At 62.8% G+C, this 56,217-nt stretch carries 52 protein-coding genes (2 of these 52 cut by a window edge); 27 read left to right on the top strand and 25 right to left on the bottom strand.

The features are described 5' to 3' along the window. On the bottom strand, positions 1-1,121 hold the 5' portion of the coding sequence (locus ACZ9GA_RS17765) for a YncE family protein (protein ID WP_457361456.1). 16 nt of this gene lie to the left of the window's left edge; only the first 1,121 of its 1,137 coding nucleotides appear in the window; it begins with the start codon at positions 1,119-1,121; its stop codon lies off the left edge, out of view. Positions 1,122-1,673: 552 nt separating this feature from the next. Further along, positions 1,674-2,573, bottom strand: a complete 900-nt coding sequence (locus tag ACZ9GA_RS17760) for a LysR family transcriptional regulator (RefSeq protein WP_457361457.1) — start codon at positions 2,571-2,573, stop codon at positions 1,674-1,676. Between the two features lie 134 nt (positions 2,574-2,707). On the opposite strand from ACZ9GA_RS17760, the gene ACZ9GA_RS17755 reads away from it, so the two are divergent. Together ACZ9GA_RS17755 and ACZ9GA_RS17750 are read left to right on the top strand one after the other, a co-directional pair. After that, a complete protein-coding gene (locus tag ACZ9GA_RS17755) occupies positions 2,708-4,090 on the top strand; it encodes an MFS transporter (RefSeq protein ID WP_457361458.1) in 1,383 nt (460 codons plus the stop codon). Between the two features lie 150 nt (positions 4,091-4,240). Further along, positions 4,241-5,152: a DUF2199 domain-containing protein gene (locus ACZ9GA_RS17750; protein ID WP_457361459.1), complete on the top strand. Its 912-nt coding sequence runs from the start codon at positions 4,241-4,243 to the stop codon at positions 5,150-5,152. A 100-nt stretch (positions 5,153-5,252) separates the two neighbouring features. Here ACZ9GA_RS17750 and gstA read toward each other — a convergent pair whose 3' ends face one another. Genes gstA through ACZ9GA_RS17730 form a run of 4 tightly spaced genes read right to left on the bottom strand, consistent with a single transcriptional unit; the run spans position 5,253 to position 7,804 of the window. Next, a complete protein-coding gene (gene gstA, locus ACZ9GA_RS17745) occupies positions 5,253-5,852 on the bottom strand; it encodes a glutathione transferase GstA (protein ID WP_457361460.1) in 600 nt (199 codons plus the stop codon). 58 nt (positions 5,853-5,910) lie between these two features. Then, a complete protein-coding gene (locus ACZ9GA_RS17740; protein WP_457361461.1) occupies positions 5,911-6,840 on the bottom strand; it encodes a LysR family transcriptional regulator in 930 nt (309 codons plus the stop codon). A gap of 42 nt (positions 6,841-6,882) precedes the next feature. Further along, the gene (locus ACZ9GA_RS17735) at positions 6,883-7,275 is read right to left on the bottom strand and encodes a RidA family protein (protein ID WP_457361462.1); all 393 of its coding nucleotides are present in this window, start codon (positions 7,273-7,275) and stop codon (positions 6,883-6,885) included. 43 nt (positions 7,276-7,318) lie between these two features. Then, positions 7,319-7,804 carry a hypothetical protein gene (locus tag ACZ9GA_RS17730; RefSeq protein ID WP_457361463.1) on the bottom strand — a complete coding sequence of 162 codons (486 nt, stop codon included), beginning with the start codon at positions 7,802-7,804 and terminating at the stop codon, positions 7,319-7,321. 132 nt (positions 7,805-7,936) lie between these two features. Here ACZ9GA_RS17730 and ACZ9GA_RS17725 point away from each other — a divergent pair, with 132 nt between their 5' ends. Both ACZ9GA_RS17725 and ACZ9GA_RS17720 read left to right on the top strand, forming a co-directional pair. Continuing rightward, positions 7,937-8,839: an AraC family transcriptional regulator gene (locus ACZ9GA_RS17725; protein ID WP_457361464.1), complete on the top strand. Its 903-nt coding sequence runs from the start codon at positions 7,937-7,939 to the stop codon at positions 8,837-8,839. 60 nt (positions 8,840-8,899) lie between these two features. Continuing rightward, positions 8,900-9,628, top strand: coding sequence for an alpha/beta fold hydrolase (locus tag ACZ9GA_RS17720; protein ID WP_457363697.1), 729 nt, complete (start codon positions 8,900-8,902; stop codon positions 9,626-9,628). 84 nt (positions 9,629-9,712) lie between these two features. Here ACZ9GA_RS17720 and ACZ9GA_RS17715 read toward each other — a convergent pair whose 3' ends face one another. Continuing rightward, a complete protein-coding gene (locus ACZ9GA_RS17715) occupies positions 9,713-10,921 on the bottom strand; it encodes an MFS transporter (protein WP_457361465.1) in 1,209 nt (402 codons plus the stop codon). A 132-nt stretch (positions 10,922-11,053) separates the two neighbouring features. Between ACZ9GA_RS17715 and ACZ9GA_RS17710 the strand changes: the two genes are divergently transcribed. Both ACZ9GA_RS17710 and ACZ9GA_RS17705 read left to right on the top strand, forming a co-directional pair. Then, positions 11,054-11,506: a winged helix-turn-helix transcriptional regulator gene (locus ACZ9GA_RS17710; RefSeq protein WP_457361466.1), complete on the top strand. Its 453-nt coding sequence runs from the start codon at positions 11,054-11,056 to the stop codon at positions 11,504-11,506. 182 nt (positions 11,507-11,688) lie between these two features. Continuing rightward, positions 11,689-12,543 carry a LysR family transcriptional regulator gene (locus ACZ9GA_RS17705; protein WP_457361467.1) on the top strand — a complete coding sequence of 285 codons (855 nt, stop codon included), beginning with the start codon at positions 11,689-11,691 and terminating at the stop codon, positions 12,541-12,543. Positions 12,544-13,042: 499 nt separating this feature from the next. Here ACZ9GA_RS17705 and ACZ9GA_RS17700 read toward each other — a convergent pair whose 3' ends face one another. After that, positions 13,043-13,291, bottom strand: a complete 249-nt coding sequence (locus ACZ9GA_RS17700) for a hypothetical protein (RefSeq protein ID WP_457361468.1) — start codon at positions 13,289-13,291, stop codon at positions 13,043-13,045. A 450-nt stretch (positions 13,292-13,741) separates the two neighbouring features. Here ACZ9GA_RS17700 and ACZ9GA_RS17695 point away from each other — a divergent pair, with 450 nt between their 5' ends. The 3 genes from ACZ9GA_RS17695 (at position 13,742) to ACZ9GA_RS17685 (ending at position 18,111) form a co-directional block, all read left to right on the top strand. Beyond that, on the top strand, positions 13,742-15,007 hold the full coding sequence (locus tag ACZ9GA_RS17695; RefSeq protein WP_457361469.1) for an MFS transporter: 1,266 nt from the start codon (positions 13,742-13,744) through the stop codon (positions 15,005-15,007). 90 nt (positions 15,008-15,097) lie between these two features. Continuing rightward, positions 15,098-16,063 (top strand): DODA-type extradiol aromatic ring-opening family dioxygenase, encoded by a 966-nt coding sequence (locus ACZ9GA_RS17690; protein WP_457361470.1) that lies wholly within the window; start codon positions 15,098-15,100, stop codon positions 16,061-16,063. Positions 16,064-16,194: 131 nt separating this feature from the next. Beyond that, the gene (locus ACZ9GA_RS17685) at positions 16,195-18,111 is read left to right on the top strand and encodes a TolB family protein (protein WP_457361471.1); all 1,917 of its coding nucleotides are present in this window, start codon (positions 16,195-16,197) and stop codon (positions 18,109-18,111) included. 602 nt (positions 18,112-18,713) lie between these two features. On the opposite strand, the gene ACZ9GA_RS17680 is transcribed toward ACZ9GA_RS17685, so the two are convergent. Next, entirely contained in the window at positions 18,714-19,703 is a 990-nt protein-coding gene (locus ACZ9GA_RS17680) for a hypothetical protein (RefSeq protein WP_457361472.1), read from the bottom strand. A 311-nt stretch (positions 19,704-20,014) separates the two neighbouring features. After that, positions 20,015-20,953, bottom strand: coding sequence for a helix-turn-helix domain-containing protein (locus tag ACZ9GA_RS17675; RefSeq protein ID WP_457361473.1), 939 nt, complete (start codon positions 20,951-20,953; stop codon positions 20,015-20,017). A gap of 289 nt (positions 20,954-21,242) precedes the next feature. Between ACZ9GA_RS17675 and ACZ9GA_RS17670 the strand changes: the two genes are divergently transcribed. Next, on the top strand, positions 21,243-22,538 hold the full coding sequence (locus tag ACZ9GA_RS17670) for an MFS transporter (RefSeq protein WP_457361474.1): 1,296 nt from the start codon (positions 21,243-21,245) through the stop codon (positions 22,536-22,538). A gap of 41 nt (positions 22,539-22,579) precedes the next feature. Next, positions 22,580-23,731: a lactonase family protein gene (locus tag ACZ9GA_RS17665; protein WP_457361475.1), complete on the top strand. Its 1,152-nt coding sequence runs from the start codon at positions 22,580-22,582 to the stop codon at positions 23,729-23,731. 518 nt (positions 23,732-24,249) lie between these two features. Here ACZ9GA_RS17665 and ACZ9GA_RS17660 read toward each other — a convergent pair. The 6 genes from ACZ9GA_RS17660 to ACZ9GA_RS17635 form a co-directional block, all read right to left on the bottom strand. Continuing rightward, positions 24,250-25,797, bottom strand: a complete 1,548-nt coding sequence (locus ACZ9GA_RS17660; protein ID WP_457361476.1) for a phosphoenolpyruvate carboxykinase — start codon at positions 25,795-25,797, stop codon at positions 24,250-24,252. A gap of 149 nt (positions 25,798-25,946) precedes the next feature. Further along, positions 25,947-26,825 carry a substrate-binding domain-containing protein gene (locus ACZ9GA_RS17655; protein ID WP_457361477.1) on the bottom strand — a complete coding sequence of 293 codons (879 nt, stop codon included), beginning with the start codon at positions 26,823-26,825 and terminating at the stop codon, positions 25,947-25,949. 83 nt (positions 26,826-26,908) lie between these two features. Next, entirely contained in the window at positions 26,909-27,766 is an 858-nt protein-coding gene (locus ACZ9GA_RS17650; RefSeq protein ID WP_457361478.1) for an HpcH/HpaI aldolase family protein, read from the bottom strand. 29 nt (positions 27,767-27,795) lie between these two features. Then, positions 27,796-28,641, bottom strand: a complete 846-nt coding sequence (locus ACZ9GA_RS17645) for an amidohydrolase family protein (protein WP_457361479.1) — start codon at positions 28,639-28,641, stop codon at positions 27,796-27,798. A 14-nt stretch (positions 28,642-28,655) separates the two neighbouring features. Beyond that, positions 28,656-29,681 carry an amidohydrolase family protein gene (locus tag ACZ9GA_RS17640; RefSeq protein ID WP_457361480.1) on the bottom strand — a complete coding sequence of 342 codons (1,026 nt, stop codon included), beginning with the start codon at positions 29,679-29,681 and terminating at the stop codon, positions 28,656-28,658. A gap of 17 nt (positions 29,682-29,698) precedes the next feature. After that, a complete protein-coding gene (locus ACZ9GA_RS17635; RefSeq protein WP_457361481.1) occupies positions 29,699-30,658 on the bottom strand; it encodes an ABC transporter substrate-binding protein in 960 nt (319 codons plus the stop codon). Positions 30,659-30,790: 132 nt separating this feature from the next. On the opposite strand from ACZ9GA_RS17635, the gene ACZ9GA_RS17630 reads away from it, so the two are divergent. Then, on the top strand, positions 30,791-31,747 hold the full coding sequence (locus ACZ9GA_RS17630; protein ID WP_457361482.1) for a LysR substrate-binding domain-containing protein: 957 nt from the start codon (positions 30,791-30,793) through the stop codon (positions 31,745-31,747). A gap of 58 nt (positions 31,748-31,805) precedes the next feature. Here ACZ9GA_RS17630 and ACZ9GA_RS17625 read toward each other — a convergent pair whose 3' ends face one another. After that, positions 31,806-32,807, bottom strand: a complete 1,002-nt coding sequence (locus tag ACZ9GA_RS17625) for a LysR substrate-binding domain-containing protein (protein ID WP_457361483.1) — start codon at positions 32,805-32,807, stop codon at positions 31,806-31,808. Between the two features lie 343 nt (positions 32,808-33,150). On the opposite strand from ACZ9GA_RS17625, the gene ACZ9GA_RS17620 reads away from it, so the two are divergent. Together ACZ9GA_RS17620 and ACZ9GA_RS17615 are read left to right on the top strand one after the other, a co-directional pair. Continuing rightward, positions 33,151-33,756 carry a LysE family translocator gene (locus ACZ9GA_RS17620; protein ID WP_457361484.1) on the top strand — a complete coding sequence of 202 codons (606 nt, stop codon included), beginning with the start codon at positions 33,151-33,153 and terminating at the stop codon, positions 33,754-33,756. Between the two features lie 64 nt (positions 33,757-33,820). Continuing rightward, positions 33,821-34,444: a TetR/AcrR family transcriptional regulator gene (locus ACZ9GA_RS17615; RefSeq protein WP_457361485.1), complete on the top strand. Its 624-nt coding sequence runs from the start codon at positions 33,821-33,823 to the stop codon at positions 34,442-34,444. Between the two features lie 109 nt (positions 34,445-34,553). Here the strand turns inward: ACZ9GA_RS17615 and ACZ9GA_RS17610 are convergent, their stop codons facing one another. Continuing rightward, positions 34,554-37,316 carry a beta-glucosidase gene (locus ACZ9GA_RS17610; RefSeq protein ID WP_457361486.1) on the bottom strand — a complete coding sequence of 921 codons (2,763 nt, stop codon included), beginning with the start codon at positions 37,314-37,316 and terminating at the stop codon, positions 34,554-34,556. A gap of 468 nt (positions 37,317-37,784) precedes the next feature. On the opposite strand from ACZ9GA_RS17610, the gene ACZ9GA_RS17605 reads away from it, so the two are divergent. The 12 genes from ACZ9GA_RS17605 (at position 37,785) to gspD (ending at position 48,008) form a co-directional block, all read left to right on the top strand. Beyond that, positions 37,785-37,997 (top strand): hypothetical protein, encoded by a 213-nt coding sequence (locus ACZ9GA_RS17605; protein WP_457361487.1) that lies wholly within the window; start codon positions 37,785-37,787, stop codon positions 37,995-37,997. Between the two features lie 124 nt (positions 37,998-38,121). Next, on the top strand, positions 38,122-39,771 hold the full coding sequence (gene gspE, locus ACZ9GA_RS17600; protein WP_457363698.1) for a type II secretion system ATPase GspE: 1,650 nt from the start codon (positions 38,122-38,124) through the stop codon (positions 39,769-39,771). A 3-nt stretch (positions 39,772-39,774) separates the two neighbouring features. Then, positions 39,775-41,178, top strand: a complete 1,404-nt coding sequence (locus ACZ9GA_RS17595) for a type II secretion system F family protein (protein WP_457361488.1) — start codon at positions 39,775-39,777, stop codon at positions 41,176-41,178. 21 nt (positions 41,179-41,199) lie between these two features. Beyond that, complete coding sequence (gene gspG / locus ACZ9GA_RS17590; RefSeq protein WP_457363699.1) at positions 41,200-41,610, top strand: type II secretion system major pseudopilin GspG; 411 nt, start codon at positions 41,200-41,202, stop codon at positions 41,608-41,610. 4 nt (positions 41,611-41,614) lie between these two features. Beyond that, positions 41,615-42,040, top strand: a complete 426-nt coding sequence (locus ACZ9GA_RS17585) for a pilus assembly FimT family protein (protein ID WP_457361489.1) — start codon at positions 41,615-41,617, stop codon at positions 42,038-42,040. Next, entirely contained in the window at positions 42,037-42,396 is a 360-nt protein-coding gene (locus tag ACZ9GA_RS17580) for a type II secretion system protein (RefSeq protein ID WP_457361490.1), read from the top strand. Before ACZ9GA_RS17585 ends, ACZ9GA_RS17580 begins: the two co-directional genes overlap by 4 nt. After that, positions 42,393-42,971 (top strand): prepilin-type N-terminal cleavage/methylation domain-containing protein, encoded by a 579-nt coding sequence (locus tag ACZ9GA_RS17575; protein WP_457361491.1) that lies wholly within the window; start codon positions 42,393-42,395, stop codon positions 42,969-42,971. Before ACZ9GA_RS17580 ends, ACZ9GA_RS17575 begins: the two co-directional genes overlap by 4 nt. Beyond that, positions 42,968-43,678, top strand: a complete 711-nt coding sequence (locus ACZ9GA_RS17570) for a type II secretion system minor pseudopilin GspK (protein WP_457361492.1) — start codon at positions 42,968-42,970, stop codon at positions 43,676-43,678. The genes ACZ9GA_RS17575 and ACZ9GA_RS17570 overlap by 4 nt, the downstream gene beginning before the upstream one ends. After that, positions 43,675-44,691, top strand: a complete 1,017-nt coding sequence (locus ACZ9GA_RS17565; RefSeq protein WP_457361493.1) for a PilN domain-containing protein — start codon at positions 43,675-43,677, stop codon at positions 44,689-44,691. Before ACZ9GA_RS17570 ends, ACZ9GA_RS17565 begins: the two co-directional genes overlap by 4 nt. Then, positions 44,672-45,277, top strand: a complete 606-nt coding sequence (gene gspM / locus ACZ9GA_RS17560) for a type II secretion system protein GspM (RefSeq protein ID WP_457361494.1) — start codon at positions 44,672-44,674, stop codon at positions 45,275-45,277. The genes ACZ9GA_RS17565 and gspM overlap by 20 nt, the downstream gene beginning before the upstream one ends. Beyond that, positions 45,274-45,780 carry a hypothetical protein gene (locus tag ACZ9GA_RS17555; RefSeq protein ID WP_457361495.1) on the top strand — a complete coding sequence of 169 codons (507 nt, stop codon included), beginning with the start codon at positions 45,274-45,276 and terminating at the stop codon, positions 45,778-45,780. Before gspM ends, ACZ9GA_RS17555 begins: the two co-directional genes overlap by 4 nt. Next, positions 45,777-48,008 (top strand): type II secretion system secretin GspD, encoded by a 2,232-nt coding sequence (gspD, locus tag ACZ9GA_RS17550; protein ID WP_457361496.1) that lies wholly within the window; start codon positions 45,777-45,779, stop codon positions 48,006-48,008. Before ACZ9GA_RS17555 ends, gspD begins: the two co-directional genes overlap by 4 nt. Positions 48,009-48,584: 576 nt before the next feature. On the opposite strand, the gene ACZ9GA_RS17545 is transcribed toward gspD, so the two are convergent. From ACZ9GA_RS17545 to ACZ9GA_RS17515, 7 genes are all read right to left on the bottom strand, one after another. Continuing rightward, positions 48,585-50,531 (bottom strand): response regulator, encoded by a 1,947-nt coding sequence (locus ACZ9GA_RS17545; RefSeq protein WP_457361497.1) that lies wholly within the window; start codon positions 50,529-50,531, stop codon positions 48,585-48,587. Beyond that, positions 50,521-51,396 (bottom strand): sensor histidine kinase, encoded by an 876-nt coding sequence (locus ACZ9GA_RS17540; RefSeq protein WP_457361498.1) that lies wholly within the window; start codon positions 51,394-51,396, stop codon positions 50,521-50,523. The genes ACZ9GA_RS17545 and ACZ9GA_RS17540 overlap by 11 nt, the downstream gene beginning before the upstream one ends. Continuing rightward, positions 51,389-52,405: an ATP-binding protein gene (locus tag ACZ9GA_RS17535; RefSeq protein ID WP_457361499.1), complete on the bottom strand. Its 1,017-nt coding sequence runs from the start codon at positions 52,403-52,405 to the stop codon at positions 51,389-51,391. The genes ACZ9GA_RS17540 and ACZ9GA_RS17535 overlap by 8 nt, the downstream gene beginning before the upstream one ends. Beyond that, on the bottom strand, positions 52,396-52,800 hold the full coding sequence (locus ACZ9GA_RS17530) for an anti-sigma regulatory factor (protein WP_455926489.1): 405 nt from the start codon (positions 52,798-52,800) through the stop codon (positions 52,396-52,398). Before ACZ9GA_RS17530 ends, ACZ9GA_RS17535 begins: the two co-directional genes overlap by 10 nt. Continuing rightward, entirely contained in the window at positions 52,797-53,159 is a 363-nt protein-coding gene (locus tag ACZ9GA_RS17525) for an STAS domain-containing protein (RefSeq protein WP_027978245.1), read from the bottom strand. Before ACZ9GA_RS17525 ends, ACZ9GA_RS17530 begins: the two co-directional genes overlap by 4 nt. Before the next feature lie 4 nt (positions 53,160-53,163). Beyond that, the gene (locus ACZ9GA_RS17520; protein WP_457361500.1) at positions 53,164-54,015 is read right to left on the bottom strand and encodes an STAS domain-containing protein; all 852 of its coding nucleotides are present in this window, start codon (positions 54,013-54,015) and stop codon (positions 53,164-53,166) included. A gap of 282 nt (positions 54,016-54,297) precedes the next feature. Beyond that, a complete protein-coding gene (locus ACZ9GA_RS17515; RefSeq protein WP_457361501.1) occupies positions 54,298-54,930 on the bottom strand; it encodes a hypothetical protein in 633 nt (210 codons plus the stop codon). 1,019 nt (positions 54,931-55,949) lie between these two features. Here ACZ9GA_RS17515 and ACZ9GA_RS17510 point away from each other — a divergent pair. After that, positions 55,950-56,217: the 5' portion of a sugar dehydrogenase complex small subunit gene (locus tag ACZ9GA_RS17510; protein ID WP_457361502.1), read on the top strand. Its footprint extends 314 nt past the window's final position; only the first 268 of its 582 coding nucleotides appear in the window; its start codon is at positions 55,950-55,952; its stop codon lies beyond the right edge, outside the window.

Genomic DNA, 56,217 nt, shown 5'->3' with positions numbered 1-56,217 from the left:
CGCAGGGAGGACGGCCCGCCGCTCAGCTCGATGCGTTTGTGGCTGTCCACCAGCCGCCCGTTCTCGATGCGGTACAGGCCCAGCTGATGCTCCACGTTGAACTGCACGATCACCTGCTGGCTGTCAGCGCTGAACACCACGCCCTGGGACGAGTTGCCGTCGGCCACGTCGTTGACCTTCTCGGCATGACCCTTGCGAATCGCAAACAGCGTTACCCGTCCATGGGCACGCACGCCCGGATTGTCCGGCGTCAGGTTCGAGCCATCGATGGACTGCGCGACGATCCACTTGCCGTCCGGCGAGATCGCCACCCCCTCAGGCAGCGACGGCGTGCTGATCTGCTGCACGGCACGGAACGGCGTCTTCGATACGTCGATCAGCGTCACGCTGTCTTCATCACCGGCCAGACGACCCTTGTAGTTGGGCAGGCCGGCCAGGCCGACGTTGCTGACCACGGCCCAGTGCCCGTCGCTGGACACATCAATGGTGTACGGCGCCACACCGGTGCTCAGGCGGTCGCCGCTGTCGCTCCATTTGCCGTCGGCCAGGTTCAACACCGCCACGCCTTGTTCGTCACGCAGTGACACCAGCACATGCTGGCCGTCATGGGTGAACGCCGCGCCGGCCAGGCGCTTGGTGCCGATGCTGATGGTGTCCAGCACGGTGACGGTGTTGCCTTCGATGCGCAGCGGGCGCACGCCGCCGTCCACGCAGGTCACTACCCCCCAGTGCCCGCTGCGGTCAAAGGCCACCGCCTGGGGATGGCTGCCCAGCTCGATCTTGCTGACGGTGGCGGGCTTGGCGCCCAGGTCCACCACCTGCAGGAAGGTGTCCATCTGCAACTGCTTGGCGGCGTGGTCATAGCGCGTGGGCGCGGCCACCAGGGCCAGCTTGCCGTCGGGGCTGATGGCGGCAGCCTGGGGCGGGCCCTGGATACCGTTTTCCACTTCCACGGTCTGGTTGACCTTGGGCGGGAATACGCTGGCGTCCAGCACCGTGAGGGTGTCGGGCTTGGCGACATCTGGGTAGGTGTCGCGGCCTTGTACACGCTGGTACTTGCCGTCGTTGGACGACACGACCCAGTCGGCGGCGCTGATTGAATGGGCGGCGAGCAGGGACAAGGCGAGAACTGAAACCGGTTTCAAGATGGTTCGCAGGGAAGGGGTTGAGGCCACGGAGGCATCCTCGAAAGGGCAGGCTGGGAAGTGCGACACTATAACGCAGGGGAGGGCGGGCGGCGCTGGTCTGCGTGGAAAAAACATTCTTCACAAATCTTCAGATCCCCACCCACTCAAGGCGGACAAACCAGGCTTGCAACGCCTATCCATCAGGCCATGGTACGTTGCAACAAAACGTGGGAGCGGGCTCTGCCCGCGAAGCGCCGCGCGGGCGGCGCTCGATCTCAAGGGCGCTGGAAAATCATCGGCTAGCGCCATGAGGCTATGACGCGATCTACGGTCAATAAAACCGCGAAAACCCCAATGTGCCTGATTTGAAATTGCATGGGGCGTACAGGTGCATGCCTTGGTTTTTCTGGCGCTTTTGAGATCGCGCGCCGCCCGCGCGGCGCTTCCCGAGGTTCCCTCGGTCCCACATTTGTTGCAACGTGCCATGGCCTGATGGGGCGGCGTTGCCAGCCTTGTGTGTTCGACACGAGGCAGAGTGGGGGACGGCTACACCCCTGATTCGCCCCGCGCGAAGTAATCCTGTGCCATCCGCAGAAAGGGCCCCACCGCCGGATTCTCATTATCTCGACGCACCACCCGGTACACCTCCGCCTGCGGCTGGGCGTTATGCAACGGCCGGAAATGCAGATGCCCAAGGTAAAGGTGGCGGGCCGCTGCCGGCACAATGGCCACGCCCAGGCCAGCCTTGACCAGGCCCAGAATCGAGTGGGTCTGGCCAAGGAAATAGCGGTACTGAGGATTCACGCCAGCCAGCGAAAACAGCCCGGCGATGCAGTCGTAGAAGTAGCCGCCTTCATCGCGTGAGTACATCACGAAGGGATGCTGATCGAGGTCGGCCATGGCGACCTCGGCCTTGGCCGCCAGTGGGTGGTTTTCAGGCAAGGCGACCAGCAAGGGTTCACGACTGATCAGTTCATAATCCAGCCCCGGTCGCGCGGCCGCCCGGCGCACGAAGGCGATGTCAATCATGCCCGCCTCCAGCGCTTCCATCTGCGCGCCTGAGACCATCTCGCGCAGGTCGATCTGCACGTGGGGCAAGACCTTGGCGGCATGCTCCAGCAAACGCGGTATCAGCTGATAACCGCTGACGGCCGTAAAGCCCAGCACCAGTTGCCCCAGCTCGCCATGCTCCAGCCGCCGCGCGCTGTCGGCCGCCTGCTCGGTGTAGGCCAGCACATGCCGCGCATCACGCAGAAAATGCTGGCCCGCCGTGGTCAGTTTCACTTGGCGGTTGCTGCGGTCGAATAACGTCACGCCCAGCGAGCGCTCCAGCAACTGGATCTGCCGGCTGAGCGGCGGCTGGGTCATGAACAGCCGCTGGGCGGCACGGCCAAAGTGCAGCTCTTCAGCCACCATGACGAAACAACGCAGTTGGTGCAGTTCCACGATTCAATTCTTGTATGGGTCGATACAGTCTCTATGTTAGACGCGCATCGATGAATTTCCTACCCTGAAGCCTCGCCGTTCCTACCGCTCTATTCCAACAATAAAGCCTTCCCGCGAGGAGGCCGGAGAGTCCCATGAACGCTAAGACCGCTTCGTTGGCAGCCCCCATTGCCGAGGCCAGGGTGGGCCGCCGCCGCTTCGTCATCCTCTCGCTGATCTTCATCGTCACCGTGCTTAACTACGCCGACCGCGCCACCATGTCCATCGCCGGTACCGGCGTGGTCAAGGACCTGGGCCTGGACCCGATCATGCTGGGCATGATTTTCTCGGCATTCGCCTGGGCCTACGCGCTGGGGCAGATACCCGGCGGCTGGCTGCTGGACAAGTTCGGCGCCCGGCGGGTGTACGGTTGCAGCCTGCTGTTGTGGTCGCTGTTCACCATGATGCAGGGCACTGTCGGCTGGTTTGGCCTGGTGGGTTCCACCGCCGCCATGACCCTGTTCGGCATGCGCTTCATGCTCGGGCTGGTGGAGTCGCCGGCCTTCCCGGCCAACAACCGCATTGTCTCCTGCTGGTTCCCCACCAGCGAGCGCGGCACCGCCTCGGCGCTGTTCAACTCGGCGCAGTATATGGCCGTGGTGGTGTTCGCGCCGCTGATGGCCTGGCTCACCCATGCCCTGGGCTGGGAGCATGTGTTCCTGTGGATGGGCGCACTGGGCCTGGTGGCGACGGTGTTCTGGTTCGCCCTGTACCGCGAGCCCCACAGTGACCCGCGCCTGAGCGCTGCGGAAATGGACTACATGCGCGAGGGCGGCGCCCTGGTCGACCTGGAAGCCACCCGCAAGGCCAGCAAACCGACATTCACCTTTGCCGAAGTGGCGCAACTGTTCACCAACCGCACCCTGTGGGCCATCTACCTGGGGCAGTACTGCATCACCGCATTGACGTACTTCTTCATCACCTGGTTCCCCATCTACCTGATCAAGGGCCGTGGCCTGAGCATCATGGAAGCAGGTTGGGTGGCCGCCTTGCCAGCCATCTGCGGCTTCTCCGGCGGCGTGCTGGGCGGCGTGGTCTCCGACTACCTGATCCGCCAGGGCATGCACCCCTCACGGGCGCGCAAAACCCCGTTCGTGATCGGCATGACCCTGGCCGCCAGCCTGGTATCGGCCAACTACGTGGACGCCAACTGGATGGTGATCGCGCTGATGGCCCTGGCGTTCTTCGGCAAAGGCCTGGCGGCGGTGGGCTGGGCGGTGCTGTCCGACACGGCGCCCAAGGGCATGGTCGGGTTGAGCGGCGGGGTGTTCAACGGCATCGGCAACATCGCGGGCATTGTCACGCCGGTGGTGATCGGGTTTGTGGTGGCGTCCACGGGGTCGTTCGACAAGGCGTTGTGGTTTGTGGCGGCGCATGGGGTGTTGGGGATTTTTGCCTATGTGGTGCTGGCGGGGCGGTTTGAGCGGGTGGAGGTGGTAGCGGCTGCCGAAGGCAGCGCTGGCCATAAGCCTCGCTGAAGATGGGCGGGGGGCTCCCGACGCTGCAGGAACTGTATGCAGCCCCACAAGAGACATTGAGGTGGATATCCACTGCCTTGGGGCCAGCGCAGCCTGGCCGGTAGCGGTGTAGACTGCGCGCAATTTCACGCGCGTAAGGGAACACCAGGGATGGAGCAGGTTTTTCGCATCGAACTCGGCAGCCAGACAGTCAGCGGGCATTGCGGTACATGTGGCCACGAAGCCCGTACCTTCCGCGGCTTCGTCTCGGACCAGGAGGGCGCCAGCGCCGTGTACCTGGCCACCTACACCGAGTCTCACCCCGAGGCAGGTGTGGTCATGGCTGTGAGCATCGGCGGCTGGGGTGAAGGCGCAGACCCGGTGCTCAGGGAGTGTGTGGTGCTGGAGTGGCGCAATGGCGCGCCGGGGTGCCGGGTGATCGATGCGGCGACGTCCTGTTGGGGCGGCTGTGCGGATCTGGGGCGGATGTTGTCTCGTGACCAGGCCATGGCCAGCGGTCGAGCGCGCGAAGCCTTTGCCATCAGCGACGCGGTCGGGTGTCAGGACGCCCGTTTGCCGGCTGCCCTGGGGTCGTCGCGACCGGTATGCGCCATCTGTGGCCAGGCGCATTCGCTGGACACGGTCGAACTGGCGTTCAAGCTGCCGGAAGCCGTGGTTCAGTTGTCCGATACCGAGCGCAGCGCGGTGCAGCAAAACAGGGATATCTGCATCATCCGAGGGCAGCGATTCTTCTTGCGGGCCACCCTGCCTATGCCGGTTCCCGAGCGTGACGATGACTATCACATTGGCGTATGGGTAGAGCTGGCACAGCTGGATTTCGAGCGCATTTACGAACTGTGGGACGACCCGCAGCAGTCCGCTCAGCCACCGTTCGCCGTCACGCTGGCGAACAGCATCCCGACCTTGCCTGAAACGCTTGGGTTGGTTGCCGAACTTCAGTTGGTCAGCCCCCAGAGTCGTCCACGCGTACAGTTGCTGGTCGGGGATCATCCACTGATGAACGAGCAGAAAATGGGCATCTCGGCACATCGTGCGCATGAGTACAGTGCAATGGCGAGCTGACTGCGTAACGGCGTAGCCGCTGCCGCCAGGCTGCGCTGGCCCTGTGCCTCGCTGGGGATCTTCAGTGTATGCAGGGGCCAGCGCAGCCTGGCGGCAGCGGCTACGCAGTTTCCGCCGCCAGCGCCGATTGCACGGCAGGGCGCTGTTTGATGCGCTGCACATAGCGCTGCAGCACAGGCCAGCGTGCGATGTCGATGTCGAACACCGCCAACCACCTCAGCACGGTGAACAGGTAGGCATCCGCCACACTGAACGATGACATCAGAAAGGCGCCGTCGCCCATCACCTGCACCAGATAATCCAGGCGCATGAACAGCCGCGCCTCGAACCAGGTTCTGGCCTCAAGCGGCAACGCCCGGTTGAACAACGGCGCGCTGCCGGCATGCAGCTCTGCGGTGATGAAGTTCAGCCATTCCTGCAATCGCACCCGTTCCCAACTGCCGTTGGCCGGCGCCAGATTGGCCTCGGGGTGCTGGTCCGCCAGACACTGCAAAATAACCGGCCCTTCGCTCACCACTTGGCCGTTGTCCAGCACCAGCGCCGCCACGTACCCCTTGGGGTTGATGTCGCGAAAGTCCTGCCCGTCCGCCGTGCGCTTGGTCTGGTTATTGACCCGGATCAGCTCGAACGGCACGCCCAGTTCACGCAGGATGATATGCGGCGCGAGCGAGCACGCCATGGGGGCGAAGTACAGTTTCATGGAAAGCCTCATGAGGGAATGAACCCACATCCTCGGCCGAAGCTGCCATCGTGCCCAATTAGCCTTTCAGTGGGTTGGCATCAGCTCTGCTTATGCTTGGCACCTCGACACCCTGGCTCGCTTTGCGTAATGAGCCCAAAAGCGCCTGGGTAGCGGGCGATGCTCGGCCTGCCTGCGAGCACACCAGCCCGAAGCGCCGGTAGATCGGCGGGTTGAGCGGGGAGACGCGAAAGCGCTGATTGCCCTCGGGCACGGTGGAGGCGGGCACTATCGAGACGCCCATGCCTTCACCGATCAGGGCGAAGGCCGTGGCCCAGTCGCGCACCGTCAGCCGTACATCGGTCAACGCAAGCCCGGCCTGCGCCATCAGGCTCTGGCCGTGCAGATGGCAGCCGCCAGTGGCGGCAATGAAGGGTTCATTCACCAGCTCGTTCAGGTCGACGCTACGGGTGCTGGCGCGGCGCGCCAGGGGGTGGGACAGCGGCACCGCAGCCACCCAGGCGTCGTGGCCGATCATCAGCGGCTCACGTTCAGGTGTCGGGTTCATGACGACGCCCAAGTCGATGCTGTCATTGGCCAGCCAGTCCTCGACCTCTTCGTCGGTGCCTTCCAGCGAAATGATCTCGATGCCCGGGTGCAGGCGTTTGAAGCTGTGCAGCATCGGTGTGAGCACCTGGGTGAAAACCGACGGGAAACTGGCCAGCCGGATGCGGCCCAGATGGCAACCGCGGCTGGCATCTACCAGATGCTGAATGGACTCAAGCTCTGCCAGCATCCGGCGCGTACGCACCAGCACCTGCTCGCCGATGGCGGTCAGCGTGGTGGTGCGACGCTCGCGCAGTAACAGTTTGACCCCCAGCGCGTCCTCCATCTGGCTGATGGCTTGGCTGGCGCCCGATTGGGTGATGCCGAACCTCTCGGCGGCGCGGGAGATGTTTTCTGCTTCGGCCACGGCGACCAGCAGCTTCCAGTGCATCAGGTTCATCATGGCGGTCTGGTTTCCTTTTGGTAACAGCGGGCTTGGATGCAATCAGCGTTGCACGGCAATGCATTTGATCTCTACCAGCAGACCTGGCCTTGCGAGTTCACTGACGCCGATGCACGTCCATGCACAGGTGCTTCTGGGAAACACCTCATCCTTCACCGTTCTGAAGATCGGCATATGCCGCTGCAGGCCGACGTGGTAGGTGGTCATGTCGACAACGTCCTCAAAGTTACAGCCGCCGGCCGCCAGCACCTGGCGCAGATTCTCGAAGGCGGCCCGAAACTGCTTTTCCGGGTCCTCGATCACCGCCAACTCAGGCGTACGGCCAACCTGGCCTGCGCAGTAGAGTGTCTTGCCTACCTTTACCGCAGGCGCATAACCGGCACGTTCGCTGAGCAGTCTCATGTCATCTGGAATGATGATCCGGCGATCATTCATGGCGGTGCGGTCCCAAGGGTAAAATAGGCTGAGGCGCGAGCAGCTACGTCACCTGTGCGCCCGTTCTGCGCAAGTAGAGCATCTGAGCACTGACGCCCACAACCAGGGCGATCAGCAGTACGGCTTGCGCACCCACCAACAACGGGGCGTGGGGGTCGGTCACGATGGGATGGCCATCGGGCACGCGGCGCAATGTCTCGGAGACGGTGGGCACCATCAGCAGAAACACCGTCAGGCTCAGTAAAAGGGTTTCAAGGTAACGACGGGCCCGTCCCAGCCACGCCAATGACCCTATCGCGTACCCGGCCAGCAGCAGGGCCAGGGTCACGCCGCCGATGATGGTGCTGATGGGTTGGTGCGCCACCAGAAATACCGTGCAGGCACCGATCAGCATTGAGATCAGGTACAACACGCCGGGTGTCGAGCGCGGCACGATGCTGCCGTGGCGCGCCAGCATGTAGGCGGCCAAGGGGATGGCCGGCAGACTGCCGAGGGTGTGTAGCCAGCCTGGGGGGGATATACCGAACATGTGCAAGGTTTCCATGTGGTTGGATGATAGGTACAGTCGCCTGCCGGGTGAGCCGGCTGCAGACCTGTGCTGAAGACGCCGTTAAGCGTTATGCTTGCGGGCCTAGGTTAGCGACGCCACGGTCGTCCAGACATGATGGATTCCCTCGAAAGCTTGATCATTCATCCGGAAATGCAGCTGGAGGGTTTTGCGGCGACCGATCTGCTGTCCCAGGTGCTGGCCAATATTCGTCTGACGGGCGATCGGGTGTACGCCTGCAGGCTCGAATGCGGCGACACGCTGGCGCTGGACGACAGTCGCGCCCATGTGTGCATGCTGCGTGAGGGCGAACTGAGCGTTCAGCACGGCGAGCAGCCGATGAGGTCGATCAGCCGCGGCGACATTCTCCTGCTTCCGCACACGCTGTCCGGGCTGAGCATCACGGCCGCCACTGAGCAGGTTGAAGTGGTGGTCTGCCGCTTCTGGTTCGACGCCAGCAGCTTCCAGGCCATGGTGTTTGCCCTGCCATGGCTGATTCATGTCAAACAGGTCGACGCTGCCGCCTGGGCCGAAGGCATCCTGCATTTCATGTTGCTGGAAGCCAACGATACCCAGCCTGGCGGGACCCTGATGGTGTCGCGGCTGATCGACCTGGTGGTCATTCGCATACTGCGCACCTGGGTGCAGCAGGGCGAGGCGTCGGGGTGGCTGCGGGCATTGGCCGACGCCCGTGTGGCCCGCGCGCTGAAGGCCATCCACGAAGCGCCTGGCCAGCCGTTGAGCATCGCAGCGTTGGCGGCGCTGGCGGGTATGTCGCGCTCCACCTTCTGCGAGCGGTTCAACACCCTGGTAGGGCGCCCACCGTTGCGCTATCAGAATGAGTGGCGGTTGACGCTGGCCAGAAGCATGCTGTTGAAGGGTGGCAGCCGTGTCGGGGAGGTGGGCTTCGCCATCGGGTACGGGTCGGAGGCTGCTTTCAGCCGGGCCTACAAAGCTTTTTTCGGCCGTTCGCCACGCGATGACAATGCCTGGGCGGCCGCGCAGGATCAGCATTGAGGCTCTATGGGTTGGCACGCATGGCGCTGTTAAAACAACAAGGTAAGGGCAGTGAGCAAGATGCACAGGACAAGGTTGAGCGAAGGAGAGGCCGGCGGACCCACATTGGTGTGCCTGCCCGGCGCGATGTGTTCGCCAAAGGTATTCGAGCAAGCGGCGCTGCGCAGCGGCCTGCCGGCCGTGGCGCTAGCTTGGCTGGAGGGTGGTGGCGCATTTGACCTGCAGTCCATCGCCGAGCGCGTTTGCGACGAGCTCGCCGACCTGCCGTCGGTGATTCTGGTGGGCCACTCCATGGGCACGCCGATTGCCATATTGACCGCGCTGCTGAGTACCAAGCGGGGAAACAGCCCCATCAAAGGGCTGGTGCTGTCCAACAGCGGCGCCAATACCCGTGGCCACGGTGATATCGACAGCCTGGTGGCGCGGATCGAGCAGGGTTGGTCCGAAGCGTTCCGGGTGTCGTTCACCGCCCGCTGTTTCCATACCCTGCCGGCAGAGCCACTGCTGGAGGAGGTGCGCAGCTATCCGTGCCGACTGGACCGCCACGCGGTGATCCAGGCCTTGCTCAGCCAGCAGGCGATCGATTGTGCGCCGCTGCTGGCCAGTTTGCCGCGTGTGCCCACGGCGATCGTGCATGGCGTGCATGATCCTGCGCGTACCCTTGCGCATGCCCAGGCATTGGCCGACGGCATCGGTGGTGCAACGCTGCACGTGCTGGACACTGGCCATACGTCGTGCGCCGAAGACCCGGCAGGCTTTGCCCAAGTGCTTCGCACAATCACCGTGTAGCCGCTGCCGCCAGGCTGCGCTGGCTCTTGAGTACGCTGGAGTTTTTCAGTGGGGCAGCGGGCCAGCGCAGCCTGGCGGCAGCGGCTACGGGGTTTTCGGCGGGGGTGGCGTCAGCCGCCAGACCAGCAAGGCCGTAAAGCTGATGGCGGCGCCCAGCAGGCACACTGCAGGCCACCCCCACCGTGCATAGACCCAGGTCGCCGCCGCAGCCCCCAGGGCACTGCCCGCCGAATAGAAACACATATAGGCCCCCACTAATCGACTTTGCGCGTCGGGCCGGGCGGCGAAGATCAGGCTCTGGTTGGTGACATGCACGGCCTGTACGGCGAAATCGAGCATGATCACGCCCACGATCAGCCACAGCAGCGATGTCTCGGCAAAGGCCATCGGCAGCCAGGACAGCGCCAGCACGGCCAGGCTGACCCCGGTGGTGCGCCGGGCAAAGCCTTGATCAGCCCAGCGGCCAGCCCTGGAAGCCGCGAGGGCACCGGCGATGCCGGCCAGCCCGAACAGCCCGACCTGGGTGTGGGTCAGCGACAGCGGTGGCGCACTCAGGGGCAATACCATGGCGGTCCACAACACACTGAAGGCCGCGAAGATGAGCAGGGCGAACACGCCCCGCGCGCGCAGCACGGGCTCTGTCCTGAACAGGTCGAGCATCGACCGTATCAGCGAGCGGTATGAACCCTGCCGACGCGGTTGGCTTGCTGCCGGGATGGTCCTCCACAGGATAAAGGCCATCGCCAGCATCAACCCTGACGAGACTAAATACACCGCGCGCCAACCGGCAAGGTCGGCGATCAAACCGGAGGTGAAGCGTGCCAGCAGAATCCCCAGCACCACTCCGCTGGTCACCGTGCCCACCGCCTGCCCGCGCTGCGCAGGGGTGGCCAGCGCCGCTGCGTAGGCGACGATGACCTGCACCACCACCGCCATCAGGCCGGTGAGCACCATCGCGCCCAGCAACACCCACCAGTGCTGGGCTAAACCGACGGCCATCAGTGCGCCGGCCGACAGCAAAAGCTGGGTCATGATCAGCGCCTTGCGGTCGATCAGGTCGCCCAGCGGGACGATGAAAAACAGGCCAACCGCGTAGCCGATCTGGGTTGCCGTGACCACCAGGCCAATCATGCCTGGCTCGACGTCGAGGCTTCGCGCCATGGCGTCCAGCAACGGCTGGGCGAAATACACATTGGCCACGGCAAGCGCGCAGGCCACTGAAAACAGCCACGTGGTAAGCCGTGAGAGGGTTGCTGGGCGCGCAGTGTCGTTCAGTTCCGTTTGAGCGTTCATGGGCCTGCCTGGGGCAATGAGTTGTTTTTTGCTACCGAATGTTTTTAATCAATTCGGTTTTTTTTTGCAACCTGATTCTGCGTTCGGCTTATACTCCCTGCTGCCAACGCAATTGCTCATCAGGAGGCCAGAGTGGCCAAGCAACCCTCCCTTGAAACCAGCGAGTGCCCGGTAGCCAGGGCGATGGAAGCGATTGGCGAGCGCTGGAGCCTGCTGATCATCCGTGATGCCTTCGACGGTGTTCGCCGCTTTGGTGACTTTCACAAAAGCCTTGGTCTGGCCAAGAACATCCTGTCAGCGCGGCTGAAACTGCTGGTTGAACTGGGTGTGTTCGAGATCCGGCCCGCCTCGGACGGCAGCGCGTTCAAGGAATACCTGCTGACGGAGCGGGGGCGGGCGGTGTTCCCGGTGGTGGTGGCGTTGCGGCAGTGGGGGGAGCGGCACCTGTTTGCGCCGGGCGAGGTGCACTCGGTGCTGCTGGACAAGGTGCACGGCGAGCCGGTGACAGGCATCGAGGTGCGCTCCAGCCGCGGGGTGCTGCTGGGGCCGGAAGATTGCCAGCGGCAGATATTGCCCACCCTGTAGCCGCTGCCGCCAGGCTGCGCTGGCCCTTGAGTACGCTGGAGATTTTCAGTGGGGCAGCGGGCCAGCGCAGCCTGGCGGCAGCGGCTACGGGGTAAAGCCGCTTCTCGGGCGCCTGGGCCGGGTGAGCCTAGTCAGCTAACGCGGCCATGCGTATATTTCAGCCTTTCCCTGACACTAACTCCATGCCAATGAAGCTTCCCGACATTGACGCAGTTCGCGCCTTCGTACTGGTCTCCCAGCTTAAAAGCTTTACCAAGACCGCAGACATCATGGGGACTAGCCAGGCAGCCGTCAGTCTCAAGATCAAGCGACTGGAAGAGGCTGTTGGGCGTCCCCTCCTGGAGCGAACACCGCGCCGAGTAACCTTGTCGATGGAAGGGCTGGCCTTCCAGGCGAGCGCCCAGCGGCTACTGGACACCTACAACGAAGCCATGCTCAGTTTTGAGTCACCGAAGCGAATGGTACGCATCGGTATTAGCCACCATATCGTTGGCGCCGATCTATCCCGCTGGTTCGAGCGTTTGAGCGCGGCTGATTCCGAGGTGGTTGTAGCCTTCAGCCTGGGTACTTCGAAGGAAATGCTCGACAGTTATGAACAAAGCAAGCTCGACGTGGCGCTGATCCTGCGTCACGACAACCGGCGTCAGGACGGTGAAGTCATAGGCACTGAGCGCTTTTCATGGATGGCCGCCGAGACGTTTGATGCGACCGAGCGTACGCCATTACCGATGGTGATCCAGCCCTCTCCATGCGGTATGCGCAGTATGGTCGTCAACGCATTGCAGCAAGACGGTCGTCGCTGGAGGGAGGCATTTGTAGGGTCCGGCATTCTCGCGATCGGTGCTGCCGTGTCCGCCGGCATAGGCGTAGGTGCCATGGTGGGCAGGATGGCACCGGCGGGATGTGTCGAGGTTGGTCAGCGGTTGAATCTGCCTGAATTGCCTAATCGCGACGTGGTGGTGTACACCGGCCACCGCGATACCCATGTGCGCGCACTGGTAGATGTGTTGAGTGCGGCCATTACCACGGATGGTTAGTGCAGATGCCTTACGATTGCGACAATGGTCACCGTAAGTAGTGAGAGCACTAGAGTGCAGAGCGCTACAGCGCTCAGATGCAGAAGGGCGATGGTGGAGTTATTGAGGGGCGCGCGTGGCATGTGGGTCATCCTTGGTGTGAGTGAGGGCTCAGTATCCAAGGCGCAAGGGCGGTATAAACAGACAGCGGATGCTATTCCAGTGATAACGGAATAAACGGATAGCGACTGCATCGGCTTTGGTAGCTTCGGTCTGGTTGGTTCATAGCCGTGTCTTCAATATCCGCTTTCGACCCCCATTGCGGACGGCCAGCCCCAGCACTGTAGCCGGTGCCGCAGGCTGCGCTGGCCTTCGACCACACTGGGAATCTTCAGCGTAACCAGCGGCCAGCGCAGCCTGTCGGCAGCGGCTACAGCGCGTGGGAACCTTAGCCATCGTGGGGGCAGCAGCTTCTGGCCGAGCAGACGCTCGCCAGTAGTGCTCCGTTTCCAGCCCGCCACTATTTCGCCGGATGAGGCTTGTGAAGCGGAATCTGTAATGCCTCTGCAATCCGCCCCATCACGTTTGCGCAGTCCTCGGATATGGCGAGTGGAGGTTCTTCAATCATGTAAATCATGTGTTCAAAGGCCACCCACGCCTCGTTGTGATTCAGATAGTCCAGGACAACGTCGCGTCCGTTACTCAAGCCCGCCTGCGCCAACGCATGGTCCAGCGGGATATCCCCGGCTTGTTCGAATGCGATCGCCATCAGCGCTGAAATTTCACATAGCGCTTCTAGAAAATCGGCCCAATCGAATCCAGCGTGAGCACTGGGTGCGGGGCCTTGGTGTGTTTGGGTTGGTACACCGTTGCGCTGATGGTATTCATGCTGGGCTCAAGCATCGGTTGACCTTAATCACTGTGTACAAGGGAGCAACTGTTGACCTTGGCTCGTTTGTAAGCGGCGTCCTGCGTGGTATGGCCTTATTCTCATGACACGCCGCAACCAATGAAAAAGTACCGGTGAAAGTGACTTTTGTGTAGGGCCATGCACATCGGTTCGGGGAAATAATGCAAACCATGCCGCCGCGAATGGATCTTCGGGAGGACGGCGTTGCGGTTATATCCTGCGCTGGAACAAGCCGGGTTAAAGCGCCTCCGGTTGATATGCCATAGCGCACCGGGGGTGGACACAGTCGCTCACAGGTTAATAAAAATAATGCAAATCCTGACAAGTAGATCCCGCTGGGCCGTGCTCGCACTGCTTGCGCTGGGCGTTCTTATTTCCTACGTCGATCGCACCAGTATCTCTTCTGCGCTGGCCGATCCCTCCTTCATCCAATATTTTCAATTGACCAGTCTCGACCGTGGCTGGCTCAACTCGGCCTTCTTCTGGTCATACGGCCTGTTCCAGGTGCCGATGGGTTGGGTGGCCGATCGTTATGGCGTGAAGTGGCCGTATGCCGTGTCTTTCGGGGCGTGGTGCATGTTCACCCTGTTGTTGGGTGTGGTCCATTCACTGGAAAGCCTGATTGCGTTGCGGTTACTGATCGGTGTGTCCGAGGCTATCGTGATTCCCGCCAGTTTCCGCTGGATACGCAACAACTTTGATGAAAGCCGCCTCGGCCTGGCTGCCGGCCTTCTTGCCATGGGCAACAAGCTGGGCCCCGCTATCGGTGCCCCTGTAGCGGCTTTGTTGATCGTGACGTATTCCTGGAAAGTGATGTTTATCGCCACGGGCCTGGTCGGCATGTTGTGGCTTATTCCTTGGTTGTTGACCGTGCGCAATGACTTTCCGTCGCGGACCGAGCTGTCCCAGGTGACGAGTCAGGCAAGGACACCAAACCTGCACGGCATTCTGAGCAGCCCGGTCATATGGGGCGGGCTGATTACCAACTTCTGCTATGGCTACTTCGCCTTCTACTGCATGACGTGGATGCCCGCTTATCTGGTCGAGCAGCGGGGATTGTCGATCTCCAAGTCGGGGCTCTTCACGTTCTTCAGCTTCGCCGGCATCGCCGTGGTTGCCGTGCTAGCGGGCTGGGCAGCAGACCGGATCATTGCACGGGGCTACAACGCCGTGCGGGTACGCAAGGTCTTCGTCGTCGCCGGTTTTACGCTTGCCGGTACCGTGTTGCTCGGCGCCTACGCGCCTTCGCAGAACATGGCCCTTTTCTGGAACATCTTTTCCCTTTCGTGCCTGGGTTTGACCACGGCCAATAACCTGGTGTTGTCGCGCTTGACCTTGATCCCCAAGCAGATGGTCGGGTTGGTGACGGGTGTGCAGCAGCTCGCCACAAGCCTTGCCGGCGGCGTGGCGGCCGGTCTGTCGGGATGGCTGTTGCAGTCCAGCGGCAGTTATGACCTGCCGATGAAAGTGATCCTGGCGTTTCTGCTGATCGGCGCGTTCGCCACCCTGGTCCTGTATCGCCCCGAATGGGCACCCAAAATCAGCGAGCCATGTGGGCAACTGCGCAGCGCGTAGCCACCCGCATCGTTGGCAAATCCTACAACGGCCACGGCTGGCCGGAACAAACAATGGGGTATTGATTGCATGGCAAAAATTGTATTCGGAATGGCAGTGCCGCACAGCGGCATGCTGGGACAGGCGCCAGAGGACTGGTTGACCAATGGTGAGCGCGATCGTAACAACCCCGCCCTGTGGTTCCGCAATCGCACTTGGACCTACGCTGAACTGGAGGCGCACCGTGAGGCCGCTTTCGAGCCCTACCTGACCATAGAAGAACGAACCGCGCGCGCCGGTCGCTGCCGCGAGGCGCTGGACGTGATGGCGCAGGCTTATCGCGATGCGAACATCGACGTGGCGATCATCCTGGGCAAGGACCAGAAAGAAATCTTCACTGATTTTTCGCCCTCGATCGCCATCTACAGCGGCGAAGAGGTACATAACGGCCCGCCGCAGCGTTCGGTCTATGCTCCCGATCACCACGTCACCCACCCGTGTCACCCAGGGCTGGCGGCGTATCTGATCGACTATTTCCAAGGCGAGCACTTCGACCTCACCGATCTGTTTGCGTGGCCCACCAACGTGTGGATGAAGCCGGCACCAGACTATCCCGTAGTGCCGCATGCCTACAGTTTTGTCTATCACCAGATCATGTCGGACAACCCACCGCCGCACGTGCCGATCATCATGAACTGCTTCTACCCGCCGACCCAGCCGTCCATGTCGCGCTGCATCGAGTTTGGCCGTGTGCTGCGCGACGCCATCACCGCGTGGCCCGAGGACGTGCGTGTGGGCATCTTTGCCTCCGGCGGCCTGTCGCACTTCGTCAACGACGAAGCGTTCGACCATCGCATCATGAAAATGCTGGCCGAGTACGACTACGAAGGGCTGGCGGCGGTGGACGAGCGTTCGTATCAGTCGGGCACCTCGGAAATCAAGTTGTACGTGAGCGTGATGAAGGCCGTGCAGGAAACCGGCGCGCAGATGACCCTGGTGGATTACGTACCGTGCTGGCGAACCCCGGCCGGGACTGGCGAGGGCATGGGTTTCATGTACTGGCAGCCCGATCGCTGAGAAGGGGGGCTACGCACAACATCGCAGCAAGGAAAAGAAACACAACGCGTTGTCTGGATAGCGACGCAGGAGGCCGTTGAGCGGGAGTTGTACCCACCGCTCAGCCAAGCATAATAACGGAGGCATTGGCTGTGTATTTGAACTCGCCTGTTAAAAAGCTCATGGCTTATTCAGCCATCTGGGGCACCTGGATTCTGATTTCGGCAAGCGCACATGCGGCGACTGCCACTCAAGGCACGGCATTGCTCAACCGTCTGGGGCCTGTGACTTCCGATTTGTATGTGGCGAATGCCGACGGTAGCGACGAGCACAAGTTGCTGCAGGCACCGGGCTTCGATTACCACGCCTCTTTCTCGAAAGATGGTCAGTGGGTCGTATTTACTTCAGAGCGGGACGGCCTCGGCGAAGCCAACCTGTATCGGGTGAAAGTCGACGGCACCGAGTTGAAGAAGCTGACCGATCACATCGCTATTGACGACGCGGCCGTCTTTTCGCCGATCGATTCCAACATCATTGCATTTGTATCGTCGCGCCGCGGCAAGGACGCGTTTGGCACCACCAACATCTGGACGCTCAACATCGCCACCGGCGCGTTGAAGAACGTTACCGGCGACATCAAGTTCGATCCAAGCATGCCGCACAGTTTCTTCCGTCCGACGTGGTCGCCGGATGGCAAGTGGATTGCACTGGCTTCCGATATCGGCTCGCAATGGCGCGGTCACAACCTGCCGGTCGGCTGGGAGCGTACCCAGGAAAGCAGCATCTACATCATTCATCCCGATGGCTCGGGCTGGAAGAAGATTGCCAGCAACCCAGGCTTCGACGAAGGTTCGCCGACCTGGTCGCCCGATGGCAAACGCGTCGCGTTTTATGAAACACCCGTTGAATCCACCTGGGGGGCGCACCGCCCTGAGTTGATCAACAAGGTCAGCTCGCAGATCGAGTCGGTTGATCTGTCCACGCTGTCGCGCACCTCGCTGACGACGACGCCAGGCCTGAAGGTGTTCCCGCAATACATCTCGGACACCAACATCGCTTATCACGTGAAGGGCGGCGATACGGAAGGCCTCTACACCACCGCAGGGACGTCGCGCTCGACTGCCAACACCGGCATCCGCTCGCCGCACTATTCGGCCGACGGTACCAAGGTGGTCTACGAAAAGATCACCCTGCGCCCGGCTCATCCCAATGGCACGCCGATGTTCAGCTTCGACCCTGGCTGGAATTACCGTTATATCGACGTATTCCCGCAATTGTCGGCCGATCGCAAGAAGTTGGTGTACACGGAAAAAGCGATGGGCTCGTCGATTGCCATCATGAATCCGGATTTCACCGGCTATCAGCGCATTTATGACCCGGCCAACAGCGGCTTGGCGGCGGACATGGTCCAGAAGGGCCTGGCGGGGGCATTCCAGCCAACCTGGTCACCGAATCGCGAGTGGGTGGCGTTCGGCATTGGTGACTGGTTCTTCACCCGTGGCATGGGGCCGGGCCGTATTGCCCGTATCAAGGCCGACGGCAGCATGGACGGCAAGCCGGAGATATTGACGGACGGTTCGATCAACGCGGGCTTCCCCAGCTATTCGCCGGATGGCAAGAAGATCGTGTACCGCGTGTGGAGCCCCAAGGTTCAAGGGCTGCGCATCCTGGACGTGGATACGCGCCAGTCGACGGTGCTGACGAGCGAGGCGGACAACCTGCCGGGCTGGTCGCCGGATGGCAGCAAAATTGTCTTCACGCGCAAGGAGATCAACCCGACCGACCCGAACAAGTTCCATTACGACGTGTACACGATCAAGCCCGATGGCACGGACGTCACCCGCCTGACCACGCCGGGTGCTAACCAGGGGCACGCTGTGTGGCTGTATGACGGTCGTATTGCCTATAGCTCGGGTGTTTATGGGTTCCGCGATGAACTGGCGCTGTACGACAACACCTTCCAGCCTGACGGGCAGAACTGGGTGATGAATGCTGATGGTTCCGGTCAGCATGCGATTACCGATACGTTGTGGGAAGATTCGATGCCGCTGTATGTGCCGAGTCAGTAGGCCGGTTTTTGCCGAAAGATGAAGACGCCGTGCGAAAGCACGGCGTTTTTTTTGCTTTGTGGGAGCAAGGGGGAGTGGGCGCTCCCACCCCATCGCAGAACCGTATCACGGACACGATGCGATCTCTCAAGTACACCGCGCCGCCTGTGACGCCGCCTTCGGCAGCTGCTACAGGCCGGCGTGGTCTGCAGCACGCCTGTAGCAGCGGCCGCCAGGTCGCGTCACAAGCGCCGCGTAATGCCTGATGCACCGTGGGGTACATGACGCCGCCTTCGGCAGCTGCTGCAGGCCGGCGTGGTCTGCATCACGCCTGTAGCAGCGGCCGCCAGGTCGCGTCACAAGCGCCGCGCAATGCCTGATGCACCGTGGGGTACATGACGCCGCCTTCGGCAGCTGCTACAGGCCGGCGTGGTCTGCATCACGCCTGTAGCAGCGGCCGCCAGGTCGCGTCACAAGCGCCGCGCAATGCCTGATGCACCGTGGGGTACATGACGCCGCCTTCGGCAGCTGGTACATCCGTTGCCAAAATGCTACCTCCCAAACGACGACTGGCGACTCCCTCAAGGAGTCGCCAGTCGTGTTTAGCTTACTGCGGCGGTCGATTAAAAATGGACTTCCATCTGCAACATCGGTGTCGAGGTTCTGGTGTTGACCGCTTCATCATTCGGCGTGCCGAACATGTTCCTCCAGTACTCGTACCCGACGCCCGCATAAATGGTCCGCGGCTGGCCGGCGAATGAGCCGATATCCGCCAACAACGCAGCGCGGGTGAGGTATTCGGTTGTGGTTTGTACGCCAAAACCATCCTTGCCTTTAGGGCCCGTGATGCTCACAAATCCACGAAATATCAACGGCACCGGGCCCAGGCGGAACGGATAGAGCCAGGAACTCTCCAGGTGCGCGGCGGTGTCGTAATTCACGTCTACGCCGACGATGCCGTTATGGTTGCTTTCGGTCCGCACACCGGCAGTCAGGTTCCAGAATCCGCGCGGCAGTGCGAACTCGACTGTCCCACCCAGCACCAGCATACGGGCTCGCTGGGCGTAGGCATCGTTTTTGGTGCCGAACTCATAACCACCGGTGAGGCCGACGTCGCGAATCACGCCATAACCGACCTGCTTGCCGAAGATCTTGCTGGCGCTGGCGGTGACGCGACCCACGCTATACACCTCCTGCGCACCGCCGCTATTCGGTCCACCGACTTCCGGGTTTGCCGAGTCCGACACGCGGTAATCGACGTTGAACGCGTAACTGCCGTACTTGAAGCCGCCTGTGGTGGTGAGATAACCAATATTCTGCTTAATCTTGTCGGGCACACCCGGGAAATGGAAATTATTGCCTACGCGATAACCGATAAATGTGTCGTTCCACGACACCGGCGGCTTGCCCACCTGTTCATCCATCTTCGCAAGGTCCGGGAAAGCGTGAGGCAAGTTGTTAGTGGCTGGAGCCTGTTGGGTTGACTGGCCTTGAGGTGGGACGGAAGTCGTGGGTGCATCAATTATCTCTTCAGCGAAACACAGTTCGCTAAAACAACAGAACATCGCCGTGCCGAGCAGCAACCTTGGCAAAGGTTTTGAGTTTTTTTTCATGTTTCCATCCGTGTAGATTTTTTTATTTTTATAGAGCACGTTTAATTGGACTTAGCGTCGTCGGCCAGGCGTGGCTGTTTTCCATTTTTAAACGGTCGCAGCCAGGGCTACTTGCTGACGAATTAGGCACTGAATATCTTTTACGGTGCTGGGAGGGATGTTATTGGCTGTGCCGGCTTGTGCCTTTACACAAAAGTGAGATTCGCTGGTATTTTTTGCGGGGTGTTGCGAGATGAATGTCGTTTGCCGGTGCGGGTGACTTCGCCACCCCTAGGTAAGGGGACAACGAAGACCCGCCTTTGTGTCGAGGCTTACTTCGCCCGTTGAGGCTGTTCCCGAGCCGTCAGCCGGAACTGACTGGGGGCCTCACCCACTTCCCTGCGAAAGAAGCGTGTGAAGTACGCGGCATCTGAAAAGCCCAGCCCAAAGGCAATCTGCTCAATGGGCTTTTCGCCAAAAATCAGATTCCGTTTCGCCTCGGTGATGATGCGTGCGTGAATCATCTTGGTCGGGCTTTGCCGGGTGGCCGCCGCGCAAGCCGCCCGCAGCTGCACCACAGACACACCCATCATCGAGGCGTAGTCCTGCAATGGCAGGTTTTGCCAGTAATGCTGCTCGATCAGTTCACGGTAGCGTTCGGCCAGGCAGGTCTCATTGCGAGAGGCGCCGCCATCGTCAGGCTGATCAAGGCGGATCTGCCGAACCAGTATCAGGAAAAGCTGGGTCAACAGGGCTTCGGCTCCCACTACATGACCGAACGCCTTGGACTCCAGTTCCTGCGCCAGTCGCGTGATCAGCGAGAAGAATTCCGTGGCCGTGCCGGACGTTGACGGCATTGCAATCACCCTGGGCAGGGACCACAACTGGATGAACTCGTGAAGGCGGGCGTAGATCTGGGCCAGGTAAGCCACCTCAATGGTCACCACCCATCTGTCCACGTCGTTTTCATAATCGAGGCCGTGCACACATTCCGTTGGCAGCAGCAGCACACACGGCCCCTCGAAGGGGACGCTTGAACCCTCGAGATTCATGACGCCGTTGCCGCTACGCACGAAGATAATCTGCCCGTACCCCGGGTGCGCATGAGGCTCGGTTCGCCAGCGGCCTCGCTCGGTGACGTGGCCGATGTTGACGAACCAATGCTCCTGTTCTTCCCGGCGCTCCACATACAAACGCACCTTGGGGACCGTTTTCAGCGTGACTTTGGTGTTTGACTCGTGTCGATATGTTGTTTTCGAACTGTGCGTCATAACGTCTCCTTGGCACAGGTCAACGTGTTGACCCCATGCATGCCAATTAGCAAATCACAGCCTTGCGCTGAATGTAAACCCTGTCTCAACGGGCCCTCGGATGGCGCCGCGCGTGCCGAGTGCCGTGTCTACCGTTTGGTTAACACAGGTTCCGCAAAACTCACTGGACCGAGAACCAGACCGGGTTGATGATCCTCCCCGACCGTCCATGCAGCAGGCAGTAAACGTTGAGGATGTGACGGGAAGTCTTGACTGACAACAATTACAAAAACAGGTCTGAGAGGGTGCAGTGGAAACTATCCAGAAAGAGGCTGTGCGCCTGGAAAACCGGTGGGGCGTAGTCGTTCTGCTCGCATTCGGATTGATGATTGCCTGGACAGACCGATCAAGCATGTCGGCCGCGATCGCGGACCCTCACTTCATTAGCCAATTTACGCTGACGCCGGTCGACAGGGGCTGGCTGGGTTCATCTGTCTTCTGGGTGTACGGCATTCTACAACTGCCCATGGGATGGCTGGTTGATCGCTATGGCGTTAAATGGCCGTATGCAGTCTGCTTTTTTCTCTGGTGCCTGGCGGCCGCAGCCACTGGCCTTGTCCATACGCTCAGCGCGCTGCTGGTAGTGCGCGTCATCATTGGTGCCGCCGAAGCAGTCGTGGTCCCGGCTACCTATCGATACATAGCCAACCGCTTCGAGGAAGCCCAGAAAGGCTCTGCGTTGGCCATCTATGCGATTGGCGGCAAGATGGGGCCGGCACTGGGGGCACCGCTGGCAGCCTGGCTTATTGCAGCAACCTCTTGGAAAGTCATGTTTATCGTGACGGGGCTGGCCGGCCTGGTGTGGCTGCTGCCCTGGCTCATGATGGTTCGCAACGACTTCCCGGATCGCACTGAGCTGGTTGAAAGAAAGCAATACGCGGCCACGGTGCCGCTGCGCAATCTGCTGGTAAGCCCGGTGGTGTGGGGCGGGCTGATCACCAACTTCTGTTACGCCTATTTTGTTTTTTTCTGCATGACATGGATGCCTGCCTACCTCGTTGAGCAACGTGGGTTGTCGTTGAGTCAGGCGGGGCTGTATACCGCCGCGAGCTTCTGCGGCGTAGCGATCGCCGCCGGGCTCAGCGGGTGGGCAGCTGACCGATTGATCATGCGCGGATACGACGCGGTCATGGTGCGCAAGTCGTTCATGGTGGTGGGCTTCATTGGCGGTATGACCACTTTGTTCGGCGCGTATGCGACGACCGTATCAATGGCACTGTTCTGGAACGTGCTGTCCTTGACGTTGGTTGGGTTGGTCACCACGAACAACCTCGCCCTGGTGAAACTGACGCTGATCCCGAAGCAGGCCACTGGCTTGAATACCGGACTTCAACAAGTAGCGACGAGCCTGGCGGGCGGCGTGTCCGCTAGCCTGTCGGGCTGGCTTTTACATATTGGTCACAGTTACACGCTGCCGATGATTGCGATTTTCGCTTTTCTGTTTCTGGGCGCAACCAGCACCATTGTTTTGATGAGGCGCCAGTGGGCGCCGAAGATCAATGAGCCGGACGAAGGACTATCGCCCATTTGCATAAGCCACGGATAGCGTCGAATGATAACTATAATGACTGGCAGGAGACACGCGTCATGGGTATGGACATTCCAAGAAGTATCATTTTCGGTTTGTTTTCTTTCGCGCTTTGTAGTTTTTTGGCTTCTGCAAATTCTGGCAGCAATAGCGAAACATGGGTCTACTTTGGAACGCATGGCGACTACATCTACAACGCCAGCTTCAATCTCCAGGATGGCAGCTTTTCAAATATACAAAAGGCGGCAGAAGTAGTTCGGCCCACATGGTTTGTGCAAGACCCTGGCGGTCATCATCTCTACAGCGTCAGTGAAGTGGGAAACAACGGCGACGCAAATGGCCAGGTTGTAGCGTTCAATATGGACCAGAAGTCCGGTGCATTGACCGAGCTCAATCGCGTCGAATCGGGCGGCAGTGGCCCTACTAACATGGTCTACAGCCACCTCCACAACAGCCTTCTCGTGGCCAATTATGGCGGCGGTCAGGTGGCGGTTTTGCCCCTTTCAGCCGATGGCAGGGTTCAGCCAGTGAGTTCGGTGCTGGCAGACTTCGGCACGGGGCCAACGCCCAGGCAGACACAGGCTCATGCCCACAGCATCACGTTGGTTAAAAACACACATGAGCTGCTGGTGCCTGATCTTGGCGCTGACAGAGTGTTCATGTATCGGTTAACGGGCAAGCCTGAGCAGCTGACCCAAGGCTCAACGCCATTTGTTCAAATGGCGCCGGGCACTGGGCCAAGGGGGATTGAATTCCAAAAGGATGGAAGGCATGGGTTCCTGCTCTCCGAGCTCTCGGCACAGGTGCGTTGCCTGACGTGGCAGCCCGCGACGAAAACCATCAGCTACGGCGCCTCGGTTGATACGTTCCCGCAAGGATTCACCGGGCCCAAAAGCGCGTCGTCGATGAAAATCGGTCCCAACGAGAAGTTCCTGTACGTCGCCGATCGAAGTACGGATACGCTGGTGGTTTATCGCATCGATCCAGCCTCATGCCTTGAACCCATTCAGCGTATCAGTTCGGGTGGCAAGTATCCGTGGGAATTGTCAATCGGGCCGGGCGGGCATTGGTTGGTGGTTGCCAACCTGAAATCCGATAATGTGACCTCCTTCAAGATCGATAGCCAATCCGGCAAGCTGGCGCCGAGCGGTTTCGAGGCCAAGATCCCCGAGCCGGTGTTTGCCCATTTCGCAAGCCCGGGCAAAGACTAGTCAGCGTATTGGCGTGCGCGTGCCCTGTCGATCGCGTCATCTGGATCGCGGTTCAACTCCGTTACTACAGCGGCGGGGCGCGCACTGTGGGACCGGGCGAAGCTCGGGAAGGGGCCCGTCAGCTCATACGCGTTGCCTGCTTCCCGAGCTTACGCCCGGTCCCACAGTGTGCACCTCAATAAGGCAGTTGACGGATACGCGTTCTGTAGCCGCTGCCGATAGGCTGCGCAGGCTCTCACCCACGCTGGAAATCTGCAGGGTGGACACCGGCCAGCGCAGCCTGGCGGCAGCGGCTACAAGGCTTGTACCGGTTTCTGTAGCAGTAACTGCTTTGAACGGCGTCATCTGCATCGCGGTTTCAACTCAGATACTAAAGAGGCGGGGCGCGCACTGTGGGACCGGGCGAAGCTCGGGAATGGGCCCGTCAGCTCATACGCGTTGCCTGCTTCCCGAGCTTACGCCCGGTCCCACAGTGTGCACCTCAAAGGGGCAGTTGCTGCGACGGGCCTCTCACATCCCTACAGGCTTGGCCCCGCCGCAATGATGCGTTGATCAACACCGCTGAACTGGCGGAAATTCTCGATGAACTGCCCAGCCAGATGCCTTGCACGGGCGTCGAATGCCTCCTTGTCCGCCCAGGTGTTGCGCGGGTTGAGCAGCCGGGTCTCAACGCCCGGAACCGCCTTGGGAACCGACAGGTTGAGGCCCGGCAGATGTTCGGTCTCAACCTGTGCGAGGGCACCACTCTGAATCGCGGCAATGATACGGCGCGTGGTCGGGATGCTGAAGCGCTCGCCAGTGCCATAGGGGCCACCGGTCCAGCCCGTGTTGACCAGGTAGACCTGCGAGCCGAAGGCTTCAATGCGCTTGATCAGCAGGTCAGCGTATTCACGCGCTGGCCGCGGCAGAAACGCGGCGCCAAAGCAGGTGGAAAACGTCGACTTGATACCGCCGCCTGAACCCATTTCGGTCGAGCCCACCAGCGCCGTGTAACCGGACAGGTAGTGGTAGGCCGCCGCGTCCTTGCTCAGGATCGAAACAGGCGGCAGCACCCCGGACAGGTCGCAGGTCAGGAAAATGATCGCCTGCGGCTCGCCCGCCAGGTTGTCCTGGGTGCGTTTTTCGACATGCTCCAGCGGGTACGCGCAGCGGCCATTTTCCGTCAGGCGGGTATCGGCGTAATCGGCGGTGCGGGTTTCACTCAGGACCACGTTCTCGACCAGGGCACCGAAGCGTATGGCCTCCCAAATGATTGGTTCGTTCTTTTGGCTCAGGTCAATGGTCTTGGCGTAGCACCCGCCTTCCAGGTTGAACACCACACCTTCGCCCCAGCCGTGCTCGTCGTCACCGATCAGGTAGCGCCCAGGGTCTGCCGACAGGGTGGTCTTGCCGGTGCCGGACAAACCAAAGAACAGTGTGGTGCTGCCATCCTCGCCCACGTTGGCAGAGCAATGCATCGGCAGCACTTCCTGGCGTGGCAGCAGGAAGTTCTGCACCGAAAACATGGCTTTCTTCATTTCGCCGGCGTACTGCATGCCGGCGATCAGCACTTTGCGTTGGGCAAAGTCGAGGATGACACAGCCTTCGCTGCGGGTACCGTCGCGCTCGGGAACACAGCGAAAACCGGCGACGTTGAGGATCTGCCATGGGTCCTTGCCCTTGGGGTTGTAGACGTCAGGGCGAATGAACAGGTTTTGCCCAAACAGCGTCTGCCAGGCAGTCTGCGTGGTCATGATTACCGGCAGGTAGTGGTCCGGATCAGCGCCCACATGAACGCTCGAGACAAACCGCTCGCACCCGGCCAGATAGCCCTCGACTCGCGCCCAGAGGGCGTTAAACCGGTCCGCATCAAAAGGGCGGTTGACCTTGCCCCAATCGATTTCATCGCTGGAGCCGGGTTCTTTGACGATGAAGCGGTCCTGCGGCGAACGCCCGGTGCGTTCGCCCGTGGTCACGACCAGAGCGCCGGAGTCGGCGAGCCGACCCTCACCGCGCTCAATGGCATGTTCAATCAGTCGAGCGCGGCTCGGGTTCATGTGTACGGCACATTCAGTTACTGCGGTCATTTCTGCTTCCCTTGGCATGGCGCCAATGTGTCGAACAGGTGCTGAACAAAAGGCATGCCGAATGACCGCGCCCCCGTTGCCCTCAGGCGAGGGGCGTGGAGGGCGCAGTCATCCGGCAGTGCGCTTGGATTTATCGATGAAGGGAGCGTTTAGCCCAGGCTGCCGGTCACGTCGTCGAACAGTTCGTCAACCGACATGGCGCGCGGGATGATCTTCTGGTCGAATGCCCAGTCGATCGCGGTCTTGAGCCCCTTGCGGTTGGCCTCAAGCCCCAGCGGCGGGAACACTGTGGGCACACCGCCGTCAGTGAGCGCGCGGCTCTCGGCGATCATCCGGTAAATCTCCTTCACAGCCTCGGGATGCTGCTTGGAGATGTCCTGATGAATGGCGAACATGTGGTTGATGGGCACAAAACCCTGGCGCTCGTACCAGGCCTTGGCGGCGTTGTGGGCATCTGGCACCAGGGTGCGCACGCGGGGATCCTTGGGCATGTCTTCGCCCAGCAGCGCCGCGTCGAGCTCACCGTCGAGCATCATCTGCGGGATATTGGCGCCCGCCGGCAGGCGCACGCAGCTGGCCGGGTCGTGGTACTCGGCCAGGTGGCCGTCGCCCAGGGTCATCCAGGTGACCTTGTCGAGGTTGACCCCGTACTCATGCCGCAACACGCCGCGAATCCATAACGCGGTGGTCTGCGAATAGGTGCGCACGCCCACTCGCTTGCCTTCGATGTCCTTGGGGTCAAGGTGCCCGAAGTCGATGTTGAACCCGGCACAGTGGTGCTGGAAACGCCCGGAAATCGGCGCCGGCAGCAGCACATAGGGTTTGCCGTAGGCCTTGGCCTGCAGGAACGTGACAATGGCCAGCTCGCCGGCATCGAACTGGTTCTCGCGCACCATGGCCTTGAAGCCGTTGTGTGCCGGGGTAGGGCCGCAGTAGTCGAGCGTGACGAGGTCGGACTGCACGCGGCCATCCTTCATCGCCTTGGTCACCGGATAATCAGCCAGGTTTGTGCGCAGGGTCAGCGCCATGGGAATCTCCTTGGAATGTTGGGCGGGTTCAGCGTTTGCCTTCGAACAGGGGCGCGACAAGACGGTGCGCGCCGCTCATCGCATCAGTAACCCGCCATTTCGCGCGCCTGGCCCACCACACCGTAGGAGCGTTTGGGGGCCGACAGCAGCACGCGGTAGCCCTCGTCCAGCAGGCGACGGTGGTTGTTGGCGGTCACATGCGGGTTGCCGACGATGACGTCGTGCTTGCGGCAGGTCTCGACGATGCGGCGCATCGCGCCCAGCACTTCCGGGTGCTCGTACTGGCGGGGCAAGCCCAGCTCCTGGCTGAGGTCGCCTTCGCCAATCAGGATGAAACCGATGCCGGGCACGTTGGCGAGGATGTCGTCCAGGTTGTCGATGGCCTGGGTGCTCTCGCACATCAGCCCCACCAGGATTTCACCCTGGGGCGCCAGCGGCCACACGTCGGCCTTCTCGTAATACTCGGCCATCGTCAGGCCCCAGTAGCGCGCGGCATTGGCCGGGCCGTCGCCGCGCACGCCCTTGGGCTCGTAGAGCGCCGCGCCCTTGGGACGGGCATAACGGCAGGAGGCGACGGCGTTGTAGGCCTGCTCGACCGTGGCCACGTGCGGCCAGATCACGCCGTAGCAGCCGCGGTCCAGCACCTGCTTGGCGAAGGTCTGGTTCATCTCGATGCCGTTGGCCGGGATGCGCGCGATCGGCGTCACCCGTGGCGCCACCGAGCCCGATTCGGCGATCTGCTTGCGGTTGAGCATGTACTGCAAGGAGTCGCCCAGGGCGCTGACATCGTACGGGTTGTGCTCCATTTCGTAGACGATGCCGTCGTACGGCGAGTCGCTCATCTCGATGGCGGTCTGCTTGTCCAGTTTGGCGAAGGCCATGTAGGCGGGCTTGTCGGCCTCGAAGGCGCGGATGATGCTGTTCAGACGTGTGTTGCTCATGTTCACTTCCTCATGAAATGGAGTCAGCCTCAGCGCAATGCCGGGTACAGCGTTTGCGCGGTCTTGCCGAAGATCCACTGGCGATCTTCGTCGCTGAGGCAGGCCAGGCCCTTCTGGGCCGTGGCCAGAATTTCCTTCAGGGTGCCGGGCGAGGTGGGGAAGTTGGAGCCCCAGGCCATGCGCTGTGCACCGAACGCCTCGACCACCTGCGGGAAGAAGGTCGCGGCGCTGGCCTTGTCCTTTTCCACATCGCCGAAGATGCGCGGCGTCAGCTTGAGATAGATGTTGGGCAGGTCAGCGAGCGCGAACAGGCCGGCGGCGTTGGCGTAGGGCGGGCCGTCCAGTACGTCCGGGCGCCCGAGGTGATCGAGGATGATGTTCACCCCCGGGAATCTCTCGGCCAGCATGCGCACATACGGCAAGCCAGTAGGCCCGGTCTGGATGCACATCGGCAGGTTCAGCTCCGCGAGCATTTCCCAGGCCTTGAACGATTTGGGGTTATCCAGCTCGCTGGGGTCGAAGTCCTTGGTCGAGCCGCCGGTGAAAATGCGCAGGCCGGCCAGGCCCTGGTCGACCCAGGCGGTGATGACGGCGGGCACGTCGTCGGCCAGCATGTCCACCGAGCCCACGGCGACCAGGCGCCCCTTGTACTGGTTGCAGCCGTCGACGACGTAACTGTTGTCGAAGCCGTAGGTGGTCGACGAGTGCACGATGGCGGCTTTGGCGACGCCGGCTTCGTCCATGGCCCGGACCAGTGTCTCGACGGTGCTGGGGCGCTCTTGCGACCAGTCCGAACGCTTGCCGAACAGCGGTGCGGGCGGGTAGCGGGTCTCGTCGTCGGAGATGATGTGCGGGTGGATATCGATGATGGTCATGTGCTGTCCCTGCCTTACTTGCCTTGGGCCTTCAGATGTTTGTCGAGACGCGGATAGACGCGCCGCACGTTGCCTTCGAAGATGGCGTGACGGTCCGCATCGGACAGCGCCGTGCAGGCATCCAGGTAGCGCTTGGTGTCGTCGAAGTAGTGATCGGTGTCCGGGTCCCTGCCGCGTACGGCGCCGACCATTTCCGAGCCGAACAGTACGTTGCTGGTGGGCACGACCTTGGTCAGCAGCTCGACGCCCGGGTGGTGGTAAACACAGGTGTCGAAGAAAACGTTGTCCAGCAGGCCTTCCAAGGGGCGCTTGGCCATTTCCAGCGACATGCCGCGGTAGCGACCCCAGTGGTAAGGCACGGCGCCACCGCCATGGGGGATGACCAGGCGCAGGGTAGGGAAGTCCTTGAACAGGTCACTTTGCAGCAGTTGCATGAACACCGAGGTATCGGCATTCAGGTAGTGCGCACCGGTGCCGTGGTGGCAGGGGTTGCACGAGGCGGCGACGTGGACCATGGCCGGTACGTCCAGGTCGCACATGGCCTCGTACAGCGGGTACCACTCGCGGTCGGTGATGGGCGTGCCGGTCCAGTAGCCGCCGCTGGGGTCAGGGTTCAGGTTGCAGCCGACAAAGCCCATTTCCTCTACGCAGCGCCGCAGCTCGGCAATGGAGTTCTTCGGCGGCGCCAGTGGCGACTGGGGCAGCTGACACACCGGCACGAAGTTGTCGGGGTAGATGTCGCACACACGGCGCACCAGATCGTTGGAGACTTCGGCCCATTCCAGGCTGGTGCGTTCGTTGCCCAGGTGATGACTCATCAGGCCGGCAATCGGCGAGAACAGGGTCAGGTCGCCGCCGCGTTCTTTCTGCAGGCGCAACTGACCGTTGCCGACACCTTCGCGGATCTGTTCATCGGTCACATGGGCGCCGGACAGCGCCGGCGCGTTGAGCGGGTCGTCGGCGCACTCGATCTGTTTGGCGCGCCACTCTCGGAACGAAGCGGGTACGGTGGTGAAATGACCGTGGCAATCGATAATCATAATGTGCTCCGGAAAATTCAGGCCTGGGGATCCACGAACAGCTCGTCCATGGACATGCGGCGCGGTGTCAGGCCTTGGGCGAAGGCGGTCGACTCCAGCGCCTCGATGGTCTTGCGGTTGGCTTCGATGCCGTAGGGCAGCGGGTCGTGGCCGACGACGTCGCGCAGTTCGAGGTACTTTTTATCGGTCTCGCTGGTGGCATCGCCGCTATCAAGCCGGGTGAGGTAGTCCTGTTTGGCCCTCTCGAAGGCGTCGTAAATGGACTTCGCCACCCACGGGTGCTCGGCCAGGATCGAATCCTTTACGACGATGGTGCCGTGCATGGGGTAGACGCCGGTGCGTGCGTAGTACTCGGCTTCGATTTCAGCCGCATTCGGGAACAGGTCGGGGTAGTCGGCGGCCACTTCCTTCCAGCCATCGGTAGGGTTGCCTGTGCGGCCAATGCCGGCGGCGCCGCCAAACCCGGCAGCCAGTTCGCCGTCAGCCATCATCTCGGCCAGTGGGCGGGTGGCATGGATCACGTTGGCGGGCAGTTTGAGCTGGGTCACGTGCTCTTCGTCGTCGACCACCCAGGTGACCTTGCTCGAATCCAGCCCGTACTCGTCCATCAGCACCTGACGAGTCCACACGCCTGTGGTTACCGAGTAGGCACGCACCCCGACCTTTTTGCCCTCAAGATCCTTGGGCTGTTTGATGCCGGCATCCGGACGCACCAGCAGGCCCGAATGGTGGAAGCGACGCACCACGAAAATCGGCAAGGCCACGAAGGGCGCACCATAGGCGCGGGCGATAATGTAAGTGGTCGGGGCAATTTCGCAGACATCAAATTCAACATCGCGGACCATGCGACGGAACGCGGCGATCTGTGGCTTGACCGTGATGAATTCCGCCTCCACGCCTTCGATCTTGATGGCGCCGCTGCGGATGGCGGCGGTGTGCGGATGGTCGGCGATGGCAATCTTGAGATGAACTGACATTGATCGTTCCTGCATGGTTATTTTTGTCAAACGACTCGTTGCCGACGTATGGTGCTCGCGAGTTGCTTGCCGGTCGATTGAGTAAAAATGGGTTAGGCTTAACGAAATGGTAAAGCCACTGAGGAGTACCGCATGGCGGAGTTCGACTGGTACCTGCAGGTCAACCTGAAGGCGCGGCACCTGCGCCTGCTGGTAGCGATCGACACGTACCGCAACCTGACTCAGGTAGCCGAGGTCACGCATGTGACCGTGCCTGCCGTGTCCAAGTCATTGGCCGAACTGGAGCGGGGACTGGGGCTCGCTTTGTTTTCACGCACCGCGCAGGGCTTGATGCCCACACCCTATGGCGACTGCCTGATTCGCCACGCGCGGTCTATGTTGACGGTGCTGCATGACGCCCGCGACCAGCTCAAGGCCTTGAGTTCGGGGGCCGAGGGCAAGATCCGTATCGGCATGCTGCCGGCCTCGGCCTCGGTGCTGCTGCCCCAGGCGCTGGACCTGCTCAAGCAACGCTCGCCCAGTACCAATGTGACCATCATCGAGGGTACGACCGAGTCGCTGCTGCCCGAGCTCTGGCAGGGCCGCCTCGACCTGGTGGTAGGCCGCCTGCCACCCCCCGGCACGCTCGGTAGCTTCGAGGAGCAGGAATTGCTCGAGGAGCCGGTGGTACTCATGACCGGCCTGCATCATCCGTTGGCCCGCAAGAAGACCGTCGAGTGGTCCGATCTGGGCCTTTACTCCTGGATATTGCCGCCGCCCGGCTCGCTGCTGCGCGATCCGCTGGAGCGGGTGCTGGAAGCCAATGACGTACCCCTGAGCAGCAACTACATCGAGACGCTCTCCATTCATGTCGTCCGCGCTCAGCTGCGGGTCTCTGATTCCATCGCGATCATGGCGGTGTCGATTGCCGGCGATCCCGTGCAGCCACTGCATGTGCTGCCATTGAGCCTGCCTCGATTGGTTCGGCCGGTCGGCGTGCTGTGGAACCGCAACCGTGGGCTTACACCCAGTGCTGAACTGATGATCGAGTGTCTGCAAGAGGCGGCCGGGCATCAGTCGGCGCGTCTGGCCGGCGTTTCATTCGCGTAGCCGTGCGTCAACATTTGCCGAAAGTCGTTCTGCACCCAGCGGTGGGTTAACCACTGGCTTAAACCTGGGTTGCGTCCGTTGCTGGTCGGGGGCGTTTGGCTCTGGTCGGGGAGGGTGGGGTGGCGAGGCCCGTGAGTAGCTGCTCGGCAGCCTCCTGCAGGCACGACACCATGAGCTGTGCACTGGGTGTCAGGCCACGGTTGCGGTTCCACAGCACCCCGGTCGGGCGCAGTAGCCGGGGCAGGCTCAAGGGAAGTTTATGAAACGGCTGTCCAGGGTCATTGGCCAGTGACTCGGCCATGATCGCGATGAAATCCGATACCTGCAGATGCGCACGGAGCACGTGAATCGACAGCGTCTCGATGTAGTTGTTGCTCAACGGCACATCGTTGGCTTCAAGTGCCCGCTCCAGCGGATCGCGCAGAATCGAGCCCGGTGGCGGCAATATCCAGGGGTAGGCGCACAGGTCCGACCATTCCAGGGTCTTCCTCCGGGCAAGCGGATGGTGACGGCCGGTCATGAGTACCACCGGCTCCTCGAGCAGTTCTTTTTCCTCGAAACTGCCGAGCGTGTCCGGGGGCGGCAAGCGACCCACTACCAAATCGAGACGGCCCTGCCACAGCTCCGGCAGCAGCGACTCGGTCGTGCCTTCGATCACGGTCACATTGGTGCCCGGCGATTGCTGCTTGAGGAAACTCAATGCCTGGGGCACCAGCACCGAAGCCGACGCCGGCAACATGCCGATGCGCACCTTGCCTTCGGCGCCCGAGCTCAGGGCCTTCAGTTCATCGCGGACCTGGTGAAGAATGCCCATCATGGTTCGTGCATGGCGGATCAGGCATTCGCCGTATGGGGTGGGCATCAAACCGCGAGTGGTGCGCGAAAACAAGGCCAGCCCGAGGCCACGCTCCAGTTCTGCCAACGACTTGGACACGGCGGGTACGGTGACATGCGTGACCTCGGCCACTTGAGTCAGGTTGCGGTAGGTGTCGATCGCAATGAGCAGGCGCAAGTGCCGCGCCTTCAGGTTGATCTGCAGATACCAGTCGAGACGTTTCACCTTGGGTACCTCAGCGGTTTTAGCCTGGCCGGCTTCCTCTTTTTTTCTGCAAGAGGGCTCGCTGGAATTTTGCGCGCGTATCGGCGGTGTAGCCATTGAGAAAACAGGCGCTGGGTTTGAGGGAATGGTTAAGGGGAGCTGTTTATGGTGTATACGGAGATTGGCGTTGTTTTGATTGATGAAGCTGAGGGCCAGCGCAGCCTGGCGGCAGCGGCTACGTATCTGTTATGCCTATTTGACTGGTTTTAAAAAACTGTACCGGTTCAATTTTTGCTAGCTGTGCCTCACTGCGCCAATTGTCATGCCGTAGTGTTCAGGGGCCTGCCACCCCGGAGCTTCCCCCATGCTGTCCTCCCTCGACCTGCTGTACGCCTTCGCGCTGTTCGCCTTCGTCTCATCGATCACGCCCGGCCCCAACAACACCATGCTGCTAGCCTCGGGCGTGAACTTCGGTTTCCGCCGTTCCATCCCTCATGCACTGGGCGTGAGCATTGGTTTCATGGTGATGGTTGTTGCCGTCGGCCTGGGCCTGGGCGAGGTGTTCAAGGTGCTGCCGTGGGCGTATACCGTGCTGCGCTGGGCGGGGGCGACTTATCTGCTGTACCTGGCCTGGAAAATCGCTCGCTCCGGCCCGCCGTCTGGCACCGCCGAAGACACCCGCTCGCCGATGAGCTTTCTGGGTGCGGCGGCGTTCCAGTGGGTCAACCCCAAGGCCTGGATCATGGCCATCGGCGCCATCACTACCTATGTGCCGTCCCAGGGTTACCTGACCAACGTGTTCGTCATCGCTTCGCTGTTCGCGTTGATCAACCTGCCCAGTGTCTGCGTGTGGGTGAGTTGCGGCAGTGCCTTGCGCAATGTGCTCAGCGACCCGCGCTGGCTGCGCCTGTTCAACTGGGCCATGGCGTTGATGCTGGTGTTGTCGTTGTACCCGCTGCTCAAGGCGTGAGATTTGCCGTGGTTGGCCCTGGCGCGGTACGGTGTGGGTTCAACAGGACGTACAGATGTAAATCATGACTTCAGATTCCCCCCCTGCGCCGCGCACACGGCGCGCGCCCAAAGGCGAGAAGCGTCGCGAGGAGCTGCTGGATGCGGCGCTGCAGATGTTTTCGCTGGAGGGCTATGGCGGTGCGTCGATTGCGCGAATTGCCGAGCTGGTCGGCATTTCCGTGGCCGGCGTGCTGCATCACTTCCCCAACAAGGCGGCATTGCTGATGGCGGTGCTGGACCGGCGCGACGAGGTCAGCCAGAAGATTGCCGATGAAGTGCGCGGCGAGGCGACCTTGACCGGTTTGCTCAACAGCCTGAGTGCCATCAATCGTTCCAATGCCACGGCGCCGGGGGTGATCCGTGCCTTCAGCATGCTCAATGCCGAGAGCCTGGTGGAAGGGCATCCGGCGTGGGCCTGGTTTCAGGAACGCTATGCCATGATTCATGAACGGATGGTGGGGCAGTTGAAGGCACTGGTAGACAGCGGTGAAGTGCGCGCCGATGTGGATTTGGGCGGGGTGGTGCAGGAGTGCCTGGCGATGATGGACGGGTTGCAACTGCAGTGGCTGCGCTTTCCCGAGGGGCTGGACCTGGTGGCGCGGTTCGATGAATTCCTCAAGCATCTGGAAGCATCGATCCGGGCCTGACCCGTAGCCGCTGCCGGCAGGCTGCGCTGGCCCTTGAGTTCACTGGAAATCTCCAGCCAGACACAGGGCCAGCGCAGCCTACGGCAGCGGCTACGGGAGGGTGCGCGGGTTAATTACCGCTGGCAGAACCCTGCGCGGTGGTCGAGGTGCTGGTGCCGTAGTCGCCACTGTCGCTGGTGTCGGCATCGTCCGCATCGGTCTGGTCATACAAGCCGCCGGTGTTGATCGCCGGCAAGCTCACCTGCGTAGCCTTCAACGCCGCGCGCGGCAATGGGTTGCTGGTGGTGGTCGACAGTTCCTGGCGGAACGGGTTGACCAGTTTGCCGTGCAGGCGGATGTCCGACGACGACGCGCCCAGGGACAGGTCGAAGGTGTCGGCGTCGACTACCCACTGCTTGCTCTTGTCGTCGTAGTAGGCCAGCGAGCGATCGTTGAGCTCGATGGTCACGCGCTTGGTTTCACCCGGCTTGAGGAACACTTTCTTGTAGCCTTTCAGCTCTTTGACGGCGCGCTCCACTTTCGGGTGCTGCTGGCCTACGTACAGCTCGGCCACTTCGGCGCCGCCGACCTTGCCGGTGTTGGTCAGGTCGAACGAGACCTTGATCGGCACATTGCCCACCGCCGTACCCGGGGTGACCTTGATGTTGTGGTAGCCGAAGGTGGTGTACGACAGGCCGAAACCGAACGGGAACAGCGGCTTGGTGTGCTTCTTCTCGTAACCGCGATAGCCCAGGAACAGGTCGTCCTTGTAGCTGGTCTCGGTCAGCGCGCCGCTGTTGTCGAAGTTGGGGAAATCGGCGTGCAGCGGGTTGTCTTCGATGTTGCGCTCAATGCTGATCGGCAGCTTACCCGACGGGTTGACCTTGCCGAACAGGATCTCGCCCAGCGCCTGGCCGCCGTTCTGGCCCGGGTAGAAGGCGTGCAGTGCGGCGCCAACGTTGTCCACCCAGTCCGCCATCTTCAGCGCGGTGCCGCCGTGCATGGCCACCACGGTGTTGGGGTTGACCTTGGCGATGCTGTTGATCAGCTCGTTCTGGTACTCGGGCAGATCGAAGCTGTGGTCGAAACCTTCGCCTTCGTATTCGTTGCTGTTGCCCACCGCGACCACGACTGCGTCGTACTTGGACAAATCTTGCGGGGCCGCCAGGGAAGCCCAGGCCATCTGCACGCCGACCATGCCGCCCATGGTGGACAGGTAGCCGTCGCGGCGCGAGTACTCAAGCTTGATGTCGTAGGCCTTGCCAGCTTCCAGCTTGATCTTGCCCGACACCGGGATGGTCGGCGGGATGCTGTTGGTGGGCAGGTGCTCGCCGTCGCCGTTGTTGATGATTTCCTGGCCGTTGACCCACAGGCGCACGGCGCCGTCGGCACGCACTTTGAACACCTGGTCGCCGCTGGTGGTAGGGGTGACCTGGCCGGTCCAGCGCACGGAGGTGTTGGAGGTATCGCCATTGGTGGGCAGGTCGGTGTCGCTGGACCAGTCCATGTTGACGTGGGTGTCGGTACGGGTCGCGGCGGCGTCGCCGGACCAGGTGGCGTTGGTGAAGAACTCGGCGGTCAGGCCTGCGGCGCTCTTGCCGGTGCTGCTGTCAACGTGGGTCCAGGTGGACGCAGTCGGGTCCAGGGACAGGCCGTCGATGAACTCGACCTTGGCGTTCGGCGCGGTCTGGGCGATGCCCGACAGCTCGCTGATGTACTGGGTGGCTTCGACGTTGGCGCTGCCGAAACCGGTAGGCGGGGCGTACTTGGCCAGATCGCCCACCACGGCGATTTTCTTCACCTTCTTGGCGTCCAGGGGCAGCAGGTCGCCCTTGTTCTTGAGCAGCACGATGCCTTCGCGGGCCACGTTCAGCGCGGTCTTGTTGCTGGTGGCGCTGTTCATGTTATGCACGGTGGACGGGGTCTTGCTGTCGAACTTGAACAGGTAGATCTGACGCAGAATGCGGCGCACTTTGTCGTCGATGGTGGCGGCGCTGAGCTGGCCGTTTTCCACGTACGGGGTCAGCGCCGTGGCGTTCATCTGGTAGCCCATCATGTCCAGGTCGGTGCCGGCGTTGGCCGCGGTGATCCCGGTAATGATCGCGTTGTAGTCGCTCTGCACCAAGCCCTGATAGCCCCATTCCTTCTTCAGGATATCGGCGATCATGTGTTTGCTTTCGCAGGCGTAGTCGCCGTTCACCTTCTGGAACGAGCACATCATCATCGCCACCTTGCCGTTCTTCGAAGCCGATTCGAAGGTGGGCAGGGTCATCTCGCGCAGCACGCGCTCGGGGATGGTTTCGTTGAGGGTGAAGCGGTTGGTTTCCTGGTCGTTGGCGGCGAAGTGCTTGGCTTCAGCCCACACGCCACGGGCCTGGATGCCGTTGATCACGGCAGGGCCCAGGCTTGCGCCCAGGAACGGGTCTTCACCGGACAGGTATTCGAACGCCCGGCCACCGTACGGGGTGCGGTACAGGTTCATGCCCGGGCCGGTCACGTACTGGTAGCCACCGGTGGCGGCGTCGTAGCCCAGGGCGCGACCGAAGTCGATGGCGCGGCGCGGGTTCCAGGTGGCGGCGATGTTGGGGCCGGCCGGGTAGACCACGCCCTGGGCGTTGCCGTTGCTGGTGTAGCGGATGCCCGCACCGCCGTCGGCGCCGTAGATTTGCGGCAGACCGTACTGGGTCAGCGGTTTGACGTCCCAGCCGCCGGTGCCGGCCAGGTAATTGAGTTTCTCTTCCTGGGTCATCTTCGCCAGGGTCTGTTGGGCGGCCTTGTCGGCACGGGCCTCACGGGCTTGCTGCTGGGCCGGGTCGGCCGCATGCACTTGCGAGATGGCCAAGGCCAACAGGGCCAGCGCCGATTGCGCGCCCAGGTGGTTGCGTTTGCTCATGTGTTACTCCAACAGCCAATGGTTGTCCATTTGCGGCTGTGCACGATGACCGTGCACTTTTCTCCAGACAAAAGCTGGCCTTCGCCCTAACTGCTTAGTTGCAGTAAGGGCTAACTGATGGCCATGTTTCAGTCGCGTTTAATTAACGTGAAAGTTCTTTCTGTCTATATAGGAGGTGCCATTATTACGCTATCGTTTGTACCAAGATGGGGCGGCGATAAGCGGCTAAATTAAGACAATTGTTGTCTGAACTTGTCAATCGAAAGGTTTTTTTCTCGCTTTTTCGCGATTTTGTGTCCGGATGTGTGAACCTTTGCAAAACCTACTGGTCGATGGGTTTAGCGAATTCGAGCCGCCTGGCTGGGTCCGCAAGTTTAAATGTCATCGTCTGCGCGGTATTGTCGCAGGACTGTTTTAAATGATGGCTATTTGAACTTTCATACTTTCCCGTTGATGGAGTTACTTGTGATGAAACTGTCCTTCGCAGCAGCGTGCGCCGCCCTGAGCCTGTCGTTTGCCGGCGCCACCTTTGCCGCCGACACCACCGACACCGCCTCGGGCGCCAGCGACTCCACCGTCATGACCCAGAGCCACGACGCCAAGGCCACCCAGAAGCACAAGAACGAATCGAAAAAGGGCGGCCGCCCACTGAGCACCACGGCGAAAAAAACCGCCAACTGATCCTTCCCAGCTTCACCCCGGAAAGGGCATCGCCCTGATGCCTTTTCCCTTGCTTGCGTAGTAGCCGACCGTGCCCGATACCCCCCTGACTGCCCCCGACGATACCCAGGTGTGCCACTGGCTGATGAGCCATTCGGGCCTCAAGCCTGTTGACCTTGAGCGCGCCCGCCGCCTGGCCGCCGATGATGACGGCAGTGAATTGCCAGCGCTGCTGACGCGCCTGGGCCTGGTCTCGGAGCTGGAATTGGCGCGCGCCTGGTCGGCGCTGATGGACGTGCCGCTGATGCTGGCCGAACAGGCCCCTGCCTCCCTGGACCGTGTGCCACCGCTGACCGAGCGTTTTCTGCGCCATTACCGCGTGGTACCCGTGGCCTGGGACGAGGCGGGCGTGCAACTGCTGGCCGCGCACCCCGGCAACCCGTACCCCTTTGATGCCGTGGCCCATGCCTGTGGCGTACCGGTGCGTTTGGCGATTGGCCCGGGCAACGAGGTCGAGAGCCTGATCGAGCGGTATTACGGTCAGGGTCGTTCGGCCATGGGCAGCCTGATCGAGACCCTGGACGAGGACAGCGGCGCGCTGGAAGACATCGAACACTTGAAGGACCTGGCCAGCGAAGCCCCAGTCATCCGCCTGGTCAACCTGATCCTGCAGCGGGCGGTGGAGCAGCGCGCGTCAGACATTCATATCGAACCGTTTGAAAGCCAGCTCAAGGTGCGCTACCGCATTGACGGCGTGCTGCACGAGGCCGAGGCGCCGCCATCCAGTTCCTCGGCGGCGGTGATCAGCCGGGTGAAAATCATGGCGCGCCTGGACATCGCCGAGCGCCGCCTGCCTCAGGATGGCCGCATCATGCTGCGCATCCAGGGCAAGGAGCTGGATTTGCGCGTGTCCACGGTGCCCACCAGTTTCGGCGAGTCGGTGGTGATGCGTTTGCTCGACCGCCAGACCGTCAGCTTCGATTTCCAGAGCCTGGGTTTTGACGGCGAGCGCCTGGAAGGCTTCCTTGATGTGCTGGAAAACCCCCACGGCATTCTGCTGGTCACCGGCCCCACCGGTTCGGGCAAGACCACCACGCTGTACACCGCGCTGTCGCGCCTCAACACCGCCGAGCGCAAGATCATCACCGTGGAAGACCCGGTGGAGTATCAGCTGGAAGGCATCAACCAGATCCAGGTCAAGCCGGCCATTGGCCTGGACTTCGCCGGCGCGCTGCGCTCCATCGTGCGTCAGGACCCGGACGTGATCATGATCGGCGAGATGCGCGATCTGGAGACCTGCCGCATCGCCATTCAATCTTCGCTCACCGGCCACCTGGTGCTGTCGACGCTGCACACCAACAGCGCGGCGGCCAGTATCACCCGGCTGCTGGACATGGGCGTGGAGAGCTACCTGATTGCCTCGACGGTGAAGGGCATTCTGGCCCAGCGCCTGGTGCGCCGCCTTGATCCAACCACCCGCGTGCCTTTTGAAGCGCCGGAAGCATTGATTGCCGAACACGGCCTGGACCGCTTCACCGATCAGCGCCCGATCATCCTCTACCAGCCTGCGGTGTCCGCCACCAGCAGCGGCTATTTCGGCCGCAGCGCCATCACCGAACTGCTGGTGATGAATGAAGAGCTGCGCAGCCTGCTGATGCGCCAGGCCGATGCGGCGACGTTGGAACAGGCCGCCCGCCGTGGCGGCTTGCGTACCTTGTATGAAGAGGGCCTGCGCCAGGCGGTGGCCGGTATCACCTCGCTGGAGGAGGTGCTGCGCGTGACGCGCGGCGAATAACTCATGGCCTATTTCAAATACCGGGCGCTGGACGCCGAGGGTGCCAGCCAGCAGGGCAGTGTGGAAGCGTCGGACCAGCAGGCGGCCGTGAGCCTGCTGCAGAAGCGTGGTTTGCTGGTGTTGCAGGTAGATGCCTTGGGCGGCCCGGGCCTGCGCCGGGCGCTGAACCGCGGCGCGTTGAATGGCGCGGCACTGGTCAGCTTCACCCAACAACTGGCCACCTTGCTGGGCGCCGGCCAGCCGCTGGAGCGCTCGCTGGGCATCCTGCTTAAACAAACCCATGAGCCTAAACCGCGCGCCCTGATCGAACGCATCCGCGAACAGGTCAAGGCCGGCAAGCCGCTGTCCCAGGCGCTGGAAGAAGAGGGCGGTCAGTTCTCCACGCTGTACATCAGCATGGTTCGTGCGGGCGAGGCGGGCGGTGCTTTGGAGAACACCCTGAGGCAACTCAGCGATTACCTCGAACGCAGCCAGACCCTGCGTGGCGAGGTGATCAACGCGCTGATCTACCCGGCGTTTCTGGTGGTCGGCGTGCTCGGCTCGCTGGCGTTGTTGCTGGCCTACGTGGTGCCGCAATTCGTGCCCATTTTCCGCGACCTCGGTGTGCCGATCCCGCTGATTACCCAAGTGATCCTGGCCATGGGCGAGTTCCTCAGCGCCTGGGGTTTGGTGGTGCTGGCCGCGATCATCGTATTGATCTGGGGCACGGCCATCGCCCTGCGCGACCCCGCCCGCCGCCAGCGCAACGACCTGCGCCTGCTGAAGATCAAAATCATCGGCCCGTTGCTGCAACGCATCGAAGCCGCCCGCCTGGCGCGCACGTTGGGCACCTTGCTGAGCAACGGCGTGGCGCTGTTGCAGGCGCTGTTGATTGTGCGCCAGGTGTGCAGCAACCGCGCGATCGTCGCTCAGGTCGAGCAGGCCACTGAATGGGTGAAAGGCGGCGGCACTCTGGCCACGGGGTTGAGTCAAGCACTCACGCCAGACTTTGGTGGGAGTGGGCTGGGTGGCAGCAGGTTTGGTGGGAGCGGGCTCTGCCCGCGAACGGCTCGACGCGGTGTGTCTGAAGAGTCGCGAGATGGCCTTCGCGGGCAGAGCCCGCTCCCACAAGACCGACTCCCACAAGACCTGCTTGCCCACGTCCCACTCTCACAAGGCCCTGGCAGACGAAACCAGCCACTGCTGCCCGAACTGGCCATCCAGATGATCGACGTCGGCGAACAGGCCGGCGAGCTGGACGGCATGCTGCTGAAAGTCGCCGATGTGTTCGACGTGGAAGCAAAGCGCGGCATCGACCGCATGCTCGCCGCCCTGGTACCCACGCTCACCGTGGTCATGGCCGTGATGGTCGCCGTGATCATGCTCGCCATCATGCTGCCGCTGATGAGCCTTACCAGTAACATTTAAAGGACAACACTCATGAAAACCATGAAGACGGCCCGCCGCCAGGGCGGTTTTACCTTGCTGGAAATGCTGGCGGTGATCGTGCTGCTGGGCATCGTCGCCACCATCGTCGTGCGTCAGGTCGGCGGCAACGTCGACAAGGGCAAGTACGGCGCTGGCAAGGCGCAACTGGCCAGCCTGAGCATGAAGATCGAGAGCTACGGCCTGGACATGGGCGCACCGCCCGCCAACCTCAATCAGCTGGTGACCAAGCCCTCGACGGCAGGTAACTGGGCCGGCCCATACGCCAAGCCCTCGGACCTGAAAGACCCGTTCGGCCACGCCTTCGGTTACCGCTTCCCGGGCGAGCACGGCAGCTTCGACCTGATCTTCTACGGTCAGGACGGCCAGCCAGGCGGCGAAGGTTACAACGCCGACCTGGGCAACTGGGAGTAAGCGCATGCGCCGCGCCCAGGGCTTTACCCTGCTGGAAATGCTCGTCGTCATCGTGCTGATCGGCGTCGCCGCAGGCCTGGTGGGCTACGGGCTGCAGCGCGGTTTGCACAGTGCGGGCGAGCGCAAGGCGGTGGTGCAGATGGTCGAGGCCCTGCGTGCCAGCCGTGTGCAGGCGATTGTCACCGGGCAACCGGCGCGTACCCGTTTCGACCTGCAAAGCCACCGTATCGAAGCCGCCGGCAAGGTGCACGCCTGGCCTGCGGACATGCAGGTGCAACTGCACACGGCCGCCGAACTGGGGCCGTCGTTCGAGTTCTACCCCGACGGCGGCGCCAGCGGCGGTCACTTGTTGCTGATCGACGGCCCCCAGCGCTGGCGCATCGACGTGTCGTGGCTGACCGGTGCGGTCAACCTGCAGGCGTTGCGATGAAGGCGCAGCAGGGTTTCACCTTGCTGGAAATGCTCGCTGCCCTGACGATTCTGGCGGTGTGCAGCGCCGTGCTGCTGATGGCTTTCGGGCAGGCGGCGCGTTCGCTCAAGCAGGTGCAGGCCAGCGACCGGCTGACGGCGGCCGGGCGTTCGATTCTCGACCAGCAGGCCGATGGCGACTTGCAACCGGGCAGCCGCGACGGCACCTGGGCCGGGAACATTCGTTGGCATCTGGATATTCGCCAGCTGCCGGTGGCTGCCAATCGGCTGCGCCTGATGCAGTTGGATCTGCGCGTGCGTGAAGACCGGCGCCAGGCGCATTTCGCCACGGTGAAAGTGCTGGGGGCGCAACGATGATGCGTCGCCAGGGCGGCTTCACGCTGCTGGAAATTCTGCTGGTGCTGAGCCTGCTGGGCGTGCTGCTGGCGTTGGTGGGCGGGGCGATCCTGGGCGCCAACCGCGCCGTGGCCAAGGCCCAGCATTACACCGAGCGGCTGGATGAGGTACGCGCTGCGCAAGACTTCATGCGCCGTGCGATCGCTCAGGCTTTGCCGCTGGATGACGGGCAGCAGCGTGTGTTCCTGGGCAGCGGCCAGGCCATGGCGTTCATGGCGCCACTGTCGGCCAACCTGGGCGGCGGGATTGTGTTGCACAACCTGACCTTGCACGGCCAGCGGCTGGAAGTGGCGCTGAGCCAGAACGGCCAGCCGTGGGGCGAGCCGCAAGTGTTGCTGCACCAAGTGCGCAGCCTGCAATTCAGCTACCGCGGCTATTCGCCCAAGGGCGAGTTGAGCGGCTGGCTGGCCAGCTGGCCGTGGCCCGGCCGATTGCCGCGCACGGTGCAGATCGACGCGCAGCTGGGCGGCCCGGTGCCGTGGACCGCTGAAAGCGTGACCCTGCGCCTGGACCTGTCGACGGTGGCGGGCCAATGAAACAGCAGAAAGGCGTGGCGTTGTTATTGGTGCTGTGGGTGCTGGCGCTGCTGAGCATTCTGCTGGGCGGCCTGGCCGGCTGGGTGCAGCTGGAAAGCCGCCAGGCCCTGTGGCAACGCCAGCACACCGAGGCGCTGCTGGCGGCCGAGGCGGGCATCAACCTGGCGGTGGTCAGCCTCACCGACCCGGCGCAACAGCGCGCCTGGGCCGCCGACGGCCGCCCCCATGCAATGCCCTTCGAGCGCGCCCAGGTGCAGGTCAGTGTGATCAGCGAGCGCGGCAAGCTGGACCTCAATGCCGCCAGCACCGATGACATCAGCCGCCTGATGCAGGCGTGCGGTGGCGCTCGCGGGTTGGCCGCCGCCCTGGATCAGCGCCGTGGCAACGGCCAGCCGCCGTTGCGGGTCGTTGAAGAGCTGCGCCAGTTGCCGGGCATGAATCAAACCGTATTCACCTGCGCCGCCCCTGAAGTCACCTTGTGGAGCGGCCAGGATCGCCCCGAACCGGCCTTCGCCTCACCGCTGCTGCGCCGGGTGCTGGGCCTGCCCAATCTGAAAAACACCGGCGGCGACCCCGGCCCCATTCTGACCCTCACCAGCGTCGCCCAATTGCCTGGCGGCTTCAGCGCAACGCTGGTGGTCACCCTGTTACTCAACCCGTCCACGGAGGGGGCCCGACCGTATCGGGTCCTGCATTGGCAAGAATGAACCTGAACACCTATTACGCCCAAGGGTGCGCCACCGTGCAGCGGCACTGGCGCGGCAGCAGCGCCCAGCGCCTGTGGCAGGCCTGGCATGCCGAGTTGCTGGCCCTGTTGCCGCCGCGTTGGCGCGCACGCCTGGCCGGCGGCGAGCCATTGCAGGTGCTGCACTGGCCGCTGGACGAACCTGCCGACCCCACGCCGCCGCGGGTGCTGGTGTTGCCGCGCAGCGAGGTGCTGGTGCAGACCCTGACCCTGCCTGCGGCGGCCGCTCGCGATCTGCACAACGTACTGGGTTTCGAGCTGGACAAGTACACCCCGTACCGCGCTGACCAGGTGAACTTCCATGCCCAGGTGCTGGGGCAGGGCGGCAGCACGATCAAGGTGCGCCTGGTGGTGATCCTGCGCGAGCGCCTGGAGCAGATCCTGGCCGCCTGCGCCGGCTTCACCCTGCAGGGCGTGGACGTGCGCGACGGCGAGCGTCTGGGCGTCGACCTGCTGCCCCAAGCCCTGCGGCCAAAAGCCCCCAAGGGCGGCCGCCTGAATCGCGGCCTGCTGCTGGCCTGCGCCGGGCTGTTGCTGACGGTGATGGTGCTGTGGCTGCAATCACGCGAAGCGCTGTTGATCGAAATGCAGGCGCAGGTTCGCGAGCAGCAAGCGCAGATCGGCCAACTGCAGCAGGTGCGCCAGACCCTGGCCAACACCCAGGGCGCGGCGCGCTATCTGATTCAGCGCAAGGCTGCGCAGCCGGCGCTGGCCAGTGTCATCGCCGACCTTAGCCAGTGCCTCCCCGACGGCACCTGGCTGGAACAACTGGAAGTGGACGACGGCGGCCAGGTGTCGCTGTCGGGCCAGAGCACCCGTGCCAGCGCGCTGATTGCCCTGCTGAAAAACTGCCACACCTTAGATGATCCGCAGTTCCAGGGGGTGATCCAGCCCGACAGCGACACCGGCAAGGATCATTTCAGTCTGCGCGCCCACCTGCATCAGGAGGCCGCCCATGGCTCGTCCGCTGACTGAACGTGAACGCCGCGGTGCGGCATTGATAGCCCTGGCCGTGGTGCTGGCCGGGCTGTATTGGCTGCTGGTGCAAAGCTGGTTCGCCGGGCCCTTGAGCGATGTGAATAGCCAGATCGAGCAACTGCGTGAACAGCAGCAACGCTACGCCGGGCAGTTGGCCCAGCGGCCGCTGCTGGAACAACAGTTGAGCGAAGCCCAGGACGATCCGGCCAGCAGCACCAGCCTGCTGCCCGGCAGCGACCCCAGCGCCGTAGCCGCCGACCTGATGCAGCGCATCGCCGACCTGATCAAGGCCAAGGGCACCCAGGGCGCCGGCTGTGCGCTGACCCAGCGCATGCCCATCACCCCCGAGCAGGACAGCGCCCAGCCGTACCGGCAGATCAAGGTCAGCCTGACGCTGGAGTGCGGCATCGAGCCGTTGATGACGCTGCTGCATACGCTGGAATTTCATCGGCCGTTTTTGTTCGTCGACAGCCTCAGCGTGCGTCGTGGCAACAGCGCGCCAGCCACCGGTGGCGCAGGGCGCTTGACCGTGCACCTGCTGGTGCGGGGCTACCTGGCCAAGCCAGGGCAGGAGGCGCCATGAAGATCACCGCTGTGTTGATCCTGTGCAGTGGCGCTTTGGCGGCCGTTGCCGTTGCCGTGGCCTGTGGTGTCGGTCGTTCGCCTGATTGGCTGCCGGCGGGGCCTGCGCGCCCGCTGCCCGACGCCCATGTCGCCGTCGTCGAACTGCCCGAGGTCAGCCTGGCCAGTCTCGACCCGGCCTGGCGCAAGCCGCTGTTCAGCCCCGACCGCGCCCCTGACCAGAGCACCCAGGGCCCCAGCGCCGACCTGGCCGGCCTGGTGCTGACCGGCGTGGTGGTCAACGAAGATTTGAAACTGGCCCTGCTGCGTGACGGCAGCGGTCATGCGCTGCGCGTCCATCAAGGCCAGGCCCTGCCCAATGGTTGGACGCTGCAACAGCTTTCCCCCCTGGAGGCGCAGTTCGCCTACCAGGGCCAAACCCGCAGCCTGCGCTTGCCGGCGCCGCGTCTTCCAGCCCCTTCACGCGCGGCCATGCTCACGCTGCCGCCGGTAACCGAACCTTGAAAACACTGCTCCCTGGAGTCACACCGTTGCGCACCCCCTTGCTCTGCCTGGCCACCGCCGTCGCCCTCGGCGGCTGTGCGACTGCACCCCACACCTTTGAGAACGACCCGGGCCTGATGCATGAAGCGCTCAATGGCACCGGCGACCAGCGTCAGCCTGTGGCCGATGTCGCGCCTGTGCAGCCTGCCAGCAACAATGCGGCGGTGATGCCCAAGCGTCAGATCATCAGCGGCAACCAGCGCTTCGTGCGCCCACCTGCGCCGGTCAAAAACGATGAGGAGCAGGGCAGTGGCGACATCGTCTTCAACTTCACCAACCAGCCCATCGAGGCGGTGATCAACACGGTGATGGGCGACCTGCTGCACGAGAACTACAGCATTGCCCAGGGCGTAACGGGCGACGTCAGCTTCTCCACCTCCAAACCGGTCAACAAAAAAGAAGCGCTGTCGATTCTGGAAACCCTGCTGTCCTGGACCAACAACGCCATGATTCTCCAGGGCAACCGCTACGTGATCCTGCCCGCCAGCCAGGCGGTGGCCGGCAAGCTGGTGCCGGAGATGACCGTGTCGCAGCCGTCCAACGGCCTGTCGGCGCGGCTGTACCCGCTCAAGTACATCTCGGCCACCGAGATGCAGAAACTGCTCAAGCCCTTCGCCCGGGATAATGCCTTCCTGCTGGTGGACCCGTCGCGCAACGTGTTGAGCATGTCCGGCACGCCCGAAGAGCTGGCCAACTACCAGGACACCATCGACACCTTCGACGTGGATTGGCTCAAGGGCATGTCCATCGGCGTCTACGGTTTGCAACGCGCTTCGGTGGCCGAGCTGATGCCGCAACTGCAGAAAATGTTTGGCCCGGACAGCGGCATGCCGTTGGCCGGCATGGTCAAGTTTTTGCCCAACGAGCGCACCAATTCGGTGGTGGCTATCTCCGCCCAGCCCGAGTACCTGCGCGAGGTCGGCGACTGGATCAGGACCATCGACGAAGGCGGCGGCAACGAGCCGCAGATGTACGTGTACGACGTGCGCAACATGAAGGCCACGGACCTGGCCAAGTACCTGCGGCAGATCTATGGCAACGGGCAGATCAAGGATGACACGGCGGCCAAGGTGGCGCCGGGGCTGCGTACTACCACGCTGTCGTCGCTCAACGGCAGCAACAGCTCGGGCATCGGCAGCACGGGGATGACGACCACCGGTACTCAGGGCTTGAGCAGCGGCAATTCGCTGAACAACAACTCCATGCAGAACGCTGACGATGACAGTGATGAGGGGGCGGACGACAGCAGCGGTGCTACCGCCACCGGCGGTCAGCAGAAGAGCCTGGACGACAGCACCCGCATCACCGCGCAGAAGGCCAGCAACCAGCTGCTGGTGCGCACCCGCCCGGCACAGTGGAAAGAGATCGAGTCGGCCATCAAGCGCCTCGACAACCCGCCCATGCAGGTGCAGATCGAGACGCGCATCCTGGAAGTGAAGCTCAGCGGCGAGCTGGACCTGGGTGTGCAGTGGTACCTGGGCAAGCTGGCGGGCAATTCCTCCAGTACCACCGTGGCCAACACCAAGGGCAGCCAAGGTGCGTTGGGCAGCGGCGGGGCAGGATTGGGGTCCACTGATACGGCGTTCTACTCCTTCGTCAGCAGCAATTTCCAGGTGGCGTTGCATGCACTGGAAACCAATGGCCGCACCCAGGTGCTGTCGGCGCCGTCGCTGGTGGTGATGAACAACCAGCAGGCGCAGATTCAGGTGGGCGACAACATTCCGATCAGCCAGACCACGGTGAACACCAGCACCTCGGACACTACCCTGAGCAGCGTTGAATATGTGCAGACCGGCGTGATCCTCGACGTGACCCCGCGTATCAACCCGGGTGGCCTGGTGTACCTGGACGTGCAACAGCAGGTCAGCGATGCGGACACCAGCAGTGAGACCAGCACCCAGACCAATCCGAACATCTCCACTCGCTCCGTCTCCACGCAAGTGGCGGTACAGAGTGGCCAGACCGTGCTGTTGGGTGGCTTGATCAAACAGGACAACAGCGAAACGGCGTCCAGCGTGCCGTACCTGGGCCGTATCCCGGGCTTGCGCTGGTTGTTCGGCAGCACCACCAAATCCAAGGACCGCACCGAGTTGCTGGTGCTGATCACCCCACGGGTGGTCACCAGCAACAGCCAGGCTCGGCAGGTGACGGATGATTACCGCCAGCAGATGCAGCTGATCAAACCGTAAAGCCGCTTTCGGTGGGTTGGCTTTTGGCTTTGGGCACCTCTACTGGCCTCATCGCGAGCAAGCTTTGCTCCCACAGTGTGAACTCGATTTTAGCGTTTCACCTGTGGGAGCAAAGCTTGCTCGCGATGGCAACGACGCGGTAGTGCTGGCGGACCGCGTCGGCTGTATCGCGGCCAAGGCCGGCTCCTACAGTGCCAATGCAAACCACGATGTGAGCCTTGGCACTGTGGGAGCAAAGCTTGCTCGCGATGGCAACGACGCGGTAGTGCTGGCGGACCGCGTCGGCTGTATCGCGGCCAAGGCCGGCTCCTACAGTGCCAATGCAAACCACGATGTGAGCCTTGGCATTGTGGGAGCAAAGCTTGCTCGCGATGGCAACGACGCGGTAGTGCTGGCGGACCGCGTCGGCTGTATCGCGGCCAAGGCCGGCTCCTACAGTGCCAATGCAAACAACGATGTGAGCCTTGGCACTGTGGGAGCAAAGCTTGCTCGCGATGGCAACGACGCGGTAGTGCTGGCGGACCGAGTCGGCTGTATCGCGGCCAAGGCCGGCTCCTACAGTCGCGATGCAGTTTGCTACAGCGGGGTATCAATCATCCGCTGCACCTTGTGCACCAGGTCACTGATCTGGAACGGCTTGATCACCATGTCCATCCGCTCGCCGAGGAAATCCTGGCGGCTGACAGCACTCTCGGCGTAGCCGGTCATGAATAGCACCGGCAATTCGGCGCGATAGCGACGGGCGACGTCGGCCAGGTCGCGGCCGCTCATGTGCGGCAGGCCCACGTCGGTCAGCAACAGGTCGATGCTGGGGTCGCTTTGCAGCAAGGCCACGGCGTGCTGCACATCATCGGCCTGGGTGCAGCGGTAGCCGTTGTCGATCAGTACTTCGGTGACGAACAGGCGCACGGCCAACATGTCCTCCACCACCAGAATGTGTTCGCCATTGCCCGGCCGTGAAGGCTGCAGTGGCAGGCTGTCGTGGCTGTCAGCCACAACGCCGGCAGGCAGCAGCAGGCTGACTTCGGTGCCATGGCCCACCACGCTGCGGATGCGCGCGTCACCGCCCGACTGGCGGGCGAAGCCGTAGATGGTCGACAGCCCAAGGCCGGTGCCCTGGCCCAGGGGCTTGGTGGTGAAGAAGGGGTCGAAGACCTTGCCGATCACGCCATGCTCGATGCCCACGCCATCGTCCTGCACGCTGAGCACCACGTAGTTGCCGTCGGCCAGTTTGAGGTCGCCGTGGGAATGGGCGGCGAAGGTGCTGACGCGGATGTGGCCGCCGTTGGGCAGGGCATCGCGGGCGTTGATCACCAGGTTCAGCACCGCGCTTTCCAGCTGGATGGGGTCGACCAGAGCGATGGCTGCCTTGCTGGTCAGCTCCAGCGTCAGCTGGATATGTTCGCCGATGGTGCGGCGCAACAGGTCTTCCAGCGACAGGATGTGCTCGTTGACGTCGGTGGGCCGGGTGTCCAGCGGTTGCTGGCGGGCGAAGGCCAGCAGCCGGTGGGTGAGCGAAGCAGCGCTGGTGGCCGAGCCCAATGCGGCGTCGGTGTAGCGCTGCACGGCGTCGGTGCGGCCTTCGCTGACGCGTTTCTTGATCAGCTCAAGGCCGGTGATGATGCCGGTCAGCAGGTTGTTGAAGTCGTGGGCGATGCCGCCGGTGAGCTTGCCCAATGCGTCCATTTTCTGCGCCTGCAGCAGTTGCGCTTCGGTGCGCGCGCGTTCGGCCACCTCGCGGGCCAGTTGGTCGTTGGCGCTGTCCAGTTGCTGGCGGTGGGAGCGCTCGCGCTGGCGGTGCTCGGTCACGTCTTCCACGAACACCAGGCTGTGGCCGGGCGTGCGGTAGGGCGAGATCTGCCATTCAGTCTCACGCAACTGGCCGTCCACCAGCATGTTCAGGGTGCCGCGCCAGCGTTCGCCGATGGCCAGGCGCAGGCGCAGTTCGGCCAGCACATGGTCCTGTTCGGGGGCAAAGCATTCCAGCAATTGCTCGCTGTTGCGATTGTCCTGGATCAGGTCGGTGAAGGCCTGGTTGCATTCCACCACTTCCAGGGTGGCATCCATCACCGCGATGGGCGCGGAAATGTTGACGAAAATCTCGCGAAAGCGCGCCTCGCTTTCGCGCAGGGCATGCTCGGTGTCACGCACCCGCAACAGGGTGCGCAGGGTAGCCAGCAGTACATCCGGGTCCACCGGGTGGATCAGGTAGGCATCGGCGCCGTTGTCCAGGCCGGTGATGATGTCGCCGGTCTGGATCGAGGCGGCCGACACGTGAATCACCGGCAGCAGCGCGGTGCGCGGCTCGGCGCGCAACTGGCGGACGATGTCGAAGCCGCTCATGTCCGGCAGGTTGACGTCCAGGATCAGCGCGTCGAAGGTCTGGCCCGCAATCAGCGCCAGGCCTTCGGTGCCGGTGCCGGCCTCCAGGATGCGATAGCCGTGGCGCTCCAGGCGACGGCGCAGGGCGTAGCGGGTGGCAGCGTTGTCATCGACGATCAGCAGGCAACAATCAGCCTTCATCGGGAGTGTCCTGGGCCATGGCCAATGGGATGATCACGTAAAACGTGGAACCGACGCCGGGCTCGCTCTGCACCCCCACGCGGCCGCCCAGCAGCGCGGCAAAGCGCTTGCACAGCGACAGGCCCAGGCCGGTGCCGCGCAGGCGTTTCTGCAGGGGCGAGTCGACCTGGCTGAAGTCTTCGAACAGCGCGTCGTGCATCTCGGCGGGTATGCCGATGCCGGTGTCGGTGACCGCGAAACGGATCTCGCGGTCGTTTTCCAGGCTGGCCGACACGCTGACGTGGCCGCGCTGGGTGAACTTCAGCGAGTTGGAGATGAAGTTGCGCAGGATCTGCGCCAGCTTCTTGTCGTCGCTGTACAGCCGCGGCAGGCCCACCGGCTCTTCGAACACCAGGTCCACGGCGCTGGCATCGACGATGGGCCGGAACATGCCGCGCAGGGCCGAGAACAGGTCGAACATGTCGAACCAGGCCGGCGAGATGGTAATCCGCCCGGCCTCGATCTTGGCCAGGTCCAGCAGGTCGTCGACCATGTCGCTGAGCTCACGCGCGGCGCCGCTGACGAAGGCCACCTGTTTGTGTTGCTCAGGGCTCAAGGGGCCGTCGAGCTCGTCGGTGAGCAGGCTGGCGATGCTGAGGATCGAGCCCAGTGGCGTGCGGAATTCGTGGCTCATGTACGACAAAAAGCGGCTCTTGAGGTCCGAGGCCTGGCGCAGCGCTTCGGCCTGGTTGTCGAGTTCGGCGTACAGGGCCAGTACGCCCTGGTTGGTTTCTTCCAGCTCCACCCGCAGGGCCTCGGCCTCGCTTTCCAATTGCGCCAGGCGCGCGGCCTGGGCGTTGGCGGCCAGGGAGGTGAGGTCAGGCATGGGGCATCTCCAGGTCTAGGACCAGCACGGTGACGTCATCACGGCCGCGACAGAAATCGCGATGCAGCACCGTGGCGACAACGGCTGGGTGGCGAAATAACAGGCCCGGGTAATCGTGCAGATTCCAGCGCGATTGCAGGCCATCGCTGTAAAGGATCAGGCGCTGACCGCTGACCTGAGCATAGTCGAAGCTTTGCGCCTTGCGGTACTGGCCGCCGACGATACCGGGGTGAGAGGCCAGCCCGCGGCTGCGCTCGGGCCCCAGCAGGCTGGCGCCGATGTTGCCGATGCCCAGGAAGTCCAGGCGGTCGGCGGCCGGGTTGAACTGCACCAGGGCCACGGCGCCGCCGCGGCTGCCGGTCATGGCCTGGTGCAGGTCTTCCAGCAACGGCACCGGGCTGGCAAACGGCGCCAGGGCAAAGGCGCGCACGCCGGCACGGGCCGCGCGTTCGGCTTCCTCACCGTGGCCCAGGCCGTCGATGACCACGACACTGATGCCCTGCTCACTGACATTGACCTGGAAGGCGTCGCCGCACGCCGGGTCGTTGTGCAGCGAGTGCTGGGTGACGCCCACGGCAATGTCCGGGGCCTTGTCACCCCGGCGGAAAAACCGCGCCAGCAGCACCGCGCCACGGGCATCGGCGTGCACATCGAACACCTCGGCCATGCGCGCGATAGCGCCCAGGCCGATGCCCTGGGTGCCGCCGGTGGAATAACCGTCCGCCAGGCAGGCGTGCACGTCGAAGCCCTGGCCACGGTCCACCGCAATCGCTTCCAGCCCCTGGCCGCCGGGGCGGGGCAGGGGACGCAAGTGCAGTTCGCCGTGGCTGGCATGCTTGAGGATGTTGCTGCACAGCTCGGTCACCACCAGGGCCACGCGGCCCGCGTCGGCCTCGTCGAAACCCAGGCCCTCGGCCAGCTTTTGCGCGGTGCGCCGGGCGTGGCCGATCTGGCTGCTGTCTTCGATCAATAATACTTGAGTGATCGAACTCGGGAAGGTCAGGTCCATCGTGTGATGGTCACCCGTGTGCCTTGCCCGGGGGCAGTGTCCAGCTCGAAGTCGTCCACCAGGCGCTTGGCACCGGTCAATCCCAGCCCCAGGCCGCTGCCCGAGGTCCAGCCGTCGGTCATCGCCAGCTTGATGTCGGGTATGCCCGGGCCTTCGTCGCGGAACACCAGGCGCAAACCGGTGCGATGGTTTTCCTCGACGATTTCCCAGTCCATGTCGCCGCCACCGCCGTAGACCATGGTGTTGCGCGCCAGCTCGCTGACCGCTGTCACCAGCTTGGTCAGGTCGATCAGGCGCATGCCGCAGTCCTGGGCCAGTTTGCGCGCGGTCTGGCGGGCCAGCACCACGTCCTGCTCAATGCGTACCGGTTGGGTGCCGCTGCTGAGCTGGGTCATTGTTGGTCCACTCGTTCGCGCAGCAGTTTCATGCCGCGCTCCACATTGAGGGCAGTGCTCACGCCGGGCAGGGTCAGGCCCAGTTCCACCAGGGTGATGGCCACGGCAGGCTGCATGCCCACCAGCACGGTCTCGGCGTCCATGATGCGCGACAGGCCCGAGATGGTGCCGATCATGCGGCCAATGAAGGAGTCGACGATGTCCAGCGCCGAGATATCGATCAGCACGCCGCGCGCCGAGGTGCGGCTGATGCGTTCGGACAGATCGTCTTGCAGGGTCAGGGCCAGCTGGTCATGCATGTCGACCTGGATGGTCACCAGCAAAAAGCCGCCCATTTGCAGAATCGGGATGCGCTCCATACGCTCACACCGCCTTGCTGACGGTCATGCCCAGGCGGCGCAGGGCCAGGGCCAGGGCGTCGGCCAGGTTGGCCTTGGTGACCACGCCTTGCAGGTCCAGGCCCAGGTGCACGATGGTCTGGGCGATTTGCGGGCGCACGCCGCTGATGATGCAGTCGGCGCCCATCAGGCGGATGGCGGTGACGGTCTTGAGCAGGTGCTGGGCCACCAGGGTGTCGACGGTGGGCACACCGGTAATGTCGATGATGGCGATTTCCGAGCCGGTGTCGACGATGCGTTGCAGTAGCGATTCCATCACCACCTGGGTGCGCTGGCTGTCCAGGGTGCCGATCATGGGCAGGGCGAGCACGCCTTCCCACAGCTTGACCACGGGGGTGGACAGCTCCAGCAGTTCTTCCTGCTGGCGCTTGATCACTGCCTCGCGGGATTTCTGGAAGGTGCGAATGGTGTGCATGGCCAGGCCGTCGAGCAGCTGCGAGATTTCCCAGGTCTGCTCGGCGAGGGTGGCGGGGTTGTCCTCGTATTCGCGTTGCAGCAGGGTGAACAGCGGGCTTTTCAGCGAGAAGATGAAAGCGGCGGTCTGCTGCGAGTCCTGGCCGGCCATGGCGCGGCTGTGGGACAGCTTTTCGAGGAACTGGCGGGCCGCTTCCCAGTTGGCGCCGTTCAGGTTCTTGGAATCACCATTTTGCGAACCGCTGACCACCAGGGTGAGGAACTCGGCGCATTGCTGGCGCACGTCCTGGTCCTTGAGATTGCGGGTGGCGCCGCTGGCTTCCAGCTCGGTGGCCCACTGGGTCAGCAGCTCAGTGTGAGCCTTGTTCAGTGCGTCGAGGGTACGTTGCTGCAATGCTGCCATGTCCATGTGCTCCAGAATGGTTTTTTTCTGTTCGATGCCGCGTTGTCGCGCCGCACTGATTATTAGTCAAACAGTGACAGTTTGGGTGTGATTTAGTTGTGGGGCAGGCAGATATTTTCGGGGGTGGGAGTGCAATCGTGTTTGTGGGACCGGGCGTAGCTCGGGAAGGGGCAGGGGAGAAAGACCGAGTTGTTCAATTCCCGAGCTTCGCCCGGTCCCACAGGGGGGAGGCTGCTACGGGAAGCGGCGCGGGCCTGAAGGGCTCAGGCCCGCGCGCTGGGGTCACGCCAGTTCGGACTTGATCATGGCGATCTTGGTGTTGATGTCCTGCTGGGCCACCTGGGCCTTTTCCTTGGTCAACTCGGCCACTTTCTTGTCGACGTCGGCTTTCTGTTCCGGCGTCATGGCGTCGTATTCTTCCTGGCTCACGCCGGTCAATTGCTGACGGGCTTTCTCGGCGTCGCTCTGGCTCATGTAGTCAGAAAACTCCTGACTGGCCGAGGTGGCAAGGCTGGTGCTGGTGTCCGACAGGTCGGATGCCGCAATGGCCACGCTGGCCGAGTTGGACTGCGAGTCCTTGCTGGCGGCCGTGGTGGTGCTGGTGCCGCTGTTATCAGCCGCTGCCACGGCCGAAGCCACCGATGCCGTGGCCGCCTGGGTGGCGGTGGCATCGTCGACGGTGCTGGCCATTGCCGCCTTCAGGTTGACCATCATCTTGGCAAAGGCTTCGTCGAACGACGAGGTGTCGCTGCTGGACGACGATGCGTCGGTGCTGGTCGAGGTCGCAGCCACCGGCGAGGCCGAGGTGGCAACCGTGGTGTATTGATCCGGCTGCTGCGACGTCAGCGACGCGACGGCCGGGGTGATGGTTGACGCAGTGGTGCGGGTGGTGCTGTTGGTACTGTTGATGATCACCGTTCACCTCCTGTTGAGTGTAGGTGGTGGGGTTTTGCAGCAAAATGGGTGCCAGGGGTGGTGGGGGAGGGTTTGGGGCCGGGAATACGGGGGTGGAGGATTGGTGGGCGGGTTGGGGGCAGGGGCGGGGCGGCAGAAACTCGCCGCTGGGTGTCAGGGTTTGCCGGGTGTAGCCGCTCAAGCTTCATCCATTTATTCAGAGCGGGCAGACAAGGCGTCGCCGATCCACCAGGCGATGCGCCGCCTGCGCGGCGCGACGCAGCTTGGCGGCAGCGGCTACAGAGGCAGGGCACACATTGTGGGTGTTGCAGTGCTTTTCGATTCACGCGGTGTCATGCCTGGCAAACAAAGGCGGACCAGGTGATGCCCCAGACATAACTGGCCCGAAACAGATGTAGGAGCCGAGCTTGCTCGCGATGCGCCGCGCGGGCGGCGCGCGATCTCGAGAGCGCCATCAAACCCTCGACATGCACCCCCAGCAAACACCGCGGCCCGTAGCCGCTGCCGCCAGGCTGCGCTGGCCCCGTGCCTCGCTGGAGATTTTCAGTGAACGGGAGGGCCAGCGCAGCCTGACGGCAGCGGCTACGGAACCGCGTTGTGGCTGCCAGGGGGCCGCCGAGGATTTTGTGGCGGTCTTGAGATCGAGCGCCGCCCGCGCGGCGCATCGCGAGCAAGCTCGGCTCCTACACTGGTTGCAACGCGCCATGGCCTGACACACCGGGGTTTTAGCCTTGGGTGTATGGCTCAAGTTCTGTGTTGAGTCGATTATTACGCTTTATGAAACAGTGCTTTACGAAAATGTAACCGGATTTTTCTTGCGATGATGGCCTTTTCGTATAGCATCGCGACACTCTGCCGCACGTACCCGTGCGCCAGCTGGCTGGAAGCCAACCTGACACCCCAAGGACGACCTGCCCGGCCCCCCGTGCAGGTTTTTTTTGGCCTGTGTCTGAAACCGGTTTCAGAGCCGATAAAACAGAGCCCGCGCGGCCGTGCCTTGCCTGACCAGGAAGCCCCACATGCACACCCTTGAACCCGATCCGTCACAACCCACCGGCTGGCATGCGCCGCTCAAGCGTCGCACGCTGCTGACCGCCTTCGCCGTGGCCGCCGTGCAGGCTGGCCTGGCCAGTACCGTGGGCTGGTCGCCGCTGGCCCTGGCCGATGGGCCGGACGTCGATGCCCAGGGCTTTTTCACGGTGTCGCAGGTGCTGACCGGCTACGACGACCTGGACCCGCTGATCGCCGGGCGCATCGCCCGCGCCCTGATCGCCCAGCAACCGGGCA

Source organism: Pseudomonas sp. TE3644, assembly GCF_056278815.1.
The sequence above is the reverse complement of the archived record's forward strand: the minus strand, read 5'-3'. Positions and strand labels throughout refer to the sequence as shown.

Coding starts and splice junctions, on each gene's coding strand:
- ACZ9GA_RS17680 (WP_457361472.1), bottom strand. CDS start 19,703: ATGAAAAAAAACTCAAAACCTTTGCCAAGGTTGCTGCTCGGCACGGCG.
- gspM (WP_457361494.1), top strand. CDS start 44,672: ATGGCTCGTCCGCTGACTGAACGTGAACGCCGCGGTGCGGCATTGATA.
- ACZ9GA_RS17630 (WP_457361482.1), top strand. CDS start 30,791: ATGGCGGAGTTCGACTGGTACCTGCAGGTCAACCTGAAGGCGCGGCAC.
- ACZ9GA_RS17700 (WP_457361468.1), bottom strand. CDS start 13,291: ATGGCGATCGCATTCGAACAAGCCGGGGATATCCCGCTGGACCATGCG.
- ACZ9GA_RS17725 (WP_457361464.1), top strand. CDS start 7,937: ATGATGGATTCCCTCGAAAGCTTGATCATTCATCCGGAAATGCAGCTG.
- ACZ9GA_RS17570 (WP_457361492.1), top strand. CDS start 42,968: ATGAAACAGCAGAAAGGCGTGGCGTTGTTATTGGTGCTGTGGGTGCTG.
- gspG (WP_457363699.1), top strand. CDS start 41,200: ATGAAGACGGCCCGCCGCCAGGGCGGTTTTACCTTGCTGGAAATGCTG.
- ACZ9GA_RS17530 (WP_455926489.1), bottom strand. CDS start 52,800: ATGACCCAGCTCAGCAGCGGCACCCAACCGGTACGCATTGAGCAGGAC.
- ACZ9GA_RS17540 (WP_457361498.1), bottom strand. CDS start 51,396: ATGCCTGACCTCACCTCCCTGGCCGCCAACGCCCAGGCCGCGCGCCTG.
- ACZ9GA_RS17675 (WP_457361473.1), bottom strand. CDS start 20,953: ATGACGCACAGTTCGAAAACAACATATCGACACGAGTCAAACACCAAA.
- ACZ9GA_RS17535 (WP_457361499.1), bottom strand. CDS start 52,405: ATGGACCTGACCTTCCCGAGTTCGATCACTCAAGTATTATTGATCGAA.
- ACZ9GA_RS17660 (WP_457361476.1), bottom strand. CDS start 25,797: ATGACCGCAGTAACTGAATGTGCCGTACACATGAACCCGAGCCGCGCT.
- ACZ9GA_RS17615 (WP_457361485.1), top strand. CDS start 33,821: ATGACTTCAGATTCCCCCCCTGCGCCGCGCACACGGCGCGCGCCCAAA.
- ACZ9GA_RS17715 (WP_457361465.1), bottom strand. CDS start 10,921: ATGAACGCTCAAACGGAACTGAACGACACTGCGCGCCCAGCAACCCTC.
- ACZ9GA_RS17595 (WP_457361488.1), top strand. CDS start 39,775: ATGGCCTATTTCAAATACCGGGCGCTGGACGCCGAGGGTGCCAGCCAG.
- ACZ9GA_RS17555 (WP_457361495.1), top strand. CDS start 45,274: ATGAAGATCACCGCTGTGTTGATCCTGTGCAGTGGCGCTTTGGCGGCC.
- ACZ9GA_RS17690 (WP_457361470.1), top strand. CDS start 15,098: ATGGCAGTGCCGCACAGCGGCATGCTGGGACAGGCGCCAGAGGACTGG.
- ACZ9GA_RS17580 (WP_457361490.1), top strand. CDS start 42,037: ATGAAGGCGCAGCAGGGTTTCACCTTGCTGGAAATGCTCGCTGCCCTG.
- ACZ9GA_RS17525 (WP_027978245.1), bottom strand. CDS start 53,159: ATGGAGCGCATCCCGATTCTGCAAATGGGCGGCTTTTTGCTGGTGACC.
- ACZ9GA_RS17740 (WP_457361461.1), bottom strand. CDS start 6,840: ATGATGAACCTGATGCACTGGAAGCTGCTGGTCGCCGTGGCCGAAGCA.
- ACZ9GA_RS17565 (WP_457361493.1), top strand. CDS start 43,675: ATGAACCTGAACACCTATTACGCCCAAGGGTGCGCCACCGTGCAGCGG.
- ACZ9GA_RS17655 (WP_457361477.1), bottom strand. CDS start 26,825: ATGGCGCTGACCCTGCGCACAAACCTGGCTGATTATCCGGTGACCAAG.
- ACZ9GA_RS17545 (WP_457361497.1), bottom strand. CDS start 50,531: ATGAAGGCTGATTGTTGCCTGCTGATCGTCGATGACAACGCTGCCACC.
- ACZ9GA_RS17730 (WP_457361463.1), bottom strand. CDS start 7,804: ATGTTCGGTATATCCCCCCCAGGCTGGCTACACACCCTCGGCAGTCTG.
- ACZ9GA_RS17665 (WP_457361475.1), top strand. CDS start 22,580: ATGGGTATGGACATTCCAAGAAGTATCATTTTCGGTTTGTTTTCTTTC.
- ACZ9GA_RS17520 (WP_457361500.1), bottom strand. CDS start 54,015: ATGGCAGCATTGCAGCAACGTACCCTCGACGCACTGAACAAGGCTCAC.
- ACZ9GA_RS17650 (WP_457361478.1), bottom strand. CDS start 27,766: ATGAGCAACACACGTCTGAACAGCATCATCCGCGCCTTCGAGGCCGAC.
- ACZ9GA_RS17610 (WP_457361486.1), bottom strand. CDS start 37,316: ATGAGCAAACGCAACCACCTGGGCGCGCAATCGGCGCTGGCCCTGTTG.
- ACZ9GA_RS17645 (WP_457361479.1), bottom strand. CDS start 28,641: ATGACCATCATCGATATCCACCCGCACATCATCTCCGACGACGAGACC.
- ACZ9GA_RS17620 (WP_457361484.1), top strand. CDS start 33,151: ATGCTGTCCTCCCTCGACCTGCTGTACGCCTTCGCGCTGTTCGCCTTC.
- gspE (WP_457363698.1), top strand. CDS start 38,122: ATGAGCCATTCGGGCCTCAAGCCTGTTGACCTTGAGCGCGCCCGCCGC.
- ACZ9GA_RS17635 (WP_457361481.1), bottom strand. CDS start 30,658: ATGTCAGTTCATCTCAAGATTGCCATCGCCGACCATCCGCACACCGCC.
- ACZ9GA_RS17585 (WP_457361489.1), top strand. CDS start 41,615: ATGCGCCGCGCCCAGGGCTTTACCCTGCTGGAAATGCTCGTCGTCATC.
- ACZ9GA_RS17720 (WP_457363697.1), top strand. CDS start 8,900: ATGCACAGGACAAGGTTGAGCGAAGGAGAGGCCGGCGGACCCACATTG.
- ACZ9GA_RS17695 (WP_457361469.1), top strand. CDS start 13,742: ATGCAAATCCTGACAAGTAGATCCCGCTGGGCCGTGCTCGCACTGCTT.
- ACZ9GA_RS17735 (WP_457361462.1), bottom strand. CDS start 7,275: ATGAATGATCGCCGGATCATCATTCCAGATGACATGAGACTGCTCAGC.
- gstA (WP_457361460.1), bottom strand. CDS start 5,852: ATGAAACTGTACTTCGCCCCCATGGCGTGCTCGCTCGCGCCGCATATC.
- ACZ9GA_RS17605 (WP_457361487.1), top strand. CDS start 37,785: ATGAAACTGTCCTTCGCAGCAGCGTGCGCCGCCCTGAGCCTGTCGTTT.
- ACZ9GA_RS17640 (WP_457361480.1), bottom strand. CDS start 29,681: ATGATTATCGATTGCCACGGTCATTTCACCACCGTACCCGCTTCGTTC.
- ACZ9GA_RS17705 (WP_457361467.1), top strand. CDS start 11,689: ATGCCAATGAAGCTTCCCGACATTGACGCAGTTCGCGCCTTCGTACTG.
- ACZ9GA_RS17575 (WP_457361491.1), top strand. CDS start 42,393: ATGATGCGTCGCCAGGGCGGCTTCACGCTGCTGGAAATTCTGCTGGTG.
- ACZ9GA_RS17750 (WP_457361459.1), top strand. CDS start 4,241: ATGGAGCAGGTTTTTCGCATCGAACTCGGCAGCCAGACAGTCAGCGGG.
- ACZ9GA_RS17755 (WP_457361458.1), top strand. CDS start 2,708: ATGAACGCTAAGACCGCTTCGTTGGCAGCCCCCATTGCCGAGGCCAGG.